The organism is Paracoccus zeaxanthinifaciens ATCC 21588, from assembly GCF_000420145.1.
Taxonomy (GTDB): domain Bacteria; phylum Pseudomonadota; class Alphaproteobacteria; order Rhodobacterales; family Rhodobacteraceae; genus Paracoccus; species Paracoccus zeaxanthinifaciens.
The window spans coordinates 1-55,321 of the sequence record NZ_ATUJ01000007.1; the positions used below are offsets into that span (position 1 = coordinate 1).

At 66.7% G+C, this 55,321-nt stretch carries 55 protein-coding genes and 2 pseudogenes (1 of these 57 cut by a window edge); 18 read left to right on the forward strand and 39 right to left on the reverse strand.

The annotated features are described in order from the left end of the window. Positions 1-531: 531 nt before the first annotated feature. Positions 532-843, reverse strand: coding sequence for an ETC complex I subunit (locus F804_RS0108355; RefSeq protein WP_022707299.1), 312 nt, complete (start codon positions 841-843; stop codon positions 532-534). A 132-nt stretch (positions 844-975) separates the two neighbouring features. Between F804_RS0108355 and F804_RS0108360 the strand changes: the two genes are divergently transcribed. Then, positions 976-1,515 carry a superoxide dismutase family protein gene (locus F804_RS0108360; RefSeq protein ID WP_022707300.1) on the forward strand — a complete coding sequence of 180 codons (540 nt, stop codon included), beginning with the start codon at positions 976-978 and terminating at the stop codon, positions 1,513-1,515. A 112-nt stretch (positions 1,516-1,627) separates the two neighbouring features. Next, entirely contained in the window at positions 1,628-1,894 is a 267-nt protein-coding gene (locus F804_RS0108365) for a hypothetical protein (RefSeq protein ID WP_022707301.1), read from the forward strand. On the opposite strand, the gene uvrB is transcribed toward F804_RS0108365, so the two are convergent. The 14 genes from uvrB to F804_RS0108435 form a co-directional block, all read right to left on the reverse strand. Next, a complete protein-coding gene (gene uvrB / locus F804_RS0108370) occupies positions 1,891-4,077 on the reverse strand; it encodes an excinuclease ABC subunit UvrB (RefSeq protein ID WP_022707302.1) in 2,187 nt (728 codons plus the stop codon). The two genes, F804_RS0108365 and uvrB, sit on opposite strands and share 4 nt — an antisense overlap. A 55-nt stretch (positions 4,078-4,132) precedes the next feature. Continuing rightward, entirely contained in the window at positions 4,133-5,350 is a 1,218-nt protein-coding gene (locus F804_RS0108375) for an NAD(P)/FAD-dependent oxidoreductase (RefSeq protein WP_028725786.1), read from the reverse strand. Positions 5,351-5,452: 102 nt separating this feature from the next. Beyond that, positions 5,453-6,664, reverse strand: coding sequence for a cysteine desulfurase (locus F804_RS0108380; RefSeq protein ID WP_022707304.1), 1,212 nt, complete (start codon positions 6,662-6,664; stop codon positions 5,453-5,455). Then, positions 6,661-7,254, reverse strand: a complete 594-nt coding sequence (locus tag F804_RS0108385; RefSeq protein WP_022707305.1) for a Yip1 family protein — start codon at positions 7,252-7,254, stop codon at positions 6,661-6,663. Before F804_RS0108385 ends, F804_RS0108380 begins: the two co-directional genes overlap by 4 nt. Then, on the reverse strand, positions 7,251-7,724 hold the full coding sequence (locus tag F804_RS0108390; RefSeq protein WP_040595884.1) for a hypothetical protein: 474 nt from the start codon (positions 7,722-7,724) through the stop codon (positions 7,251-7,253). The genes F804_RS0108385 and F804_RS0108390 overlap by 4 nt, the downstream gene beginning before the upstream one ends. A gap of 17 nt (positions 7,725-7,741) precedes the next feature. Continuing rightward, complete coding sequence (locus F804_RS0108395) at positions 7,742-9,079, reverse strand: SufB/SufD family protein (protein WP_028725788.1); 1,338 nt, start codon at positions 9,077-9,079, stop codon at positions 7,742-7,744. Beyond that, positions 9,079-9,834 carry a Fe-S cluster assembly ATPase SufC gene (gene sufC / locus F804_RS0108400; protein WP_022707308.1) on the reverse strand — a complete coding sequence of 252 codons (756 nt, stop codon included), beginning with the start codon at positions 9,832-9,834 and terminating at the stop codon, positions 9,079-9,081. The genes F804_RS0108395 and sufC overlap by 1 nt, the downstream gene beginning before the upstream one ends. Before the next feature lie 68 nt (positions 9,835-9,902). Further along, a complete protein-coding gene (gene sufB, locus F804_RS0108405; RefSeq protein ID WP_022707309.1) occupies positions 9,903-11,423 on the reverse strand; it encodes a Fe-S cluster assembly protein SufB in 1,521 nt (506 codons plus the stop codon). 43 nt (positions 11,424-11,466) lie between these two features. Next, complete coding sequence (locus F804_RS0108410; protein WP_022707310.1) at positions 11,467-12,510, reverse strand: cysteine desulfurase family protein; 1,044 nt, start codon at positions 12,508-12,510, stop codon at positions 11,467-11,469. Further along, positions 12,507-13,703 carry a bifunctional phosphopantothenoylcysteine decarboxylase/phosphopantothenate--cysteine ligase CoaBC gene (gene coaBC / locus F804_RS0108415; protein WP_028725789.1) on the reverse strand — a complete coding sequence of 399 codons (1,197 nt, stop codon included), beginning with the start codon at positions 13,701-13,703 and terminating at the stop codon, positions 12,507-12,509. The genes F804_RS0108410 and coaBC overlap by 4 nt, the downstream gene beginning before the upstream one ends. Before the next feature lie 81 nt (positions 13,704-13,784). Further along, positions 13,785-14,423 carry a thiamine diphosphokinase gene (locus F804_RS0108420; protein WP_022707312.1) on the reverse strand — a complete coding sequence of 213 codons (639 nt, stop codon included), beginning with the start codon at positions 14,421-14,423 and terminating at the stop codon, positions 13,785-13,787. Next, positions 14,420-14,629, reverse strand: a complete 210-nt coding sequence (locus F804_RS0108425; RefSeq protein WP_022707313.1) for a DUF2842 domain-containing protein — start codon at positions 14,627-14,629, stop codon at positions 14,420-14,422. The genes F804_RS0108420 and F804_RS0108425 overlap by 4 nt, the downstream gene beginning before the upstream one ends. Positions 14,630-14,646: 17 nt before the next feature. After that, a complete protein-coding gene (locus F804_RS0108430) occupies positions 14,647-15,939 on the reverse strand; it encodes an adenylosuccinate synthase (RefSeq protein ID WP_022707314.1) in 1,293 nt (430 codons plus the stop codon). Between the two features lie 84 nt (positions 15,940-16,023). Next, positions 16,024-16,242, reverse strand: coding sequence for a SlyX family protein (locus F804_RS0108435; protein WP_022707315.1), 219 nt, complete (start codon positions 16,240-16,242; stop codon positions 16,024-16,026). A gap of 57 nt (positions 16,243-16,299) precedes the next feature. Here F804_RS0108435 and hisS point away from each other — a divergent pair, with 57 nt between their 5' ends. Genes hisS through hisG form a run of 3 tightly spaced genes read left to right on the forward strand, consistent with a single transcriptional unit; the run spans position 16,300 to position 19,516 of the window. Continuing rightward, on the forward strand, positions 16,300-17,784 hold the full coding sequence (hisS, locus tag F804_RS0108440; RefSeq protein ID WP_022707316.1) for a histidine--tRNA ligase: 1,485 nt from the start codon (positions 16,300-16,302) through the stop codon (positions 17,782-17,784). After that, positions 17,784-18,842: an ATP phosphoribosyltransferase regulatory subunit gene (locus F804_RS0108445; RefSeq protein ID WP_156845225.1), complete on the forward strand. Its 1,059-nt coding sequence runs from the start codon at positions 17,784-17,786 to the stop codon at positions 18,840-18,842. Before hisS ends, F804_RS0108445 begins: the two co-directional genes overlap by 1 nt. Beyond that, positions 18,839-19,516, forward strand: a complete 678-nt coding sequence (gene hisG / locus F804_RS0108450; protein WP_028725790.1) for an ATP phosphoribosyltransferase — start codon at positions 18,839-18,841, stop codon at positions 19,514-19,516. The genes F804_RS0108445 and hisG overlap by 4 nt, the downstream gene beginning before the upstream one ends. Here hisG and F804_RS0108455 read toward each other — a convergent pair. Together F804_RS0108455 and F804_RS0108460 are read right to left on the reverse strand one after the other, a co-directional pair. Beyond that, a complete protein-coding gene (locus F804_RS0108455; protein ID WP_028725791.1) occupies positions 19,513-20,397 on the reverse strand; it encodes a nickel/cobalt transporter in 885 nt (294 codons plus the stop codon). The genes hisG and F804_RS0108455 overlap by 4 nt on opposite strands. Then, positions 20,394-21,053, reverse strand: a complete 660-nt coding sequence (locus F804_RS0108460) for a DUF1007 family protein (protein ID WP_022707318.1) — start codon at positions 21,051-21,053, stop codon at positions 20,394-20,396. Before F804_RS0108460 ends, F804_RS0108455 begins: the two co-directional genes overlap by 4 nt. Positions 21,054-21,171: 118 nt before the next feature. On the opposite strand from F804_RS0108460, the gene F804_RS16030 reads away from it, so the two are divergent. The 3 genes from F804_RS16030 (at position 21,172) to parE (ending at position 24,870) form a co-directional block, all read left to right on the forward strand. Further along, positions 21,172-22,152, forward strand: a complete 981-nt coding sequence (locus F804_RS16030; RefSeq protein ID WP_022707319.1) for an alpha/beta fold hydrolase — start codon at positions 21,172-21,174, stop codon at positions 22,150-22,152. Positions 22,153-22,164: 12 nt separating this feature from the next. Further along, a complete protein-coding gene (locus tag F804_RS0108470) occupies positions 22,165-22,806 on the forward strand; it encodes a glutathione S-transferase family protein (protein ID WP_022707320.1) in 642 nt (213 codons plus the stop codon). Between the two features lie 105 nt (positions 22,807-22,911). After that, positions 22,912-24,870 (forward strand): DNA topoisomerase IV subunit B, encoded by a 1,959-nt coding sequence (parE, locus tag F804_RS0108475; RefSeq protein ID WP_022707321.1) that lies wholly within the window; start codon positions 22,912-22,914, stop codon positions 24,868-24,870. Positions 24,871-24,916: 46 nt separating this feature from the next. On the opposite strand, the gene hemF is transcribed toward parE, so the two are convergent. Continuing rightward, positions 24,917-25,771, reverse strand: coding sequence for an oxygen-dependent coproporphyrinogen oxidase (gene hemF, locus F804_RS0108480; RefSeq protein ID WP_022707322.1), 855 nt, complete (start codon positions 25,769-25,771; stop codon positions 24,917-24,919). Positions 25,772-25,848: 77 nt separating this feature from the next. Between hemF and F804_RS0108485 the strand changes: the two genes are divergently transcribed. Next, positions 25,849-26,265 carry a hypothetical protein gene (locus tag F804_RS0108485; protein WP_022707323.1) on the forward strand — a complete coding sequence of 139 codons (417 nt, stop codon included), beginning with the start codon at positions 25,849-25,851 and terminating at the stop codon, positions 26,263-26,265. On the opposite strand, the gene F804_RS0108490 is transcribed toward F804_RS0108485, so the two are convergent. Genes F804_RS0108490 through clpS form a run of 3 tightly spaced genes read right to left on the reverse strand, consistent with a single transcriptional unit; the run spans position 26,262 to position 28,403 of the window. After that, entirely contained in the window at positions 26,262-27,065 is an 804-nt protein-coding gene (locus F804_RS0108490; protein WP_022707324.1) for an SDR family NAD(P)-dependent oxidoreductase, read from the reverse strand. The genes F804_RS0108485 and F804_RS0108490 overlap by 4 nt on opposite strands. Next, a complete protein-coding gene (locus F804_RS0108495) occupies positions 27,062-28,081 on the reverse strand; it encodes a class I SAM-dependent methyltransferase (RefSeq protein ID WP_022707325.1) in 1,020 nt (339 codons plus the stop codon). Before F804_RS0108495 ends, F804_RS0108490 begins: the two co-directional genes overlap by 4 nt. 4 nt (positions 28,082-28,085) lie before the next feature. Then, entirely contained in the window at positions 28,086-28,403 is a 318-nt protein-coding gene (gene clpS, locus F804_RS0108500; RefSeq protein WP_028725793.1) for an ATP-dependent Clp protease adapter ClpS, read from the reverse strand. A gap of 307 nt (positions 28,404-28,710) precedes the next feature. On the opposite strand from clpS, the gene F804_RS0108505 reads away from it, so the two are divergent. After that, positions 28,711-30,309, forward strand: coding sequence for a D-alanyl-D-alanine carboxypeptidase family protein (locus F804_RS0108505; protein ID WP_028725794.1), 1,599 nt, complete (start codon positions 28,711-28,713; stop codon positions 30,307-30,309). Between the two features lie 72 nt (positions 30,310-30,381). Here F804_RS0108505 and ychF read toward each other — a convergent pair whose 3' ends face one another. Continuing rightward, positions 30,382-31,479 carry a redox-regulated ATPase YchF gene (ychF, locus tag F804_RS0108510; protein ID WP_022707328.1) on the reverse strand — a complete coding sequence of 366 codons (1,098 nt, stop codon included), beginning with the start codon at positions 31,477-31,479 and terminating at the stop codon, positions 30,382-30,384. A 144-nt stretch (positions 31,480-31,623) separates the two neighbouring features. Here ychF and trpA point away from each other — a divergent pair, with 144 nt between their 5' ends. The 4 genes from trpA to F804_RS16040 all read left to right on the forward strand — a co-directional run bounded on the left by trpA (position 31,624) and on the right by F804_RS16040 (position 34,034). Then, complete coding sequence (gene trpA, locus F804_RS0108515; protein WP_022707329.1) at positions 31,624-32,421, forward strand: tryptophan synthase subunit alpha; 798 nt, start codon at positions 31,624-31,626, stop codon at positions 32,419-32,421. Continuing rightward, entirely contained in the window at positions 32,411-32,920 is a 510-nt protein-coding gene (locus tag F804_RS0108520; protein WP_040595903.1) for a GNAT family N-acetyltransferase, read from the forward strand. Before trpA ends, F804_RS0108520 begins: the two co-directional genes overlap by 11 nt. A 152-nt stretch (positions 32,921-33,072) precedes the next feature. Further along, the gene (locus F804_RS16035) at positions 33,073-33,726 is read left to right on the forward strand and encodes a molecular chaperone DjiA (protein WP_245540336.1); all 654 of its coding nucleotides are present in this window, start codon (positions 33,073-33,075) and stop codon (positions 33,724-33,726) included. Then, on the forward strand, positions 33,726-34,034 hold the full coding sequence (locus tag F804_RS16040; protein ID WP_022707332.1) for a hypothetical protein: 309 nt from the start codon (positions 33,726-33,728) through the stop codon (positions 34,032-34,034). Before F804_RS16035 ends, F804_RS16040 begins: the two co-directional genes overlap by 1 nt. On the opposite strand, the gene F804_RS16930 is transcribed toward F804_RS16040, so the two are convergent. The 11 genes from F804_RS16930 to F804_RS0108575 form a co-directional block, all read right to left on the reverse strand. After that, entirely contained in the window at positions 34,035-35,879 is a 1,845-nt protein-coding gene (locus F804_RS16930) for a 3'-5' exonuclease (RefSeq protein ID WP_022707333.1), read from the reverse strand. Beyond that, a complete protein-coding gene (locus F804_RS0108540; RefSeq protein WP_022707334.1) occupies positions 35,873-36,241 on the reverse strand; it encodes a response regulator transcription factor in 369 nt (122 codons plus the stop codon). The genes F804_RS16930 and F804_RS0108540 overlap by 7 nt, the downstream gene beginning before the upstream one ends. Further along, positions 36,234-36,734 (reverse strand): hypothetical protein, encoded by a 501-nt coding sequence (locus F804_RS0108545; RefSeq protein ID WP_022707335.1) that lies wholly within the window; start codon positions 36,732-36,734, stop codon positions 36,234-36,236. Before F804_RS0108545 ends, F804_RS0108540 begins: the two co-directional genes overlap by 8 nt. Next, complete coding sequence (locus tag F804_RS0108550) at positions 36,731-38,539, reverse strand: DUF294 nucleotidyltransferase-like domain-containing protein (protein WP_022707336.1); 1,809 nt, start codon at positions 38,537-38,539, stop codon at positions 36,731-36,733. The genes F804_RS0108545 and F804_RS0108550 overlap by 4 nt, the downstream gene beginning before the upstream one ends. 57 nt (positions 38,540-38,596) lie before the next feature. Next, positions 38,597-40,405 (reverse strand): sodium:solute symporter family protein, encoded by a 1,809-nt coding sequence (locus tag F804_RS0108555; RefSeq protein WP_022707337.1) that lies wholly within the window; start codon positions 40,403-40,405, stop codon positions 38,597-38,599. 13 nt (positions 40,406-40,418) lie between these two features. Next, positions 40,419-40,676 carry a DUF4212 domain-containing protein gene (locus F804_RS0108560; protein ID WP_022707338.1) on the reverse strand — a complete coding sequence of 86 codons (258 nt, stop codon included), beginning with the start codon at positions 40,674-40,676 and terminating at the stop codon, positions 40,419-40,421. 129 nt (positions 40,677-40,805) lie between these two features. Beyond that, positions 40,806-42,761 carry an acetate--CoA ligase gene (gene acs / locus F804_RS0108565; RefSeq protein WP_022707339.1) on the reverse strand — a complete coding sequence of 652 codons (1,956 nt, stop codon included), beginning with the start codon at positions 42,759-42,761 and terminating at the stop codon, positions 40,806-40,808. Between the two features lie 216 nt (positions 42,762-42,977). Beyond that, on the reverse strand, positions 42,978-43,190 hold the full coding sequence (locus tag F804_RS17665; protein ID WP_245540337.1) for a hypothetical protein: 213 nt from the start codon (positions 43,188-43,190) through the stop codon (positions 42,978-42,980). 39 nt (positions 43,191-43,229) lie between these two features. Next, positions 43,230-45,068, reverse strand: a complete 1,839-nt coding sequence (locus F804_RS16050) for a glycoside hydrolase family 55 protein (RefSeq protein WP_245540338.1) — start codon at positions 45,066-45,068, stop codon at positions 43,230-43,232. A gap of 57 nt (positions 45,069-45,125) precedes the next feature. Beyond that, positions 45,126-45,269 (reverse strand): hypothetical protein, encoded by a 144-nt coding sequence (locus tag F804_RS17670; protein ID WP_245540339.1) that lies wholly within the window; start codon positions 45,267-45,269, stop codon positions 45,126-45,128. A 147-nt stretch (positions 45,270-45,416) separates the two neighbouring features. Next, positions 45,417-46,994: a lysine--tRNA ligase gene (locus tag F804_RS0108575; RefSeq protein WP_022707340.1), complete on the reverse strand. Its 1,578-nt coding sequence runs from the start codon at positions 46,992-46,994 to the stop codon at positions 45,417-45,419. 84 nt (positions 46,995-47,078) lie between these two features. On the opposite strand from F804_RS0108575, the gene F804_RS0108580 reads away from it, so the two are divergent. Continuing rightward, on the forward strand, positions 47,079-47,507 hold the full coding sequence (locus F804_RS0108580) for a tellurite resistance TerB family protein (RefSeq protein WP_022707341.1): 429 nt from the start codon (positions 47,079-47,081) through the stop codon (positions 47,505-47,507). Here the strand turns inward: F804_RS0108580 and dacB are convergent. The 3 genes from dacB to F804_RS0108595 are packed head-to-tail and all read right to left on the reverse strand — an operon-like array spanning position 47,498 to position 51,132. After that, entirely contained in the window at positions 47,498-48,892 is a 1,395-nt protein-coding gene (dacB, locus tag F804_RS0108585) for a D-alanyl-D-alanine carboxypeptidase/D-alanyl-D-alanine endopeptidase (RefSeq protein ID WP_022707342.1), read from the reverse strand. The genes F804_RS0108580 and dacB overlap by 10 nt on opposite strands. Further along, a complete protein-coding gene (locus F804_RS0108590; RefSeq protein WP_028725796.1) occupies positions 48,889-49,479 on the reverse strand; it encodes a nicotinate-nucleotide adenylyltransferase in 591 nt (196 codons plus the stop codon). The genes dacB and F804_RS0108590 overlap by 4 nt, the downstream gene beginning before the upstream one ends. Positions 49,480-49,533: 54 nt before the next feature. Then, complete coding sequence (locus tag F804_RS0108595; protein WP_022707344.1) at positions 49,534-51,132, reverse strand: bifunctional metallophosphatase/5'-nucleotidase; 1,599 nt, start codon at positions 51,130-51,132, stop codon at positions 49,534-49,536. A 120-nt stretch (positions 51,133-51,252) separates the two neighbouring features. On the opposite strand from F804_RS0108595, the gene F804_RS0108600 reads away from it, so the two are divergent. Both F804_RS0108600 and F804_RS0108605 read left to right on the forward strand, forming a co-directional pair. Next, positions 51,253-51,588, forward strand: a complete 336-nt coding sequence (locus F804_RS0108600; protein ID WP_022707345.1) for a DUF952 domain-containing protein — start codon at positions 51,253-51,255, stop codon at positions 51,586-51,588. After that, positions 51,585-52,643: a quinone-dependent dihydroorotate dehydrogenase gene (locus F804_RS0108605; protein ID WP_022707346.1), complete on the forward strand. Its 1,059-nt coding sequence runs from the start codon at positions 51,585-51,587 to the stop codon at positions 52,641-52,643. The genes F804_RS0108600 and F804_RS0108605 overlap by 4 nt, the downstream gene beginning before the upstream one ends. On the opposite strand, the gene cysE is transcribed toward F804_RS0108605, so the two are convergent. Continuing rightward, entirely contained in the window at positions 52,640-53,461 is an 822-nt protein-coding gene (gene cysE / locus F804_RS0108610; protein WP_022707347.1) for a serine O-acetyltransferase, read from the reverse strand. The two genes, F804_RS0108605 and cysE, sit on opposite strands and share 4 nt — an antisense overlap. A gap of 82 nt (positions 53,462-53,543) precedes the next feature. Beyond that, complete coding sequence (locus F804_RS0108615; RefSeq protein WP_022707348.1) at positions 53,544-54,227, reverse strand: DUF2793 domain-containing protein; 684 nt, start codon at positions 54,225-54,227, stop codon at positions 53,544-53,546. Positions 54,228-54,337: 110 nt separating this feature from the next. Between F804_RS0108615 and F804_RS17675 the strand changes: the two are divergent. Further along, positions 54,338-54,786: pseudogene (locus tag F804_RS17675) on the forward strand (hypothetical protein); the annotation flags it as partial. Positions 54,787-55,089: 303 nt separating this feature from the next. On the opposite strand, the pseudogene F804_RS17170 reads toward F804_RS17675, so the two are convergent. Beyond that, positions 55,090-55,321 (reverse strand): annotated as a pseudogene (locus F804_RS17170) (transposase); its annotated part runs 59 nt beyond the window's last position; the annotation flags it as partial.

Below are 55,321 nucleotides of genomic sequence, written 5' to 3' on the forward strand. Positions count from 1 at the left end.
CAGAAAAGATTACTCATGATGCCCCCACCTGTTTGGGAGCGTGAATCACGCCGACAGGACGGCATCAAGAAAATTAATGGGTCCTGACCCTAGTAGTCAACCCGGACCGGTCGGTCCGTGCACGTCAGTTGCCAAGGACCGCTTTTGCTGACCTGACATAGACTGTTTGCATCGGCAGCGAAGGGCGGCTGTCCGCCCATTGCCATCACATAATATCTAAGCTTGTCATCAGATCACGAGCCCGCGCTCTGTCTCGCACATACTTTCTGCATACTGAGCTGGGGAATGCCCGTGGAAGCGCGCTGGACGACTTTCGTTACGGCGACAGCAACTCCGGGACGAGCAGAATCAGAAGCTCATCAATGAATGCGATCTGGATAACTCGAAAACGGGTCAACTATGATGAGGTGCTCCGGCCGGCCGCTAAGCGACTAAGCAGGAAGTCTTAAAATCAATGACTTACAAAACCTTTACTCGGAGCTGGCTTAAGATACCCCCGGATGGCACTAACTATGCACGGAGTAACAAATCTCAGTGCGTCCAGGGGGCGCGGCGGTCGGTGGCGAAGTTCTCGCCATAGCCGCGGGGGCGGACGTTCTGGCTGCGCTTGTGCGGCTCTTGCACGACATAGTCCAGACCGCGTTCGCGGGCGTAATCCTCGGCCTGCTTGCGGGTGTCGAAGCGCAGGCGAACCTGCGACTGCGTATCGTCGCTGCTGGTCCAGCCCATCAGCGGATCGATCTCGCGGGCATCGGCGGGCGGGTATTCCAGCAGCCAGCCACGCGTGCGGGCCATCCCCGAGGTCATCGCGTTGCGGGCAGGCTGGTAAATACGGACGCGCATGGGTGTCTTCCTCGAACAGGGTTCGGCCTTTGTATCGCCGCAATCGAGCGGTGCTTCAAGTCCCGAGAATGCCGCAGGAACGGATCGCTCGCCCTGCCGTTAGGTCTGCACATGACCACGAAGGAGGTTCCCATGCTTCGCCTGACCGCCGCCGCCATCCTTGCCGCAACCCCTGCCCTTGCCGACGACCACTCGGCCCACTCGACCGCCCCCATGGACAGCACCGAGGCCATGAGCGCGGATATCGCAGGCCCCGAGGGTCAGCCCCACGGCACCATCACCGCGATGCCCACGCCCTCGGGGATGATGCACCTGAAGATCGAGCTGACCGATGTGCCGGCAGGCACCTATGCCGCGCATCTGCACGAGACCGGCCTGTGCGAGGGCCCGGAATTCAAGAGCGCGGGCGGCCATCTGGCTGGCGAGGGCCGCGATCACGGCGTGAACTCGGAGAACGGGCCGCATCTGGGGGATCTGCCCAATGTCCACGTTCCCCAGAGCGGCATGCTGACGGTCGAGTATTTCGTCCCCGACCTTGCGGCAGAACAGGTCGTTGATGCAGACGGCACGTCCTTCATGATCCATCAGGGGATGGACGACATGGAATCGCAGCCCTCGGGGGATGCGGGCGGCAGGATGGCCTGCGCGGTCCTTGCCGCTGCCAGCCAATGAGGCAAGCGGGGCCCTTCGGGGCCCTGTTTTTTTACAATGCTGCAAAACGGGTTATGATGGGAACGACACCGCCGGAATGGCGTTCAAGACCCGACAAGCAAGAGGTTCCCGCATGAAAATCCGCCTTGCCCTTCTGGCCGCCGTGACCGCCCTGGGTGCCTGCGCCTCGGGGCCCAGCTATACCGTGGCAGATCGCGTCTGCAATCCGGCCAAGCATGCACGGGTCGTCGGCATGAACTGGGGCGAGGTCAGCTTTCCGCCCACGCTTCAGGTTCGCCTGGTGGATTATGGCCGGCCGGTTCCGCCTGCGACGAACCCGGCCCGCCTGACCCTGCACACCGACCCGAAGGGCTGGATCGGCCGCGTCAGCTGCGGCTAGGCCCGTCGCTTGGAACGCTTGTTCCCGCCCCGCTGACCTGCCCGCCCCGCGGATGAACGACCGGCGCTGCGCGTCGCCTGCTCGGTCGCTTCCTCGATGGCGGATTGGCGGGCCAGGGGATCGTCCGACACCGCCAGGTCCACTGCCTCGAGGCGTTTGACCTCGTCGCGCAGGCGTGCAGCCTCCTCGAACTCAAGGTTCTCGGCGGCCTTGCGCATCTGCTCGCGCAGGGCATCCAGGTGGGCCTGCAGGTTCGCGCCGACCTTCGCGCCCTCGACCTTGGCGGTGACGCGCGACTGGTCGGTATCGCCCTGCCACAGCCCCGCAAGCACATCCTCGACGTTCTTCCGCACGGTCTGCGGCGTGATCCCATGTTCCTCGTTATAGGCGATCTGCTTCTCGCGGCGGCGCTCGGTCTCGGCCATGGCGCGTTCCATGCTGCCGGTGACGCGGTCGGCATACATGATGACGCGACCGTCGGCATTCCGCGCCGCGCGACCGATGGTCTGGATCAGCGACGTTTCCGACCGCAGGAAGCCTTCCTTGTCGGCATCGAGAATCGCGACCAGCCCGCATTCGGGGATGTCCAACCCCTCGCGCAGAAGGTTGATGCCGATCAGGACGTCGAAGGCGCCAAGTCGCAGATCGCGCAGGATCTCGATCCGCTCGATCGTGTCGATATCGCTGTGCATGTAGCGGACCTTGATCCCCTGTTCATGCATGTATTCGGTCAGATCCTCGGCCATGCGCTTGGTCAGCGTGGTGCACAGGGTCCGGTAACCGGCGGCGGTGACGCGGCGCACCTCGTCCAGCAGATCGTCGACCTGCATCTCGACCGGGCGGATCTCGATCTGGGGGTCCAGAAGACCGGTGGGACGGATGATCTGTTCGGTGAATACGCCGCCCGTCTGGTCCATTTCCCATTGCGCGGGCGTGGCCGACACGAAGACCGATTGCGGGCGCATCGCGTCCCATTCCTCGAACTTCAGGGGGCGGTTGTCCATGCAGCTGGGCAGGCGGAAGCCGTGTTCGGCCAGCGTGAACTTGCGCCGGAAGTCGCCGCGATACATGCCGCCGATCTGCGGCACGCTGACATGGCTTTCATCGGCAAAGACGATGGCATTGTCGGGGATGAACTCGAACAGCGTGGGGGGCGGCTCGCCCGGCGCGCGGCCCGTCAGATAGCGGCTGTAGTTCTCGATCCCGTTGCAGACGCCGGTGGCCTCCAGCATCTCGATGTCGAAATTGGTGCGCTGCTCCAGGCGCTGCGCCTCCAGCAGCTTGCCTTCCTCCTGCAGGACCTTCAGACGCTCGGCCAGCTCCTTCTTGATGCCTTTCACGGCCTGCTGCATCGTCGGGCGCGGCGTGACATAGTGGCTGTTGGCATAGATGCGGATCTGCTTGAAGCTGTCCGATTTCGTGCCGGTCAGCGGGTCGAATTCGGTGATCGCCTCCAGCTCGTTGCCGAAGAAGTCGAACCGCCATGCGCGATCCTCGAGGTGGGCGGGCCAGACCTCGACCAGATCGCCGCGCACACGGAAGCTGCCGCGCTGGAAGCTGGCATCCAGACGCTTGTATTGCTGCGCCACCAGCTGGCCCAGAAATTCACGCTGGTCATAGCTTTCGCCGACGATCATGTCCTGCGTCATCGCCGAATAGGTCTCGACCGAGCCGATGCCATAGATGCAGCTGACCGAGGCCACGATGATCACGTCGTCGCGTTCCAGCAGGGCGCGCGTCGCACTGTGGCGCATCCGGTCGATGGCCTCGTTGATCTGCGATTCCTTTTCAATATAGGTGTCGCTGCGCGGCACATAGGCTTCGGGCTGGTAGTAGTCGTAATAGCTGACGAAATATTCGACCGAGTTGTCCGGAAAGAAGCCCTTGAATTCGCCGTAAAGCTGCGCGGCCAGCGTCTTGTTGGGCGCAAGGATGATCGCCGGGCGCTGCGTCTCTTCGATGATCTTCGCCATGGTATAGGTCTTGCCGGTGCCGGTGGCGCCCAGCAGGACCTGATCGCGTTCCCCCGAGACGACGCCCGCCGACAGCTCCTTAATGGCTGTCGGCTGGTCGCCCGCGGGCTGGAACTCGGATTTCATGACGAAACGCTTGCCCCCTTCCAGCTTGGGGCGCGTGACTTCGGGAAAGCGCTGGACAGGCGCGCTCGTGTTGTTGTGACCCATGAGGTTCCCGTTCCGTTCGGACTGGCCCCCAAGATGTGCGTTGCGGGGCGTCAGATCAACCGCGCTTGAGCCTCGAAGGTTGCAAGGCGTCCCAACCCTGCCCGCCGGAAATCTCGTCCGCGAGGATCTCCGACGTGACCGGACCAAGGGTGAAGCCCTGATGACCATGCCCGAAATGCGCCCAGAGGTTCGGCTGATCCGGAACCCGACCGACCAGCGGCAGCATGTCCGGCATGCAGGGGCGACGTCCGGTCCAGGGTTCGGCCTCGACCGGGGCGCCCACGTCGAACAGTTCCCGCGCGGCCTTCTCGCCATGCTTCAGCTGCGGCGGGGTCAGGCGCGGATGCGAGGTCAGCTCGGCCGCGGTCGCGATGCGCAGGCCGCGACGCATGGGCGACAGCACGACCGAGTTGCCGAAATCCGCGATCGGGTGCTGCGGCGGCAACTCCATGTGGTAATGCCGGTGATAGCCGCGCTTGTAGACCATCGGCACGCGCAGGCCGAAGCGTTCGGTGATGGCGGGCGACCAGGGGCCAAGCGCGATGACGGCATGTTCGCCCTCGGCCTCGTCCGCGATCCATGCCGCGCCCTTGCGATGCAGATCGCCCGCATCGCCGTTGATGATCCGCCCGCCGCGCTTCTGGAACAGCGCGGCATAGGCCGCGACCAGCCCACCGGGGTCCGAGCAATTCCACGCGTCCATCCAATGGGTTGCGCCCTGAACCTCAACCTTGATCGAGGGTTCGACCGCGCGCAGTTCGGCACCGGTCAGCAGCCGCGCATCCACGCCGAAATCGTTGCGGAAACGCTCGACCGCCTTGGCGCCCTTGTCGAACTTGGCGGGCGTCCGGTGCAGTTCGATGAAGCCGTTCTTGCGGATGATGTTGTCCGAACCCGACGCCGCGATCAGCGGCGCGTGGCGGTCGGTGGACTGGCGGATCAGCTTGCCCCAGGTCTGCGACGCCCGCCGATGCGCGGCCGGAAGCGAGTTCAGCGCATAGCTCCAGACCGCGCCCATCTGCGACATCAGCCCCGAGGGCGTCCACTTGACGTCGAAGCCGCGCCCCATCGCGATCTGCAGCAGCGCACCGGGTGCCAGCGGCATGGCATAGGGCTCGACCGCCTCGGTCTGGATCAGGCCGGCATTGCCGTAACTGGTCTCGCGTCCGGGGACGTTGCGTTCGATGATGGTCACGTCGTGACCACGCTCCTGCAGGGACAGCGCCGTCGTGACGCCGACCATACCCGCACCCAGAACCAGAATCTCGGCCATGCCTGCCTCCTTGTCGATCTTGCGACAAGGGATGCAGATGCTGCCTTCTTCCGGCAAGGTCTAACGTGAATTCTTCGGCCTGTTTGCGAATCTTTGCAAGATTCAGGCGAAAAGCTCGCGGCAGAACGTCAATCCTTCGACCAAAGCGTCGACTTCTGCCTTGGTGTTGTACATCGCGAAGCTGGCGCGCGCAGTGGCGCTGACGCCGAAGAACTCCATCAGCGGCATGGCGCAGTGGCTGCCCGCGCGCACGGCGATTCCCTTCTTGTCGAGGATGGTCGAGATGTCATGCGCATGCGCCCCCTCCATCGTCATCGAGAAGATCGCGCCCTTGTCCGCCGCGTCGCCCTGGATCTGCAGCCAGTTCAGCGCCCGCAGCCGGTCACGGGCATAGTCGCGCAGCCCCCGTTCGTGGCTTGCCACGTTCTCCATCCCGAGGCCCATCAGGTATTCCAGCGCGGCGCCCAGTCCGATCTGGTTCACGATGCCCGGCGTGCCGGCCTCGAACCGCAGGGGCGGATCGGCATAGGTCACCTCGTCCCGGCCCACGGTGCGGATCATGTCGCCGCCCCCCAGGAAGGGCCGCATCTCGGCCTGCCGTTCGGCGCTGATCCAGATCGCGCCCGAACCCGAAGGCCCATAGAGCTTGTGACCCGTGATGCAGTAGAAATCGCAGCCGAGCGCCGCGACATCGACCGGCATGTGCACCGCCGCCTGGCTGCCATCGACCATCACCGGAACATCCGTGCCGCGCGCGATGGCCGCGACATCGACCACGGTGCCCGTCACGTTCGACATATGCGTGACCGCGATCAGCTTGGTGCGCGGGCCGACGGCCTCGAGCACCTTTTCGGCAGGCAGGCTGCCATCGGGCTCGGGCTCGACCCATTTCAGGACGACGCCCTGCCGTTCGCGCAGGAAATGCCAGGGCACGATATTGGCGTGATGCTCCATCACCGACAGCACGATCTCGTCGCCCGCCTGAAGGCGCGGCGCGGCCCAGCCATAGCTGACAAGGTTGATCCCCTCGGTCGAGCCGCTGGTGAAGATCACCTCATCCTCGGCGGGGGCGTTCAGGAAGCGGGCGATGGTGCCGCGGACGCGCTCGTAATTGTCGGTCGCAAGGTTCGACAGGTAATGCAGCCCGCGATGGACATTGGCGTATTCGCCCTCGTAGGCGCGGGTGATCGCGTCGATCACGACCTGCGGCTTCTGGGCGCTGGCACCGCTGTCCAGATAGACCAGCGGACGGCCGTTCACCTGGCGCGACAGGATCGGGAAATCGGCACGGACGGCGTCGATGTCAAAGCTCATTGCGGCATCTCCGGCATGAGGCCGAGCGCGGCGGCCAGGAAGGACAGGACGGTGCCCATCGCGATCAGGGTGACGAACATCACCAGCAGCACCTTGGGCCCGCTGGTGAACCCGTGCAGGGCCTTCGTGAACTGGACCGTCAGCCACAGGAACAGCGCGATGGCCATGATCCCCGCGATCCCCGCAACGGGCGGCACGGCCAGCGACAGGACGACCTGCGCGGCCTGCACGATCAGCAGCAGGACCTCGATCCAGACGGTCAGGATCAGCGCGTCGGGGAATGTCCCCCTGCCGCCGAAGATCCGTCCCACGCCGGCCATCAGCCCGGCGCCCATCACGATCGCGGCCATCTGCATCGCGGCCAGCATCATCGGCTGGCGGACGACCGACAGCATCGGGGCCTCGGCCCCCTCGGGCGCGGGGAAGATCGACGAGACGAGGAACGCCATCAGCGCCGAGACCGAGACGGCCAGCACCAGCGCCATCCAGCGGGCCTGCATCGGCAGGTCCAGCCCGATCAGCTGCCTTGCCGCCGCATCGGGATCGCGGAAGGTGGTTCGCACAAGGTGCTTGAAATCGTCGAAACTCATTGCCGCCTCGTCAGCGCCCGGAAACCGGCGCCCCAGATCAGAAGGAAACCGACACCCGCGATCGCGCGCGTCAGCGTAAGCGCGGGCCCCGGCCCCACGAAACCCGCCGTCAGCCCCGCCAGAAGCGATGCAGGCGCCGCCGCCAGCAGCGCCCAGAACAGCGCAAGCCGGGCGTGGCGCGGGTCGATCCGCCACGGCGTCACGCGCAGCAGCAGGCCCGACAGCCCCGCCACGAAATAGGCCAGAAGCGGCAGCATGAAAAGGGAACCCATCAGCGCACCCCCCATGCGGGCGTCCAGCGGGATCGAGGGGTCGATCTGCGCCGCGCGGGCATGGCCGGGGGCCTGCGAGACCAGCTGCATCAGGCCCGCCAGCATGACGACGACCAGAAGCGTGGTATCGGGAATGTCGGCAAGGCCCCGCACCACCCGGCGCGGGGCCCACCAGCTTGCAAGCACGCGGCGGAGCATGCCGCCGCGCGCCTCGCTCAGATCTGCGGACGATCCGTCAGCCACGCATCAAGCCGTTCGTTGATCTCGTCGCGCAGGCCCTCGTCCTCGACCTCTTCCAGCGCGTCGGCAAGGAAGGACAGGACCAGGAAGACGATGGCGCGTTCGCGCGGAATCCCGCGAGAGCGGAAGTAGAACAGCGCGTCCTCGTCGATGGCACCCGTGGTCGACCCGTGAGAGCAGGCCACGTCATCGGCATAGATCTCCAGCTCGGGCTTGGCCAGGAACTGGCTGCGCTCGTCCAGAAGCAGCGCCTGGCTGATCTGGTAGCCGTCGGTCTTCTGCGCGCCGGGCTTGACCAGGATCTTGCCCTGGAACACGCCGGTGGCGCCGTTCTTCAGCACCTTCTTGAACACCTGGCGGCTTTCGCCGCGCAGCGCGCCGTGGGTGATGAAGACGGTGTCGTCATGGTGGAACGGACCGACGTTCTGGTCGCCCAGAACCGCCGCCGCCACATGCGCGACCGCATCGTCGCCGACCATGTCGATGATCGCCTCGTTGCGCATGACGTTGCCGTTCACCGACAGCACGAAGCTCTTGATGGCGGCGCCTTCGTCCACGCGGGCGAAGATGTGCGAGATGCCGATCTTCGGATCCGCCGCGCGCTTGGCCGCGATCATGTGCAGGCGAGCGCCCTTGGCAAGATCGGCCTCGATCACGCCGTTGGACCGCGCGCCGACGGTGCCGGTCTCCAGCAGGGTCGCCTCGGCGCCTTCCTCGACGCGGATGACGTGGTGCCAGACCACGTCGGCGTCGTCCGAGCCGCGACGATGCAGCACGTGGATCGGCTTCGAGGGCGTGCCCGTCACGCGGATCAGCAGGCCGTCCTGCGCAGCGGCGGTGTTCAGCGCCGCGAAGGGGCGTGCGGCAGGCTTCTGGCCCGCCGTCTCCAGCGCACCGTACAGCCCCTTGGCCCAGTGGTCGGCATCGTCATGCGTGCCCTTCAGGGTCGAGATCTCGACCCCTTCCAGCGACAGGTCGTCCGAAGCCGCTGCATCGAAGACGCCATCCACGAAGACCAGCGTCAGCTTGTCGCGCGAGGTGAACAGCGGCGACGCACCATCGGCGATCGGCAGCGGCTTGGCCTCGGGGGCGTTGAACGGACGCGGATCGGTAAAGCGCCAGTATTCGTCGCGCGGACCGGGCAGGCCCATGTCGCGCAGACGTGCCAGCGCCTCGGACCGTGCATCGGCCGACCAGCCGCCCTTGGGCAGCGGCAGCGCGGCAAGGCGAGCCTCCAGCGCGTCCGCGGCCTTCGGTGCGCCGGAAACCTGCGGCGTCACCTCGTCCTTGGTTTTCACGGCTGCTTCAGTCATCAATCGGCCTCCGCCAGCAGGTCGCCATAGCCGTTCTCTTCGACTTCCAGCGCCAGCTCGGGGCCGCCCGACTTGATGATGCGACCGTTCGACATGATGTGCACGACATCCGGCTGGATGTGGTTCAGCAGGCGCTGATAGTGCGTGATCACGAGGAAGCTGCGGTCCGGCGAACGCAGCGCGTTCACGCCTTCGGACACCAGGCGCATCGCGTCGACATCCAGGCCCGAATCCGTCTCGTCCATGATGCACATGCGCGGTTCCAGCATGGCCATCTGCAGGATCTCGTTGCGCTTCTTCTCACCGCCCGAGAAGCCCATGTTGACCGGACGCTTCAGCATCTCGGGGCTGATCTGCAGCTCCTTGGCCTTCTCGCGCACGATCTTCAGGAACTCGGCCGAGGACAGCTCTTCCTCGCCGCGCGCCTTGCGCTGCGCGTTCACGGCGGTGCGCAGGAAGGTCATGTTGCCCACGCCGGGGATCTCGACCGGGTACTGGAATGCCAGGAATAGGCCGGCAGCGGCGCGTTCCTCGGGCTCCATCTCCAGCAGGCTCTCGCCGTCCAGCGAGGCGTCGCCTTCGGTCACCTCGTAGCCGTCGCGGCCCGACAGGACATAGGACAGGGTGGATTTGCCCGAACCGTTCGGACCCATGATGGCGTGGACCTGACCGGCGGGGACCTCGAGGCTCAGACCCTTCAGGATCTGCTTGTCCTCTTCTTCCAGCTTCACGTGCAGGTTATCAATCTTCAGCATATCTTCCTCATCGGATGGTGGCGGCGGTGCCGTCCCGCGGCACCATCATCGAATTTTGCGTGGCGGCCTCAGCCGACCGAACCTTCAAGCGAGATCGCGACCAGCGACTGCGCTTCCATGGCGAACTCCATCGGCAGCGCCTGCAGGACCTCGCGGCAGAACCCGTTCACGACCAGCGCGACGGCCTCTTCCTCGTCCATGCCGCGCGACCGGCAGTAGAACAGCTGATCGTCGTCCACCTTGCTGGTGGTCGCCTCGTGCTCGACCCGGCTCGAGGTGTTCTTGACCTCGATATAGGGCACCGTGTGGGCGCCGCACTGATCGCCGATCAGCAGGCTGTCGCACTGGGTATAGTTGCGGCTGTTCGTGGCCTTGGGGTGCATCGTCACCAGGCCGCGATAGGTGTTCTGCGCCTTGCCGGCCGAGATGCCCTTGGACACGATGCGCGAACGCGTGTTCTTGCCCAGGTGGATCATCTTGGTGCCGGTATCGGCCTGCTGGAAGTTGTTGGCGATCGCGATCGAGTAGAACTCGCCCTGCGATTCATCGCCGCGCAGGATGCAGGACGGGTATTTCCAAGTGATGGCCGAACCGGTCTCCACCTGCGTCCACATCACCTTGGCCCGTGCCTCGCGGCAATCGGCGCGCTTGGTCACGAAGTTGTAGATGCCGCCCTTGCCTTCCTCGTCGCCGGGGAACCAGTTCTGGACGGTCGAGTATTTCACCTCGGCGTCTTCCAGGATCACCAGCTCGACCACGGCAGCATGCAGCTGGTTGGTGTCGCGCTGCGGCGCGGTGCACCCTTCCAGATAGCTGACATAGCTGCCCTTGTCGGCGATGATCAGCGTCCGCTCGAACTGGCCGGTATTCTCGGCGTTGATGCGGAAATAGGTCGACAGCTCCATCGGGCAGCGGACGCCCGGCGGGACATAGACGAAGGACCCGTCCGAGAAGACGGCGCTGTTCAGCGTCGCGAAATAGTTGTCGGACTGCGGAACGACGCTGCCCAGGTACTTCTTCACCAGCTCGGGATGCTCGCGGATCGCCTCGCTGATGGAACAGAAGATGACGCCGGCCTTGGCCAGCTCGTCCTTGAAGGTGGTGCCGACGCTGACGCTGTCGAAGACCGCATCGACGGCGACCTTGCGGCCTTCCGCAGGTGCCTCGTCCGCGCCCTCGACACCCGCGAGGATCATCTGCTCCTTCAGCGGGATGCCCAGCTTTTCATAGGTCGCCAGCAGCTTGGGGTCCACCTCGTCCAGCGACTTCGGCTTCTCTTCCATGCTTTTGGGGCGGGCATAGTAGTACTGATCCTGGAAGTCGATTTCCGGATAGTTCAGCATCGCCCATTTCGGCTCGGTCATGGTCTGCCAGCGGCGGAAGGCTTCCAGCCGCCACTCGGTCATCCATTCCGGTTCGTTGTTCTTTTCCGAGATAAGACGGACGATATCCTCGTTCACCCCCTTGGGGGCATAGTCCATCTCGATCTCGGTGTCCCAGCCGTACTTGTAGCTGCCCATGTTGCGGACAGTTTCGACCGTCTCGCGGTCGACGCCTTCGCGCACGTCCAGATCGGTGGCTTCCGTCATTCTCTTTCCTTCCTCGATGGCGGGCCCCTGCCCGCCCGTTCCGTCACGCATGTCGGCTGCGCCAGCGCCTATAAGCCTTTTCCCAGGCGTCCGCAAATCGGTTGATCTGATCGTCGCCCAAAGCGGGGCTTATCGAAACCCTGATCGCCGATTGGGCCTGCTGATCGTCGAACCCCATTGCCTGCAGCGCACCGCTGGCCCGGACCTTGCCCGAAGAACAGGCCGAACCCGCCGAGATGGCAAATCCCGCAAGGTCCATCTGCATGACCTGCGTTTCACCCTTCCAGCCGGATGTAAGAATGCACGAGGTGTTAGGCAAGCGTCGTGCGTTCTTTCCGGCCACCACGGCCTCGGGCGCGATGTCGCAGATCCGCGCCTCCAGCATGTCGCGGCGCGCGCGTACCTCGTCCCACAGACCGGCCTCGAGGTCCTTCTGCGCGGCCTCGGCGGCGGCGGCAAGCCCGATGATCCCCACGAGGTTCTCGGTCCCGGCGCGGCGGCCCTGTTCCTGGCCCCCGCCGCGGATCAGGGCGGGCACCTCGGTCCCCTTGCGCAGGATCAGTGCGCCGATGCCCTTGGGACCGCCCAGCTTGTGCGCGCTGACGAAACCCGCCGTGATCCCCATCCAGTTGAAGGCCATGGGCACCTTGCCGAAGGCCTGCGTCAGGTCGCTGTTGTGCAACCCCTCGGGCAGCTTCTGCATCACGCCGGTCTCGTTGTTGGCCAGCTGCAGGCTGGTTCGGGCGGGATCGGCCACCGTGACGATGCCGTCGCCGTCCACCGCCAGATCCTGTTCGCACCAGACCTTGATCGCGCTATGTTCGACCGGCGCGCAGTGGAAACCGCCGCCGCCCAGCACCATCGAGGCGGCCTCGGTCGTCCCCGAGGTAAAGACCACGTCCGCGCCATCGGCCCCAAGCGCGCTTGCAAGGCGCTGCCGCGCGCCCTCCAGCGCCATCTTGGCCGCGCGCCCCTCGGTATGGACCGAGGACGGGTTGCCCGCGATGTCCAGCGCCTCGATCATGGCGGCCTTGACCTCGGGGCGGATCGGCGTCGTGGCATTCCAGTCGAGATAGTCGCGCGTCATTCCAGCGCCTCCGCAATCCGGGCCGCAAGCCGTGCCGCGACCTTGTCCTTGTCCATCCGGGGCCATTCTTCGGGGCCCGCCTCGGTGATCAGCGTCACCGCGTTTTCCGTGCCGCCCATGATGCCCGTCGCGGGGCTGACATCGTTGGCCACGATCCAGTCGCAGCCCTTGCGCAGGCGTTTGGCCGTCGCGTGGGCGATCACGTCATGCGTCTCGGCGGCGAAGCCCACGACCAGCCGGGGCCGGGATGCGTCGTTCGACAGCCAGCGCAGGATGTCGGGGTTCTCGGCCATGTCCAGCGCGGGCGGATTGCCGCTGCCGTCCTTCTTCATCTTCAGGCCGCTTTCGTTCGTCACGTGCCAATCCGCGACGGCGGCCGCCATGACGGCGATATCGGCGGGCAGCGCGGCCTGCACCGCGTCGCGCATCTGGCGGGCGGTCTCGACCCGGATGACATTGACGCCATCGGGCGGGGCGACCGATGCCGGGCCGGTCACGAAGTTGACCCGCGCCCCCAGGTCGCGCAGCGCCGCCGCGATGGCCGTCCCCTGCGCCCCCGAGGACCGGTTCGCGATATAGCGCACCGGATCGATCGGCTCATGCGTCGGCCCCGAGGTGACGATCGCGTGCCGTCCGGCCAAAGGCTGCGGATGCGGGGCGAGCGCGTCGCGGATCGCCGCCACGATGGCCTCGGGTTCGGCCATGCGTCCGGGGCCGTATTCGCCGCAGGCCATGTCGCCGCTGTCCGGCCCGACCGACAGGATGCCGTCGCGTGCCAGCGTCTCGCGGTTGCGGCGGGTGGCGGGGTGGTCCCACATCCGCACGTTCATCGCCGGCGCGATCAGAACGGGCTTGTCGGTCGCCAGCAGAAGTGTCGTGGCAAGGTCGTTGGCGATACCCTGCGCCATCTTCGCCATCAGGTCCGCAGTCGCCGGGGCGACCACGACAAGATCCGCGTTGCGCGACAGCTGGATATGGCCGATCTCGGCCTCGGTGCCGATGTCGAACAGCGCCTCATGCACCGGCTCTCCTGCCAGCACCGACAGGGTCATGGTCGTGGTGAACTGCGCGCCTGCCTGCGTCAGGACGGGCGTCACCGACAGCCCCTCGGCCCGCATCAGCCGGATCAGCTGCGGGATCTTATAGGCCGAGATCCCCCCGCCCACGATCAGAAGTATGCGCTTCGGTTGCATGGCACCCATCCCCGTGATCCGGCAGAGATAACGACCGCCCCGCCTTATCGCAAGCGATAGGCGGCGCGAAACGGAACAGCCTTAAAGAGCCGCCAGCACCTGCCGCAGGCAGTCGCGCGGCAGCATGATCAGCATCGGGCCGTCGATCTGCAGATCGACCGGACCCGTCGCGCGATTGGATGTGCCGACGCGGCCCGCGGGCGCGAAGTCGATGCCGTCGATGGGCCATTCGAGGCCGCTGCTGCGCCCCGTCGCGGGCCCCATCGGGAACAGCGACACGCGCGTACCCGCCTGCAGGTCCAGCGCGATCCGGGCGGGCGCGGCAAGGACCACGTCATCGGGCGCCAGCATCACGACACGCGGCGCATCGGGCGCGACCATCGCGGTCAGCGCGGCAAGGTTGTGGTCCAGCCGCAATCCGGCAAAGCCCACCGCCATGACCAGCGGCGCGCGGATGCGGCGCAGGCATTTCGTGAAATCGGTGCTGTCCTGCTCGGCGACATGATGGATGCGTTCCGGGGGGATCCGGGCGCGGGCCTCGTCGCTGACACTGTCCAGATCGCCGATCACCGCATCGGGCATGCGGCCCAGCCGCAGCGCGCTGTCGGCCCCGCCATCGGCGGCCACCAGCACCGGCGCGACGGCCAGCGCCTGCGCAAGATCGTCCCCCTCGACGGCACCGCCGCCGATGACGGTGACGCCTTCGGGATGGGCGATCATTCGCGCCCGACCCCGCTGAAGATGCGCTTGAACGGAAAGGCCCACAGCACGCCCAGCAGGATGTAGATCCCGACCTCGACCAGGATCGGCTGACGCCCGAAGCGGGCGTCGAGCCAGTTCATCAGCGAAACCGCCACGACCACATAGATCGGCATCAGCACGACCAGCACCAGGATGGACAGCCTCTTGCGCGTCTGAAGCTTCATGGCGGTTCCTCTCCGGTTCAGTCCGCGAAGGGATCGGTCACCAGGATGGTGTCGTCGCGTTCGGGGCTCGTGGACAGCAGCGCGACGGGGCACTGGATCAGTTCCTCGACGCGGCGGACATATTTGATCGCGGCGGCGGGCAGATCGGCCCAGCTGCGCGCACCGGCGGTCGATTCCTGCCAGCCGTCCATTTCCTCGTAGATGGGGGTGACGCGGGTCTGCTGCGCGGCGGCGGTCGGCAGATAGTCGTATTTCACGCCGTCGATCTCGTAGCCGACGCAGATCTTCAGCTTCTCGAACCCGTCCAGCACGTCCAGCTTGGTCAGCGCGATGCCGTTCACGCCGCTGATGGCGCAGGTCTGGCGGACCAGAACAGCATCGAACCAGCCGCAGCGACGCTTGCGACCCGTCACGGTGCCGAATTCATGGCCGCGTTCGCCCAGGCGCTGACCGTCGGCATCGTCCAGTTCGGTCGGGAACGGGCCTTCGCCCACGCGCGTCGTGTATGCCTTGACGATGCCCAGCACGAAGTCGATCGCGCCCGGCCCCATGCCGGTGCCCGACGCCGCCGCGCCCGACATCGTGGTCGAGGAGGTGACATAGGGATAGGTGCCGAAATCGATGTCCAGCAGGCTGCCCTGCGCGCCTTCGAACAGGATGCGCTTGCCGGCCTTGCGGGCCTCGGCCATGGTCTTCCAGACCGGCTGGGCATAGGGCAGCAGCTTGGGCGCGATTTCCTGCAGCTTGGCCTTCAGCGCGTCGCGGTCGATGGGTTCGGCGCCCAGGCCCTGACGCAGCGCGTCGTGATGGGCCAGCAGGCGGTCCAGGCGATCGTCCAGCGTCTGTTCGTCACCCAGGTCCGCAACGCGGATCGAGCGGCGGCCGACCTTGTCCTCGTAGGCCGGGCCGATGCCGCGGCCGGTGGTGCCGATCTTGGCCTTGCCGGCGGCTTCCTCGCGCAGCTTGTCCAGGTCCTGGTGCAGCGGCAGGATCAGCGGGGTGTTCTCGGCGATCATCAGGCTCTCGGTCGAGATCTTGACGCCCTGCCCGGTCAGCTTGTCGATTTCCGAGAACAGCGCCCAGGGATCCAGCACCACGCCGTTGCCGATCACGGCCAGCTTGCCTTCGCGCACGATCCCCGAGGGCAGCAGCGACAGCTTGAACACCTTGTCGCCGATGACCAGCGTATGGCCGGCATTGTGGCCGCCCTGGAAGCGCGCAATGACATCAGCGCGTTCGCTGAGCCAGTCCACGATCTTGCCCTTCCCTTCGTCGCCCCACTGGGCGCCGACAACCACCACGTTGGCCATGAGCCGTCCTTCCGTTTTACCGAAACTGCTTTTCGCCCCGGCTCTAGCGCATCGCGCCCCGCTGTGAAAGCACTGAAAACGCCCTTACCAGTGCGGGGGCCTCTGATCGGCCAGCGGGATCGAGCCGTCGGATTCGGATTGGCGCTGCGCCTCGACCTCCATCAGCATCTGCATGCGGGCGGCCAGCCGGTCGATGATCCGGTCCTGGCGCGCGATCACCTCGGACAGGTCCTCGGTGACGCGGGTCAGGTAGGCCAGCTTTTCCTCCAGCTCGGTAATCCGTGCCTCTGCGTTCTTGTCCATGTCGTTCCCTTCCTTTATGGCCTTTCCCGGATTTGGCCCCTTAAAGGCAGCAAGACCATGGCAAAAGACCAGAAGAAACAGCCCCGCCCCAAGGCAGACACGCCGAAGGGCTTTCGCGACTATTTCGGTGCGGAGGTGACGGAACGCAAGGCGATGCTGGACCGCATCGCCGAGATCTATCATCGCCATGGGTTCGAGCCGCTGGAGACCAGCGCCGTCGAGACGGTCGAGGCCCTGGGCAAGTTCCTGCCCGACGTGGACCGCCCCAACGCAGGCGTCTTCGCCTGGCAGGAGGAGGCGGTTCCCGGCGGCGGCACCGCGGGCGACTGGCTGGCGCTGCGCTATGATCTGACCGCGCCGCTGGCGCGCGTGGCGGCGCAGTATCGCAACGATCTGCCCAGCCCCTATCGCCGCTTCGCGATGGGCCCCGTCTGGCGCAACGAGAAACCCGGGCCGGGCCGTTTCCGCCAGTTCTATCAATGCGATGCCGACACGGTGGGCAGCGCGTCGGTCGCGGCGGATGCCGAGATCTGCGCCATGCTGGCCGATGCGCTGGAAGGCGTGGGGATCGCGCGCGGCGACTACATCGTGCGGATCAACAACCGCAAGGTCCTGAACGGCGTGCTGGAGGCCGCAGAGGTCCGCGCCGATCAGGCCGAGGACGTGCTGCGCCAGATCGACAAGTTCGACAAGGTCGGCCGCGACGGCGTGCTGGCCCTGCTGACCGAAGGCCGCAAGGATGACAGCGGCGCCTTCATCGACGGCGTCGGCCTGTCGGTGGATCAGGCCCAGCCCGTGCTGGCCTTCCTGACGTCCAAGGGTGACGACAACGCAGCCACGCTGGCGAACCTGCGCGCCGCCGTCGGCGCATCGGCCATCGGCGCCGAGGGCGTGGACGAGCTGTCGCAGATCGCCGACATGCTGGCCGCGATGGGCGTGGCCGAAGATCGCGCCGTCATCGACCCCTCGATCGTGCGGGGGCTTGGATATTACACCGGGCCCGTCTTCGAGGCCGAACTGACCTTCGAGATCCTGGACGAGAAGGGCCGCAAGCGCCAGTTCGGCAGCGTCGCGGGGGGCGGTCGCTATGACGGCCTGGTCGAGCGTTTCACCGGCCAGAAGGTCCCCGCAACCGGCGTCAGCATCGGCGTGGACCGCCTGCTGGCCGCGCTGCGCGCCAAGGGGCTGGCGGGCGCCGACAGCCAGGGTCCGGTCGTCGTGACCGTGATGGATCGCGACCGCATGGCCGATTACCAGGCAATGGCCGCGGAACTGCGTGCGGCGGGCATCCGGGCCGAGGTCTATCTGGGCAACCCCAAGAATTTCGGCAACCAGCTGAAATACGCGGACAAGCGCGGCGCACCCGTCGCTATCATCCAAGGCGGCAACGAGGCCGAGCGCGGCGTCGTGCAGGTCAAGGACCTGATCCTGGGCGCCAAGATCGCGGCCGAGGCGTCCTTGGACGAATGGAAATCCCAGCCCGCCCAGACCGAGGTCGCCCGCGCCGATCTGGTGGCCGAAGTGCGGCGGATCCTCTCATGATCCCCAAGCGCGACAAGCAGAGCGTCGGCCAGCGCTTTCTGGCCGCCTTCCGCGACGCGGGCGGGGTCGAGGTCGCGCCCGACCTGCTGCTGCCCGCCGAAAGCCTGCTGGACCTGTACGGAGAGGATATCCGCGCCCGCGCCTATGTCACCGCCGACCCGATCCGCGGCGAGATGATGCTGCGCCCGGATTTCACCGTCCCGGTCGTGCAGGCGCATATGCAGAACGGCGCGGAACCCGCCCGCTACTGTTACCTGGGCGAGGTGTTCCGCAAGCAGGACATGGGCGACACCCATCCCGAAAATCCGCGCGACATCGAATATCTTCAGGCCGGGTTCGAGCTGTTCAGCCGCGATCCCGATGCCGATGCCGAACTGTTCGCGCTGTTCCACGACCTGCTTGCGCCGCTGAACCTTCGGGCCGAGATCGGGGACATGGGCCTTCTGCTGGACGCCGTGGCGGCCCTGCCCCTGCCCGACGCGCGGCGCGACGCGCTGATGCACCACATCTGGCGGCCCGGCCGCTTCCGCCGCCTTCTGGCGCGCTTCGGTCAGCCGACGACCCCGCGCGATTTCCCCGAAACCGACGCCCCCTGGGCCGGCCTGCGGTCCGAGGACGAGATGATCCGCCGCATCGCGCGGCTGAACGCCGATGCCGCCGTCGCGCCGCTCGCGCCGATCTGGTCGGAACGCCTGGACCGCCTGTTCGCGCTGCAGGCCCCCGCCGATCAGGTGACGCCGCTGCTGCGCGATCTGGCGCAGGACATGCCCGCGATCGCCCCCGCCGTGGACCGCATCGCGGCGCGGCTTCAGGCCATCGCGGATCGCGGGATCGACCTGTCGGCCGTCACCTTCGATGCCAGCCACGGGCGCACCACGCTGGAATATTACGACGGCTTCACCTTCAGCTTCGCCGCCGACCGCGCGGGCTGGCCCGATGTCGCGTCGGGCGGTCGCTATGACGCGCTGACGCGGGTGCTGGGCAAGGGCCGCGAAATTCCCGCCGTCGGCGGCATCATCCGCCCCGGCCTGGTTGCCGAACTGGAGGGCGCAGCATGATCCGCCTTGGCGTGCCGTCCAAGGGGCGGCTGATGGAACAGACCTTCGACTGGTTCGCGGATCGCGGCGTCACCCTGTCGCGCAGCGGCTCGGACCGCGAATATGCGGGCCGGGTCGAGGGGGCCGAGGGCGTCTCGCTGGTACTGCTGTCGGCGGGCGAGATCCCGCGCGAACTGGCCGCGGGCCGGATCGAGCTTGGCGTGACCGGCACCGACCTGGTGCGCGAGAAGCTGGCCGGCTGGCGCGACCTGGTGTCCGAGGTCGCCCCGATGGGCTTCGGCCATGCCGACCTGATCATCGCCGTGCCCGATTGCTGGCGCGATTGCCGCGATCTGGACGATTTCGCCGCCATCGCGCGCGATTTCCGTGCCCAGCACGGCTTCCGCCTGCGCATTGCGACCAAGTATCACCGCCTCGTCCGCGCATGGCTGGCCGAGCACGAGGTCGCGGATTACCAGCTGGTCGACAGCCAGGGCGCGACCGAGGGCACGGTCACGAACCAGACCGCCGAGGCGATCGCGGACATCACCTCGTCCGGGGCGACGCTGCGCGCGAACAACCTGCGGATCCTTGACGAGGAACCGGTCCTGCGGTCCCAGGCGACGCTGTTTGCCAACCGTTCGGCGATGGGTCCGGAGATGCAGGCGTTCCTGACGCAGCTGGGCGCGGCCTAGACCAGCAGAACCAGCGACAGGGCGGCGACCAGCAGCCCTGCCGCAAGCTGCGCGATCCCGGGCAGCCAACGCGCGGCGGCACCGTCGGCAACCGCCGCCGCGCTGCCGCGTCGCGCCCAGACCGACAGCATCGCGACCGCCAGCGTCACCAGCGCCGTCCCCAGCCCCATGGCAAAGGTGCCCAGCACGCCGATGCCGAAGATGCCCATCCGCCATGTCAGGATCAGCACGAACAGCGCGCCCGTGCAGGGCCGCGCCGCGATGCTGGCCACGACCAGCAGACCGTCGCGCAGCCCCCGCGCCTGCGAGACCTGCGCCGCGCTTGGCCCATGGGCGTGACCGCAGCCGCAACCCTCGTGGTGATGATGGTGATGATCCTGCGCCCGCGCCGCCGCGCGCAGCTGCCGGATGCCGCGCCATGCCAGCCACAAACCGACGCCCGTGACCATCAGCGCGCTGATATCGGCCATCCGGCGTTCGGTCAGGTCGGTCAGCTGCTCTCGTCCAAGGTCCAGCAGGGTGATGCCCGCCCCGACCACGATCACCGCCATGGCCGATTGCGCCAGCGAGGATGCGACCGACAGCACGCCCAGCCGCATCATCGGCACATCGGCGCCATAGCCATAGCTGCCGATCACCATCTTGCCATGCCCCGGCCCCACGGCATGCGCGACCCCATAGGCGAAGCACAGCCCGACCAGCGACCAGACAGCGCCGGGCTGACCGGAACGCAAGCCGCGCAACGCGCCTGCCATCAGGGTCTGCGTTTCACGCTGGACGGACGCGGCCCAATGCTCGATCCCCGCAAGGCCGCCGCCAAGCCACAGAACCAGAGCCACCGCGCCCACGATCAGACCCGTGGCGGACAGCGCGCGCGTCATGCCCCCGCCTCGCATTCGACCAGCAGCGCATCCGCGCCAGTCGCCCCGATATCGACGGACAGCATCTCGGCCGAGGCGGTATCGTCATCGGCCAGCGCATGCGCCACCGCCCGCGCATAGGCATCCGCCGCGGCATAGGGATCGCCCGGCAGCAGCCGCGTCGCGCATTCCGCGCCCGTGACCGCAACATCCTCGGCGATCGAGAATTGCACATAATATTCAGGGTCGTAGACCTCGATCTTCATATCGTCCGAAACCCCCGCATCGCCCGTCACGGGCCGCACGTGGCGCGACACCAGGCGCCCGTCCTGGTAGGTCGCGGTGAAATCGCGCGGATCCTCCAGCGCGACGGGGGCGCCGTTCGCCTGCAGGAACAACCGCCCGTCGAAGCCCTCTTCCCAATCGCCGTCAAAGCCCTGGATGGCGGCGTTCTCTTCCTCGGTCAGGACGCCGTCGGCATCGGGATCGAGGCCCATATCCTCGATGATCAGCAGCGAATACAGCTCGTCATAGCTCCACTCGACCGCGATCTGGGCCAGCTTGCCGTCGCGGTATTCCAGCGCCAGCGAGGCGTCGATGAACACGTGCGGATGCGCGGCGGCGATCTGCGGCAGGGCGACAAGGGATGCGATTGCGGCTGCGTGGCGAAGGGTCATCGCGTCGTTCCGTCTTGAATGGCGGGTCCAGTTAGGCGCAAACGGGGTGCAATGCAAATCACCGCGCCGACAGGTGGCGCGATCGGGTGAAGGATTGCCGATGAGGGGGTGGAAAAGGATGCTGGGTATCGCAAGTCTGTTCGTGGCCCTGGGCGGGTGCGCGCTGGTCGATGCGCGCGCCACGCAACGCGAACGCGGCTTCGAGGCGACGCACCCGCCCTCGGGGCAGTTCATCGAGGTGGATGGCCGCCGCGTGCACGTCATGATCGAGGGCCAGGGCCCCGACCTGATCCTGCTGCACGGGGCCAGCGGCAACCTGCGCGATTTCAGCTTCGACCTGATCGACCGGCTGAAGGGACGCTATCGCGTGATCGCGTTCGACAGGCCGGGGCTGGGCTTCAGCGACGATATCGGCGCGCAGAACCACAGCCCGATATCGCAGGCCGAGTTCCTGCGCAGGGCGGCGGACCAGCTGGACGTGCGCGACCCCATCGTCATGGGCCACAGCTATGGCGGGGCAGTGGCGATGGCCTGGGGCATGCGCGCGCCGTCCGACACGGCGGCGCTGGTCGTCGTGTCCGGCGCGACCGAGCCCTGGCCCGGCGAATTGCAGGGCTGGTACCGCTTTGTCGGCACGCCCATCGGCAACCGCGTCGGCCCGCCCCTGATGACCGCGCTGGCGCCCATGTCGCTTGGCGACCGGATCATGGCCGGGATCTTCGCGCCCGATGCCGTGCCCCCGGGCTATGCCGACCATATCGGCGTGGGGCTTGCGGCGCGACGGGCGAACTATCGCAACAACGCGCGGCAGATCACGCAGCTGCGCCCCTTCCTGCGCGTCATGTCGCAGCGATACGCGGATCTGGACCTGCCAGTCGAGATCCTGCACGGCGCCGAGGATCACGTCGTTCCCGCACAGGTCCACGCGGTGCCCCTTGCGCGCGATCTGCCGAACGCGAACCTGACCATCCTGCCGGGCATCGGCCACATGCCGCAGCATGCCGATCCGCAATCGGTGGTGGATGCGATCGACCGCGCTGCGATCCGCGCCGGATTGCTTGCATCGCTGCCCGACACGCCCCAAGCTGCCCGAAACTGACGAGGAACCCCCATGCTGGTCATTCACGGCGTCACGCGCTCGCGTGCCTCGCGCATCATCTGGCTCTGCCACGAACTGGACCTGCCCTTCCGGCAAGTGCCGGTCATCCAGGGCTATCGCACCGCCGATCCCGACGCGCTGAGCACGCGCAGCCCCGAATTCCTGGCGCTGTCGCCCGCAGGCGCGATCCCGGTGATCGAGGATGACGGGCTGGTCCTGTCCGAGAGCATGGCGGCCACCCTGCACCTTGCGCGCAAGCATGGCGGCCCCGTCGCCCCCGCGACCCCGGCCGAGGACGCGCAGATGCTGCAATGGTCCTTCTATGCCGCGACCGCGATCGAGGACGACGCCCTGACCATCCAGATGCTGACCCGCCCCGAGGCCACCGACGAGGATCGAGAGATCATCGACGAGGCGATCGAGCGGCTGGAACGTCCGCTGAAGGTGCTCGACGCGCATCTGTCCGCGAACGGCCATCTTGTCGGGGGTCGCTTCACCGTGGCCGATCTGAACATGGCCGAGGTGATCCGTTACGGTTGGAACGACGCGCGGCTGCGCGATGCCTGGCCCGCGATCACCGAATGGTTGGCCGGCTGCCAGGCGCGGCCCGGCTTCCTGCGCATGTGGGAGGCACGCTTGGCTGAGCCCGTTTAGGTGGCACCCCTTGCGGCGCGGCACCGGCGCGACCACAAGCCCTTGCCGCCCCGCCCCATGCCATGAGATAACCGCCGCCAGACCAGACGACAGGACGACAGACACATGGCCGACGACCTTCTTTCGGGCGACGTGAACAATGACAGCTACTCGGCATCCTCGATCGAGGTGCTGGAGGGGCTGGAGCCCGTTCGCAAGCGCCCCGGCATGTATATCGGCGGCACGGATGAACGCGCGCTGCACCATCTTGTCGCGGAAATCCTCGACAACTCGATGGACGAGGCCGTCGCCGGTCACGCCAGCCGCATCGAGATCGAGCTGCTGGCCGATTTCAGCGTTGCCGTGCGCGACAACGGGCGCGGCATCCCGATCGACCCGCACCCCAAGTTCCCGGGCAAGTCCGCGCTCGAGGTGATCCTGTGCACGCTGCATGCGGGCGGCAAGTTCTCGGGCGATGCCTACCAGACCTCGGGCGGTCTGCACGGGGTCGGCGCATCGGTCGTGAACGCGCTGTCGGACCTGATGGTCGTGCAGGTCGCGCGCAACAAGGAGCTGTTCGAACAGCGCTTCAGCCGGGGCATCCCCGAAGGTCCGGTCCAGAAGATCGGCGCCGCGCCCAACCGTCGCGGCACCACGGTGACCTTCCATGCCGACGAACAGATCTTCGGGCATCACCGCTTCAAGCCCGCGCGGCTGATGAAGATGGTGAAATCCAAGGCCTACCTGTTCAGCGGCGTCGAGATCCGCTGGAAGACCGAGATCGACGACGGCGAGACCCCGCGCGAGGCGACCTTCCACTTCCCCGGCGGGCTGGCCGATTACCTGAACGAGACGCTGGCAGGCTCCAGCACCTATGCCGAGCGTCCCTTCAGCGGCAGCGTCGATTTCAAGCGCTTCAACGCGCCCGGCAAGGTGGACTGGGCGATCAACTGGACGCCCTCGCGCGACGGCTTCATCCAGTCCTATTGCAACACCGTTCCCACCCCCGAGGGCGGCACCCACGAGGCGGGCTTCTGGGCCGCGATCCTCAAGGGCATCCGCGCCTATGGCGAGCTGGTGAACAACAAGAAGGCCGCGCAGATCACGCGCGACGACCTGATTACCGGCGGCTGCGCGCTGGTCAGCTGCTTCATCCGCGAACCCGAATTCGTGGGCCAGACCAAGGACCGCCTTGCCACCGTCGAGGCGCAGCGCCTGGTCGAGAACGCCGTGCGCGACCATTTCGACAACTGGCTGGCCTCGGACACGAAATCGGCGGGCGCGATCCTGGACTTCCTTGTCCTGCGCGCCGAGGAACGCCTTCGCCGCCGGCAGGAGAAGGAAACCGCCCGCAAGACCGCGACCAAGAAGCTGCGCCTTCCCGGCAAGCTGGTCGATTGCAGCGCGACCAACCGCGAGGGGACCGAGCTGTTCATCGTCGAGGGCGACAGCGCGGGCGGCAGCGCCAAGATGGCACGCCAGCGCGCGACGCAGGCCCTGCTGCCCCTGCGCGGCAAGATCCTGAACGTGCTGGGCGCGGCCTCGTCCAAGATGGGTGCCAACCAGGAAATCAACGACCTGTGCCAGGCTCTGGGGGTCGGGCTGGGGTCCAAGTTCAACATCGACGACCTGCGCTATGACAAGATCATCATCATGACGGATGCTGACGTGGACGGCGCGCATATCGCGTCGCTGCTGATGACGTTCTTCTTCACGCAGATGCGCCCGATGATCGATCGCGGGCACCTGTACCTGGCCTGCCCGCCGCTCTATCGCCTGACGCAGGGGGCGCATCGCGTCTATGTCGCCGACGACGCCGAGAAAGAGCGCATGATGCAGAAGGGTCTGGGCGGTCGCGGCAAGATCGACGTCCAGCGCTTCAAGGGTCTGGGCGAGATGGACGCCAAGGACCTGCGCGACACCACGATGGATCCCAAGACGCGGAAGCTGATCCGCGTCAGCATCGACGACGACGAGGGCGGCGAGACCGGCGACCTGGTCGAACGCCTCATGGGCAAGAAGCCCGAGCTGCGCTTCGAATACATCCAGGAAAACGCGCGCTTCGTCGAGGAACTGGACGTCTAAGGCCGATGCGGGCGCGTTTCCGCGCCCGTTTCGCTTGTTCCTCGGGTCAGACCCACTTCGCCAGCGGTGGCAGGCTCATCAGCACGGCGTCGGGGTTGTGGCCCGTTTCCAGCCCGAACTTCGTGCCACGGTCATAGACGAGGTTGTATTCGGCATAGAGCCCGCGATGGATCAACTGCGTGTCGCGGTCTTCCTCGGAGAAGGTCTGGCGGCTGCGGGCCTCGGCCAGGGGCAGGAAGGCCGGCAGGAAGGCCGAGCCGACATCGCGAGTGAAGGCGAAGTCGCGTTCCCAGTCGCCATTGTTCAGATCGTCGAAGAAGATGCCGCCGACGCCGCGCGCGCGACCGCGATGCGGGATGAAGAAGTACTCGTCCGCCCAGGCCTTGAAGCGGTCGTAATACCCCTCGTCATGCGGATCGCAGGCGGATTGCATGGTCCGGTGGAAATGCTCGGTATCCTCGGGGTATTCAATGCAGGGGTTCAGGTCGGCGCCGCCGCCGAACCACCACGCGCCGGGGGTCCAGAACATGCGCGTGTTCATGTGGACGGCGGGCGCATGGGGGTTCTGCATATGGGCGACCAGGCTGATGCCGCTGGCCCAGAAGCGCGGATCGGCCTCGATCCCCGGCACGCCGCGGGCGGCCATCGCCTTCTGGGCTGCGGGCTGCAGGGTTCCGTGGACCTCGGACCAGTTCACGCCGACCTTCTCGAAGACCCGACCGCCGCGCATGACCGACATGATGCCGCCGCCGCCATCGTTGGCGCGGGTGGTCGGCGTCACCTCGAACCGGCCCGGCGCGGCGTCGCCGCCCGCGCGATCCTCCAGCGCCTCGAAGGCCGCGACGATGCGGTCGCGAAGCTCGTGGAACCAGGTGGCTGCTCTTTGGCGCTGGTCGTCCATCGGATTGTCCCCATTCGTGATTTGCATAGGCCCGGAACGGGCGGCTAAACTGTATCACCGCTGTAAAGAGAGCCGCCATGCGTCGCAACACCGCCCCATGGGCGATCCTGTCCCTGCCCCTTCTGATCGCCGCCTGCGGAACCCCGCAGGAACGCTGCATCAGCCGGAATACCGACGAATATCGCACCGTCAGCGCCCTTCTGGCCGAGGTCGAGGGCAATATCGCCCGTGGCTATGCCTGGGAGGAACGGCAGGTCGTCCGCACGCGCTTCGGCCAGTGCCGCGACATCCGGCGCGACAAGGACGGCAAGGCCGTGACCGTCACGCGCGGATGCTGGCGCGACTATGTGGACGAGGAACGGTACCGCGTGCCCATCGACCCGCTGGTGGAAACGCGCAAGCGCGACAACCTTGCGGCGCGCAAGGCCGCGCTGGCGCAGGGTGCGGCAAGCGCCGTCCGGGCCTGCCGCGCCGCCTTCCCGGAAGAAACCTAGAGGATCTGCGCCGTCACCGGATCGGCAAGGCTGCGACCGCCATCGACGGTCACGATCTGCCCGGTGACGAAGCGCGCGCCGTCGCTGACGAGGTATTGCGCCGTCTCGGCGACCTCGTCGGCGGGGGCGATGCGGCCCATCGGCGTGCCCGCGATGATCTGGCTGCGCTTCTCGGGGTCGTCCTTCAGCGCGCATTGCAGCTCATGCGACATGACGCTGCTGAAGCTGACGCCGTTCACGCGGATGCGGTGCGGCGCAAGTGCCAGCGCCAGCCCGCGCGTCGCCTGTTCCTGCGCCGCGCAGGCGATGGAATATCCAAGCATCGACGGGATCGGACGCCGCGCGGCCAGGGTCGAGATGTTGACGATTGCCCCCGCCGAGGTGCCGTCGCTGTCGCTCTCGCTCTGGCGGATCATGCGCTTGGCGACCAGCTGCGACAGGCGCATCTGCGACATGAGGTTCTGGCGCAGCATCTCCTCGAGCGTGTCCATGTCGGTCGCCAGGGGGTCGCTGTCGCGCACGAAGCGATGCGCGTTGACCAGGATGTCCACCCGGTCGAAGGCGTCCAGCGTGGCCGACAGCAGGTTCGCCATCACCAGCTTCTGCGACATGTCGCCCGCGAAACGCTGGACCGTGCCGTCCTCGTCGTAATCCGAGACCGCCGCCGCAAGGGCCGCATCCTCGCAATCGGCGAACATCACCATCGCGCCGCGTTCCACGAAATGGCGGGCGATGGCCAGGCCGACGCCGCGTGCGGCGCCGGTCACGATCGCGACCTTGCCCTGGATCGACAGGGTCATCGACGCGATCCCTTGCGGGTCAGCGTGGCGGTGCCGCGCCCTGCGGCGGTCGCCTCGATCACCTTGAAGCGGTTGTCGCCGCCGATCTCGTGGACCTGCCCGAAATGATCGGCCAGCACCGCCTCGTAGGGCAGATGCCGGTTCGCGACCATCCACAGGCGGCCCGCGCTGGTCAGGATGCGCGCGGCGGTGGCGATGAAGGATGCGCCCAGCTTGGGATCGGCCTGACGCCCCTGGTGGAACGGCGGGTTCATGATGACGCCGTTCACCGGATCCTTGAGCCGGAAATCGCGCGCATCGGCCCAGTGGAAATGCGCGCGCGGATCGTCGATGTTGCGGCGCGCGCTCTCGATGGCGGCGTGGTCGGCCTCGACCAGGTGCAGTTCGGTCACGCCCTTGCGGGCCAGCGCCTGCGCGGACAGCCAGCCCCAGCCCGCGCCAAGATCGACGACGCGGGTCGGCAGCTTCTCGGGCAGATGCTGCGCCAGCAGGGCCGAACCCGGATCGATCCCGTCGGCCGAGAAGACGCCCGGCAGCGTGATGAAGCCCGGCGCGGCCTGATTTTCGCGGGCATGCCAGTCGGCGGGGATCCAGTCGCCGGCCTGAACCTCGACGCGGAAGATCTTGCCATGCGCCTTGCTCGTCACCTCGTCCACGGGGGCCAGCTTGCGCATTTCCTTGAGGACGGCATCGACGCCATCCGTCTTCTGGCCGTCGATCCACAGCGATGCGCCGGGTTCAAGGCGGCTTGCGGCCAGCGCGATGTCGGCATGGGCCGCCGCCTTGGCGCGCGCCAGCCGCACGATGGCGGCGTCGAAGCGCTGGTCGTCAAGCCCCGTTACGGCGGCGATTCCGCGTGCCGTCAGTCCGGCATGATCCGGGAAATGGCGCTGAAGGACCGTCACGCGGTCCGTGTCGAGGGCGCGCAGATCATCGCCCGCGCTTGCGCCCACGAACAACATCTTCCCCTCGGGCATGCCCTGGGGGAAGGCAAGTTCCAGTCGTGATTGGGTCACGTGATTACTCTTTTTCCATGGTGCATTGCAGGGGATGCTGCTGGCGCCGGGCCAGCTCCATCACCTGGGCGACCTTCGTCTCGGCCACCTCGTGCGAGAAGACGCCGACGACGGCGACCCCCCTGCGATGGACGGTCAGCATGATCTCGATCGCCTGGGCATGGCTCATGTGGAAGAGCCGTTCGAGAACATGGACCACGAATTCCATCGGCGTGAAATCGTCGTTCAGAAGCAGCACCTTGTACATCGGAGGCCGCTGCGGTCGCGTCTTGGGCTTGACCGCCAGGTCGGACTGATCATCGGGCTGGTCGGGATCGCTCATCCAATGCGTCATCGGTGCCTGATCGTTCCTGAAATGCTGCTGAACCGGTTTGCGGCAGATGCCGTCAGACACCCGAATATAGGTAAGTTTGCGGCAGATGAAAGCCCCTGCCGGAAACGCATCCCGCCGGCCCCCTGCGGCGGGTTGGCGCAAATTGGAACAATCCAGTGTTTCAAGGAGAAAAGATGCGTGATATTATCCCTCTATTAACGACGGGCATGCGAGCAACGACAGGCCCGCACGAGGCAGAAAGACAGCGACAGTGACCCGATTCAAATCCTTGCACCGGCTCTGCTGGTTTGCGTTGGTGACCGCCCTGCTGATCGGCACGGTGGTCCGGCCCGTCCAGGCGGCACCTTTTGCGGCCTATGTGATGGACGCACGCACCGGCCAGCCCATCTATCGACAGAACTCGGATACGCGGCTCCATCCGGCCTCGTTGACGAAGATGATGACCCTGTACCTGGCGTTCAGCGCGGTCGAAAGCGGACAGGTCCGGCTTGATTCGCGCTTTACCGTGTCGTCGAACGCCGCGGCCGAGCCTCCTTCGAAGCTGGGCCTGCGCGCGGGCCAGCAGATCGAGCTGCGCTACCTTCTGCGCGCGGCGGCGATCAAGTCGGCCAACGATGCCGCCACGACCATCGGCGAAGGCATCGCGGGGTCGGAACAGGCATTCGCCGCGCAGATGACACAGATGGCGCGTGCCCTGGGGATGAACAACACCCAGTTCCGCAACGCCCACGGCCTGACGACCGAGGGGCACTTCTCGACCGCCCATGACATGAGCATCCTGGGTCGTCACCTGTTCTACGACTTCCCGCAATACTACAACCTGTTCTCGCGCCGCTCGGCCGATGCGGGCGTCACGCAGGTCTCGTCCACGAATCGCCGCTTCCTCGACGATTACGCGGGCGCGGACGGGATCAAGACGGGCTATACCCGTGCGGCGGGCTTCAACCTGACGGCCTCGGCGCAGCGCGGGAACAAGCGCCTGATCGCGACCGTCTTCGGCGGCACCTCGACGGCGCAGCGCAACCAGACCATGGCCGAACTGCTGGACAACAGCTTCGGTCGCGTGCCCGACCGCGTCCGCGAGACTCGCCCGGCCAAGCCGCGCATGCTGGTGCAGGCGACGACCCGCCGCGCGCAGGTCGAACCCAAACCCGAGGCCACGCGCCCCGAACCGCAGCGCATCGTGCTCGACAGCTCGCCCGCACCCGCAGCGCGCCCGACCGCTGCCGCAAGCCTGGTTGCCGCCGCAGCCGAGCCGACCGTCAGCTTGGACGAGGCGCTGGCCCGTGCGACCGCGGGCGCCACGCAGGCCGCGACCAGCACGCTGACACTGGCGGCGAGTGCGCGTCCCCGCTCGCGTCCCGGCGGGCGCAGCGATGCGGTCGAGACCGCGATCGCGCAGGCGGTCGCCTCGGATGGCGGATCGGCCAGCCTTGCCAGCCCCGTGATCGAGGCATCGACCCGCCCCGAACCCTCGCCCGAGCGCGAGGCCGAGGTCGCGACCCCCGCCCCCGCAGGCACCGTCACCAATGGCGACCTGACGCTTCAGCGTTCGGCAGCACCGCGCCGCCGTTCGGAAACGGTGATCCTGGCCGCGATGGGCGAAGGCGACCTGAGCGATGCAGCCGCGCTGGAAATCGTCAGCCGCCCGCCGGACAGCGGCCGCAGCTTCGGCATCGCTCTCGGCCTGTTCCGCACCCGGAACGAGGCGCGCGACGTTCTGGTCCAGCTGGCGCTGCAGGACGGCAAGCTGTTCAACGGCGCCGACCGCCATGTCGCAGACACCCCCCGCGGGTGGGAGCCGCGCTTCACCCGCCTGTCGAAGGCCGATGCCGAACTGGCCTGCGGTCGCCTGGCAAGCCGTTCGCAGGATTGCAGCGTGATCGGCAACTGATCCGGCGCGCAGGACAAAGAAGAAGGGCCGCAGCGATCGCTGCGGCCCTTTTCGTTTCACCCGACCGCGCGATCAGGCGTTGAACAGGAAGTGCAGGACATCGCCGTCCTTGACCTCGTAGGTCTTGCCTTCGACGCGAAGCTTGCCAGCCTCGCGCGCGCCGCTTTCGCCATTGCCCGCGACATAGTCGTCATAGGCGACCGTCTCGGCGCGGATGAAGCCCTTTTCGAAATCGCCGTGGATCACGCCCGCGGCCTGCGGCGCCAGCGTGCCCTTGCGGATCGTCCAGGCGCGCGCCTCCTTGGGGCCGACCGTGAAATAGGTCTGCAGGCCCAGCAGGTCGTAGCCCGCGCGGATCAGGCGATCGAGGCCCGCCTCGGTCAGGCCCATCTCGCCCAGGAACATCTCGGCCTCTTCGGCGTCCAGCTGGCTGATCTCTTCCTCGATCTTGGCCGAGATCACGACATGGCCCGCGCCCTGCTTGGCGGCCATCTGCGCCACCTTGTCGGACAGCGCGTTGCCCTCGGCGGCCTCGTTCTCGTCGACATTGCAGACATAGAGCACCGGCTTGGCCGTCAGCAGCTGCAGCATGTCCCATGCCTTCTGCTCGTCCTCGGAAATCTCGACGGTGCGGGCGGGCTGGCCGTTTTCCAGCACGGCAAGCGCACGCTGCAGAAGACCCTGCTGTTCGGCCGCCTCCTTGTCGCCGCCCTTCAGCTTGCGCTGCAGGTTGGCAAGGCGACGTTCGATCGATTCCATGTCGGCGATCATCAGCTCGGTCTCGATCACCTCGGCATCGGCGATCGGATCGACCCGGCCTTCGACATGGGTCACGTCGTCATCGGCAAAGCAGCGCAGCACATGCGCGATGGCGTCGACCTCGCGGATATTTGCCAGGAACTGGTTGCCCAGACCCTCGCCCTTGCTGGCGCCCTTCACGAGGCCCGCAATATCCACGAAGGTGATGCGCGTCGGGATGATCTGCTTGCTGGTCGCGATACCGGCCAACGTGTCCAGACGGCGGTCCGGCACGGCGACCTCGCCCACGTTGGGCTCGATCGTGCAGAAGGGAAAATTCGCCGCCTGCGCCGCGGCGGTCTTGGTCAGCGCGTTGAACAGGGTGGACTTGCCGACATTCGGCAGCCCGACGATCCCCATGCGAAAGCCCATTGCGGCCCCCTTTGTATTGGCGGAACTGGTTTGGCGCCGCTGTTACGCGCACCGCGCGCCCAAGTCCAGCCTGCCGGGCGCCTTCGCATTGCGCGCGGCCCCCAAGGGGGCTAGTGCTGTCAGCAACAGAATGCGGGGGCAGAGATGACCAGAATCGAGCAGACTTTCGAAGCGCTGAGCGCCCAGGGCAAGAAGGCGTTCGTCGCCTACATGATGGCGTCCGACCCCGACGACGCCACCGCGCTGGAGATCATGCGCGGGATGCCCGAGGCCGGCGTCGACATCATCGAGCTGGGCATGCCCTTCACCGATCCGATGGCCGATGGCGCGACCATCCAGGCCGCGGGCCAGCGCGCGCTGGCCAATGGCGGATCGGTCGATCGCACGCTGCAGATGGTCCGCGATTTCCGCGCGGGCGACGACACGACGCCGATCGTGCTGATGGGCTATTACAACCCGATCTATGCGCGGCAGGGCGGTGTCGACCGCTTCGTGGCCGAGGCCAAGGAGGCAGGCATCGACGGCCTGATCATCGTCGACCTTCCCCCGGAAGAAGACGACGAGCTGTGCCTGCCTGCGACCCGCGCCGGGCTGAACTTCATCCGCCTTGCGACGCCGACGACCGACGACCGCCGCCTGCCTGCGGTGGTCAAGAACACCTCGGGCTTCGTCTATTATGTCAGCGTGACGGGCATCACCGGCGGCCCCGCGGCCAACGCGGCCGAGGTCGCCCCCGAGGTCGCACGCATCCGCGCCGCCGCGGGTCTGCCCGTGGTGGTCGGCTTCGGCATCTCGACCCCGGACGCCGCGCAGAACATCGCCGCGGTCGCGGATGGCTGCGTGGTCGGCAGCGCCATCGTCAAGATGATCGGCGAAGGCCGCCCCGTCCCCGAGGTGCTGGACTTCGTCCGCTCGCTTGCCAGTGGCGCGCATGCAGGCTGAGGCGATACGCCTCAGGGAAGCCACGCCCGACGATGCGCGGGCCGTCGCGGATATCTGGAACCCGATCATCCGCGACACCGCCATCTCGTTCTGGCCGACCGAGCGTTGCGCCGACGAGGTGTCGGGCATCATCCGCACGCGCCTGTCGAACGGGCGCGCGTTCCTCGTGGCGGTGCGGGGGGAACGCGTCCTGGGCTTCGCGACCTATGACCAGTTCCGCGGCGGCGCCGGCTACTCGCGCAGCATGGAGCACAGCATCAACGCCGCCCCCGAGGCGCGCGGACATGGCGTCGGCCGCCTGCTGCTGCGCGGGATCGAGGATCACGCCCGCGCGGCGGGGCATCGGCTGATGATCGGCGGGATCACCGCCTCGAACACCGCGTCCATCGGGTTCCACCGGGCCATGGGCTATGTTGAATGGGGCCGGATCCCGGCTGCCGGATGGAAGTTCGGGGAATATCACGACCTTGTCTTCATGGGGCGCGATCTGCAGGCCTGATCGCCAATGCGTGACAAATGCGCCCCTATCGCCGCACCGCGTTTGACGCTAGACTTGGTGGTATGGATTGCTGTCACACGCCAGATTTCTGCCGCGGGCCCTGCCCTGAACTGCCGAAGCCGCGCAGCTTCTGGCAGCGCATCGGCGACCGCATGGCGGCCTTCCTGCAATCGCGCCGCGCGGCGACCCCGCCAGAACGCTCGGTCGCCTTCACCATCGCGGTGATCGCACTGGGGGCCAAGCTGGCCAAGGTCGACGGCACCGTCGCCCGGTCCGAGGTTGCAGCCTTCCGCCGCGTCTTCATCATCCCCCGCGCCGAGGAGAAGAACGCCGCCCGCGTCTTCGACCTGGCCCGTCAGGATGTCGCGGGTTATGACGCCTGGGCACGCCGCATCGCCGCGATGTTCGCGCCCGCCGATCCCGTTCTGATCGACGTGCTGGAAGGCCTGTTCGTGATCGCCGTGGCCGATGGCGACCTGCACGAGGCCGAGATCGAGTTTCTGGACAATGTCGGCGCGATCTTCGGCATCACGCCGATCCAGATCGCGCAGATGCGTCACCGGCACGATCCCGGCGCGGCCTGCCCGCCCTGCCAGATGCTGGGTGTCAAACCCGACACGCCCCTGGCCGAGGCCCGCAAGCGTTGGCGCGAATTGTTGCGCGAAAGCCATCCCGACCGCGCCATCGGTCGCGGCCTGCCCCCCGAGGCGATCCGCCTGGCCGAGGCCCGGACCCGCCGCCTCAATGAGGCATGGGAGCAGTTCCGCAACATGCATTCGGAAACGCAGGCGCAGGGGGCCGCGTGATGCGGGCCCGGCGGCGCCTTGTCATGGCCGCCGCCATCGCGCTTGCCGGTCCTGCGCAGGCCGAACCCGAAGGCATCATGCGCTTCCTGTTGGACAACATGCTGAACGGCACGGATCTGGATGCGCTGTCCGAGGGGCTGGAGCATCTTGGCCCCATCATCGGCGGCCTGGCCGAGCGGATCGACGATCCGCGGAACTTCCACGCCCCCGAGACGCTGCCGAACGGCGACATCCTTCTGCGCCGCCGGGATGACGCGCCCGCCGCCCCGCCGCCCATCGACCCCGACCAGCCGCAGATCAGCCTGTGATCACTGCGTGTTGGCATCGGCCACGAGGCGGCGGTGCTTGCGCGCCTCGGCCAGCAGCGGCTCCAGCCGGGTGATGCCCTTGCCCTCCAGCGCGCGGATAAGGCGCAGGAACGCCTCGGCGGTGGCGATGCTGTCGCCCATCGCCGTGTGACGTGCATCGGGCGGGATCGCGATGCCCAGCCGGCTTGTCAGGGCGTCCAGGCTGTGATCCGCCGAGACGCCCCAGATCATCGCGGACATGGCGACCGTGTCCAGCACGGTATTGTCGAAACGCGCGCCCGTCCGGGGGACCGCCCGCCGAAGAAAGCCCATGTCGAAGGGCGCGTTATGGGCGATCAGCACAGCATCGTCGCAGAAATGCCGGAATGCGCCCAGGGCGGCGGTCAGGTCAGGGGCGTCGGCCACCATCGCATCCGTGATGCCGTGGATGCGGGTCGAGCCCGGCGGGATCGGTCGGCCCGGGTTCACCAGCGTCTCGAACCTCTCGCCCGTCAGGCGGCCGCGCGCGATGCGAAGACCGGCGATCTGGACGATCTGATCCTCGGTCGAAAGGCCGGTCGTCTCGGTGTCGAAGACGACGCAGGTCAGATCGCCCAGCCGGTCCGAGGCCGCACCCCGCCGCGCCAGCGCGAAATCATAGGTGACGCCGTGATCGCTGCCGACTTCCGGCGCGAGCTGAAGGGGCATCACCAGGGCTGCGCCCTCGGGCCAGATGCCGGTGGCGTGGCGGGCCAGGATCTCGGCCCCGTCCAGGTCCGGTTGCGCGGGGTCGGGGCATTCGCGCAGCCATCGCTCCAGATCGTCCATCGCGACGGGCGGGCCCGAGCCTGCGATGGTCACCTGAACCTCGTCCGGGGCGGTGATCCGCATTCGCGCAACCGCATCGGGCAGGCGTCCCGCCAGCGCGACGATCAGCGCATTCATCGAATCCGCATCCGCCCTAAGGCGCAGGTCCGGCAGTGCGTCGGTGGAAACGCCTGCGAATATCTCGGACGGGCGGGCCGTGTTCGGGGTTGCCTGCGCATCGGTCGACAGATCGCGCAGGGCGGCGGCCAGGCCGCGTCCCTCGGAGCGGATCGCCTGCGCCAGCTGCGGCGGGATCGGTCCGTCCAGCGCATCCAGCATCGGCACCAGCGACGAGGCGTGACGCCGCAAAGCCTCGATCCGGTCGCGGTCGGGTGCCTGGCGCAGGGCGTCGCGCAGGATCAGCAGGCGGCCCGCATCCATCACGCGCAGCCGCCCGGACAGGTGGCGGCCCGCATGGGTCAGGCAGGCAAGGTCCGTGGCCGTCGCCCCCGCGGCCAAGCGCCCCTCGGCTGCGTGAATGCCCGCACCCTGCAGATGCCGGTCCAACGGCTGATCCAGGCCCAGCCCCGGCAGCAACCGCGCAGCCGAGGCGTTGTAGAATACCACGCGCCCCCGCCGGTCGATCATCACGGCACCTGCGCCGAAATCGGCCAGGATCTCCTCCAACGCGGCCTTTTCGCGCAGCGTTTCGGCGGCGTGATCCTCGATGGCGTCGGCAAGGGCGCGGTCGCTCTCGGCGCGGGCGCGGGCGGCCTCGGTGGCGGCGGGGCCCAGATCGCCCAGCCATCGGGTGTCCGCCGGATCGCGCCCCGTGCGCAGCGCGCCTGCCACCCCCTCGATCGGGCGGGCGACGTTGCGGTCCAGCACATACCACAGCGCCGTCAGCGTGCCCGTCAATCCGAAGCCCAGCACAAGCCCGGCCTGGATGATCGCGTCCACCCCCCGCCCCGAGGCCGCGATCCACAGCGCAGCCACCGTCAGGACCGCCGCCGCTGCCAGCGCGGCGATACACAGCAGCAGCAGCCTGCGTCTCAGCATTCGGCCAGAAGCCGCGCGATCTCGGCGCGCAGCTCGTTCAGCTCGAATGGCTTGGCGATGAAACCGTCGGCCCCAAGCGCCAGCCCCTTGCGACGCTCGACCACGGAACCGCGCGCGGTCATCAGCAGCACGCGCGTATGGGCCAGCGCCGGATCCGCGCGCAGGTCCTGCACGATCTGATAGCCCGAGATGTCGGGCAGCATCACGTCCAGCAGCACGAGGTCGGGCCGGTCGCGGCGGATGCGATCGACGGCACCCTCGCCGCAGGGCATGCGGTCGTGGCGATGACCGTCGCGGGTCAGCAGAAAGTCCAGCGCGGCGGCGATATTGTCCTCATCCTCGATGATCAGGATGTCAGCCATTTGCGGACCCGCAGACGGCGGCAAAGGCCACGTCGTCCCGCGGCGCATCGACCCAATCGCCACGCGCGGGGCGGATGCGCCCGCCGGTGCAGTCGAACTGCTGCGGCACGACCAGCGTCTGGCCGCGGCGTTCGACCAGGATGATCTCGGCCTGGCGGTTGCCCTGATCGGTCGGCTGCACGGTGGCGGGATCCAGCGCGGCAAAGCGAACCTCGACCGGCGCAAGATAGGTCCAGGGCGCCCAGGGCTGGCTGTCGCGACCGACCAGCAGCACCTGCGAGCCCTGCGGCAGGCGGTCCTGCGCCCGCCCGAACCAGGCATAGTCGTTCCAGATCGAATACCCCACCATCGCAAGACCGATCGCCGCGGGCAGCAGCCAGGGCGCCGGTGCCAGGCCCAGCTTGCGCGCCAGGTGCATCAGCGCATAGCCGAGCGCCGCCGCCCCGATCCCCACCGCGATCACGCCCAAAAGTTCGACACCCACGCCCGTCATTGCAGTATTCCCTTTCCATGGCCGATGGCCGATTGCATCCCCCGCACGACGACGAAGGCGTCGCGCAGGTGGCTGCGTTCAAAGTCCGGCAGATCCGCCGGAGAGAGATAGTTGTCGGGCTTGCGCCCCGCCGACACAAGCTGCGCCTGGTTGTCCAGCCGCGCCGTCTGGATCATGTCATAGGCCGCGATCAGGTCCCGCGCCCCCGAGGCCGAGATCACCTGCCGATCCTCGGCATCCTCGAGCCTTGCGCGCGTGTTGACCGTGCCGATCCGGCCCTGCAGGGCATAGACGCGGGCAAGGTCGGTCACCGGCACGACGCCGTTGTGCTTCATGTCGATATGGTTGCGATGTTCGCCCGAACGGATGGTCGCGAACCCACCGATCAGCCCGAGCGGCGGGCGATGCTTGAGCGAATTCGCGATCATGTGCGCCACGAAGATCGAGTTCTTCGAGGCCGCCGCCAGCGTGTCGCGCTGCAGACCGGCCAGCAGTGCGGCGTCCCCGCCGATGGCGCGCAGATCGAACATCACGGATGACAGCATCTGCGCCTCGGGGCTGGGATGGGCGATCCAGTCGCGGAAATAGCCCTGCCAGACCGGCAGCGGCTGACGCCAGCGCGGGTTCGTCGCCATCATGTCGCCGGGGCAATAGACATAGCCGCAGGCATCCAGCCCGTCCGAGACCAGGCCCGCGAACTTGGTGAACCACGGGTCGTCGGGATCGGCCCCCTCGGCTAGGATGAGGCAATTGTCCTGGTCGCTGACGCTGGTCTGTTCCTGCCGCCCTTGGCTGCCGCAGGCGGCCCAGCACCAGGCGGCGGGGGCCGGGCCAAGACGCTGCGCCGCAAGATCCAGCAGTCGGCGCGTCACCGCGTCGGCCACGTCGGTGATCATGCGGGTGATGATCTCGTGCCGCTGGTTGGCCTTGACCAGTTGGACCAGCAGTTCGGGGATCCGGGCGGTCACGCGCGCCATCTCGGATGCGCTGCCCGATTGCGCGATCTCGCGGATGAGACCGGGGGCCGAGATGGCCTGCACGCGCATCAGGTCGGTCTGGCTGATCATGCCGACGAAGCGCCCATCCTCGACCACCGGCAGGTGGCCGACGCGACGTTCCAGCATCACGTTCAGCACGTCATAGCCAAGCGCATCGGGCGCAAGCGTGATCGGGTCGGGCGTCATCACCTCGGACACGGGGCGGCGCATGTCCAGCCCCTCGGCGACGACGCGGTTCGACATGTCGCGGATCGTCAGCAGCCCGATCAGCGCCCCGCCCGAGGTCACGCCGAGGCTGCTGATCCCCGCATCGCGCATCTTGCGCGCGGCTTCGATCACGGGGGTGTCGGGGGCGCAGGACAGCGGCGCGCGGGTTAGAAGGTCCTGCACCTTCAGCGCGGCCAGATCCGATCCGCGCCCCGGCCCGCGCCCGCGGTCGAAGAAGCGCGCGACGCTGCGGTGATCGCGGATCAGCCGCTGCAATTCCTCGCGCGGCAGCATCAGGATGCGGCAATCCTCCTCGGCCATGGCGGTGGTGACGGCGACGCCGTCGCGCAGCAGCCCGCGTTCGCCGAAGCTGTTGCGCGGGCCCAGCTGGGACACGCTGTCGCCATTGCGGTCGGTGACCACGACCCGCCCCGACCGGATCAGATAGATCCCCGGCAGGCGTTCCCCGAAGGCATAGATCGTCTGCCCCGCCGCGAATTCCCTTTGGCCGAAGGAACGGGCGACACGCGCCTGCTCGTCCTGCCCAAGGCCGTCATAGGGATGCACGGTGGCAATGAAGCCCGCGATATCCGTCGTCATGCGCCCTTCCCCATCCGCAAGCTGCCCGCCCCCGGTCGACGGGGGCGGGCATTGTCGTCAATGGCTGACCGCATCGCCCGCGCCGCGCGGCACACGGATGCTGTCGACCAGCTCCTGCACCTCCAGCGGGGGCTCCTCGGTGGCGTTCGACACGACATAGGCCACGCCGAAGTTGATCAGCGCACCGATCACCCCGAAGGACGCCGGAGAGATGCCGAACACCCAGTTGGCCGCCGTGTCCTCCAGCATGTTGGTGCCCGCGATGAAGAACCAACCCTTGTAGGTGAAGATGTACAGCAGCGTGGACAGGATGCCCGCGAGCATGCCCGCGATCGCGCCCTGCTTGTTGATGCGCTTCGAGAAGATGCCCATCATCAGCACCGGGAAGATCGAGCTTGCGGCAAGACCGAAGGCCAGCGCCACCGTCTGGGCCGCGAAGCCCGGCGGGTTCAGACCCAGCATCGTGGCGACCAGGATCGACACCGCCATCGAGATGCGGGCCGCCAGAAGTTCGCCCTTCTCGCTGATGTTGGGGTTGATCGCGCCCTTCACCAGATCGTGGCTGACCGCGCCCGAAATCGCCAGAAGCAGGCCCGCCGCCGTGGACAGCGCCGCCGCAAGGCCGCCTGCGGCCACGATGGCGATGACCCAGCCGGGCAGGTTCGCGATCTCGGGGTTGGCAAGGACCATGATGTCGTTGTTCACGGTCGTCAGCTCGTTCCCCTGCAGGTTCTGCTCGGCGATGACGGCCGACAGAGCCTCGTTCTCGGCGCCGTCGTTATAGTACTGGATCATGCCGTCGCCGTTCTTGTCCTCCCAGTTGAGAAGACCGGTGACCTGCCAGTTGCGCATCCACGCCTTTTCGGGATCGTTCTCGATCGCGTCCAGCGACACGGCGGGCTGGCTGAAGGTCTGCCCGCTTTCGGCACCGGGCCACATGGTGGCGGTCAGGTTGAAGCGCGACATCGAACCGACCGCAGGCGCGACGGTATAGAGCAGCGCGATGAAGACCAGCGCCCAGCCGGCCGACTTGCGCGCATCCGACACCTTCGGCACGGTGAAGAAGCGGATGATGACATGCGGCAGACCCGCCGTGCCGATCATCAGCGCCAGCGTGAACAGCACCATGTCCAGCGTGGACTTGTGATGCCCGGTATAGGACTTGAAGCCCAGATCCGTGACCACCTGGTCCAGCGTCGCCAGGAACTTGCCGCCGCCCTCGTTCAGGGATCCGAACAGGCCCGTCTGCGGCAGCACATGGCCGGTCAGCTGCATCGCGATGAAGACCGCCGGGATCGTATAGGCGATGATCAGCACGATGTACTGGGCGACCTGCGTGTAGGTGATGCCCTTCATCCCGCCAAGCACGGCATAGACGAAGACGAGCCCCGCCCCGATCCACAGACCGGTCGAGTTCGACACCTCGAGATAGCGCGAGAAGGTGACGCCGACGCCGGTCATCTGGCCGATCACGTAGGTGATCGAGATGATCAGAAGGCAGATGACGCCGATGATCCGCGCGGTCTGGCTGTAGAACCGGTCGCCGATGAATTCGGGCACGGTGAACTTGCCGAACTTGCGCAGATAGGGCGCAAGCAGCATCGCAAGCAGCACGTAGCCGCCCGTCCAGCCCATCAGGAAGGTCGAGTTGTCATAGCCCGTGAAGGCGATCAGACCCGCCATCGAGATGAAGGACGCGGCCGACATCCAGTCGGCGGCCGTCGCCATGCCGTTCATGACCGGCCCGACGCCGCGGTTGGCGGCATAGAACTCGGCGGTCGAACCGGCGCGGGCCCAGATCGCGATGCCGATATACAGCGCGAAGCTGAGGCCGATGAAGATGAGGTTCAGGGTAAACTGGCTCATGTCTGGTTCCCCCTCACTCGTCCACGCCGTGATCGCGGTCCAGCCTGTTCATCCGCGCGGCATAGAAGAAGATCAGCGCGATGAAGACCAGGATCGACCCCTGCTGGGCGAACCAGAACCCGAGGTCGGTTCCGCCGATCTTGATGGCCGACAGAAGCGGGCGCAGGATGATGGCGAAGCCGTAGGATACCAGCGCCCAGATCGCGAGGCATATCCAGATGATCCGGACATTCGCCTGCCAATAGGCGTTCGAAGATTGCTTGTCAGTCATGTCCTGAGGTCCCTCCCTGTTCAGGCATGTCGGTCCCGCCCCTTTCGCTTGTCGCGTTCCCTGGCCGGCGGGTCAGCCGGGAACGGTTGGCGCGCGCGACGCTCCTCCTTCGTCGCGCGCGTATCTCGTTCAGCCGCGGTTCATGCGGTTCTCGATCAGGTCCTCGACGACCTCGGGCTCGGCCAGGGTCGAGATGTCGCCCAGGCTGCCATAGTCGTTCTCGGCGATCTTGCGCAGGATGCGGCGCATGATCTTTCCCGAACGGGTCTTGGGCATGCCGGGCGCCCATTGGATCAGGTCGGGCTTGGCGATGGGGCCGATCTCGTTGCGGACCCATTTCTCCAGCTCGGAGCGCAGATCGTCCGAAGGCTCGATCCCGTTCATCAGCGTGACATAGGCATAGATGCCCTGCCCCTTGACCTGGTGCGGGTAACCGACGACCGCGGCCTCGGCGACCTTCTCGTGGGCGACAAGGGCGCTCTCGACCTCGGCGGTGCCCATGCGGTGGCCGCTGACATTGATGACGTCGTCCACGCGGCCGGTGATCCAGTAATACCCGTCCTCGTCGCGGCGGCAGCCGTCGCCGGTGAAGTAGTAGCCGGGATATTGCTGGAAATAGGTCTCCATGAAGCGCTGGTGATCGCCCCAGACCGTGCGCATCTGGCCCGGCCAGCTGTCGGCGATGCACAGGACGCCCTCGACCCCGTTGCCCTCGATCACCTCGGCGCTGCTGGGGTCCAGGATCTCGGGGCGGATGCCGAAGAACGGAACCGTGGCCGATCCGGGCTTGGTTTCCGTGGCGCCGGGCAAGGGCGTGATCAGGTGGCCGCCGGTCTCGGTCTGCCACCAGGTATCCACGATGGGGCATTTCCCCTTGCCGATATTGTCGTTGTACCAGTTCCAGGCCTCGGGGTTGATCGGCTCGCCCACGGTCCCCAGGATGCGCAGGCTGGACAGGTCGTGCCCTTCGACGAACTCGGTCCCCTTGCCCATCAGGGCGCGGATCGCCGTCGGCGCGGTATAGAACTGCGTGACCTTGTGCTTGTCGCACACCTCCCAGAAGCGGCCCGCGTCGGGGAAGGTCGGCACGCCTTCGAACATCAGCGTCGTCGCACCGTTCGCCAGCGGGCCATAGATGATGTAGCTGTGGCCCGTCACCCAGCCCACATCCGCCGTACACCAGAAGATGTCACCGTCGTGATAGTCGAAGGTGTATTGATGCGTCATCGCAGCATAGACCATGTAGCCGCCGGTCGTGTGCACCACGCCCTTCGGCTTGCCCGTCGACCCCGAGGTATAGAGGATGAACAGCGGATCCTCGGCCCCCATCGGGCGGGGCGGGCAGTCCGGGCTGACATGCTTCATCTGTTCCTTGACGTCGACATCGCGGCCTTCGATCCAGGTCGTCTGGTCGCCCGTATGCTTGACGACCAGGCAGCGCACCTTGTCGGAACAGTGCAGCAGCGCCGCATCGGTGTTCGATTTCAGATTCGTGCGACGCCCGCCACGCGGGGCGGTATCGGCGGTGATGACGATCTTGGCGCCGCAATCGTTGACGCGGTTCGCCAGCGCATCGGGCGAGAAGCCGGCGAAGACGATCGAATGGATCGCCCCGATCCGTGCGCAGGCCAGCATCGCATAGGCGGCCTCGGGGATCATCGGCAGATAGATGATGACCCGGTCGCCCCGCATGATCCCCTGGCTGAGGAGGACGTTCGCGAAGCGGTTCACGTTCTCGGACAGCTGGGCATAGGTGATGTGCTGTGCCGGATCCTTGGGGTCGTCGGGTTCCCAGATGATCGCGGTCTGGTCCGCGCGCGCGGGCAGATGGCGGTCGACGCAGTTCACGCTGGCATTCAGCACGCCATCCTCGAACCACTTGATATCGACCTGCCCGAAGGTGAAGTCGGTGTTCTTCACCTTGGTGAAGGGCGTCATCCAGTCGAGGCGCCTGCCCTCGCGCGCCCAGAACCCCTCGGGGTCCGAAACCGATTCGTCATAGAGCCGCGCATAATCCTGCGGGCCTGCATGGGCGTTGTCGAAACCCTGCGGAATCGGATGCTTCTGGATCTGTTCGGCCGTCATGTGTTCCCCTCCTCGTGGGGGCGGAACCCGGTGCTGCAGCGACGCAAGGTTCCGACCCGCCTTCCGGGGACATGTTAAACACATGGACAGCGATGCGTTAAGTCATTTTTTCAAAAGGATTTTTCTGTAAACGAATTGACCGAAAAGGCGGCGTGCAAGTAAAACGTTCACAACGAAAGGGGTCGCAACAGGTGCGGCCCCACCTTGCAGGCGCCCCTATTGCGGGCGGTCCATCCGGGCATAGACGCTGACGCTGCCGCGTGTCGGCTGGGACCATTGCAGTCGCAACTGGCGCTTGCTGCCGCCCTGTTCCGCCTGGACATAGGGGGTCGCGTCGATCCGCTGCCCCGAGCCGTTGAACATCGCGCTTTCGTTCACGACCGACAGGACGGACTTGGCCCAGCCCTGGAACGGCAGCCCCTGGATCACCGGCAGCGTCCATGTGCTTGCCGCGCTGTTCTGGCTGTACTAGACCATCAGCGGGTTGGCGACATAGGTGCTGATCCCGTTGAAGGTGTTGGCCTCGAACTGCAGGTTCCGCATCCGGTTGTAATCCAGATCCGCGATCGAGGTATCCACCCGGACGATCCGGTCCACGTCGCCGTAAAGCGCCTTGAACACGTTGCCGACGACCATCAGCCCTTGGATGAAATGCCCCGTGCCATAGGGCTTCACCGTGATCCAGGTGAACCAGGACGCCGTATCGGAACAAAGGAACGTGTTCCCCGTCACCGTCAGCCCGCCAAAGCTGTATTCGTTGCCGCGGAAATCGGGGGTGGCGCTGTGCTCGTTCGTCCACTCGATCGAGGCGTTGTCGACATAGTTGTCGGAAACGGTCGTCTGGATGTTCGTCAGCGTCAGCACCAGCCCGGCATTGCGCAGCCCCTGCCCCGAACCATCCCCCTGGAACCAGTGGTTGTTCGAGATCATGTGGCCGCCGCCATTCGCGACCATGAAATGCGCGAAACGCACGAAGCGGTTGCCGCGGATCTTCACGTCGTTCGCGTTCACGTTGATGCCGATGGTGCTGCGCTGCGCGACCGGCAGGTCCAGGTCCGAGGACAGGAACTCGCACCCGTCCACCTGCATCCCCTGGCACGCCCGCCCGACCGAGGTGATCGCACGGTCGCGGGGCTTGGTGAAGTGGCAGTCGCGGAACTGGATCAACTCGCCCTTGGCGGGCAGCATCACGGCGCTTGCAACGCCGTCGCAGGCAAAGTCGATATTGCTCAGCTGCAGCTTGCTGATCTCGGTGCCGGTGAAATCCAGAAGATAGCGATAGCGCTCGAAGGTGTAGTTCCGCGTCCCCGCCCCGCCATAGAGCGGCTGCGACAGGGTCAGCGTCTTCTGCGCGATGTTGCGACCGGCGACATAGGCCTCGCGGCCGACGCCGTTGCCGATGACGCGGCTGCCGATCTCGATCGCGGCGACATTGCCGACATTGCTCAGGATCAGCGGTTTGGACGGATCATAGGTGCCGCTGCTGGTCCAGCTGCCCTTGTTCCACGCGGCCCCCGGCTTGGCCAGGATCGAGCCGTTCTGGATCACGCGGCGATTGGCGAAACCGCCCAGACCCGGTGCGATCTCGTCGACCATAATCGGTTCGTCCAGGTCCACGCGGCGACCGCACAGGTCCAGCGCCACGTGATCGGTATATCCCAGCAGCGCCTGGATCGCCTTCTTCAGGCCAAGGGTCTCGTCGCCGAACGCCTTGGCATAGGTGGGGTAATCGAAGCTTTGCATGAAGGCCACGCGGGTGGCCGTGGGCGTGGTGATGCGTCCCTTGAAGCGGATCGGGCTGTCGATGGAGATGTCGCCCGAGATCAGGAAGTTCCCCTCGGGGACCACGACCTGCCCGCCATTGGCGGCACGGTCGGCTGCGATGAAGGCCGCGCGGTCGTTCGTGACGCCGTCGCCGCGGGCACCGAAATCGCGGACATCCACCCAGTCCAGCAGCGACGGCACGAATGCGGCGGCCACATCCTCGATCCGCAGGGATTCGATGCGGAAGGCACCCCCGTTGGATCCGACCAGATCGATGCCGAAATGGCCGAAGCTGGGCGCGGTGCCCCAGCTCATGTCCACGCCCGACCGCGCGCCGACGCCGATGATCGCGCTGACCTCGATGATGTCGCCATAGGCGGTCATGGGGACGGCGGGGCCGACCTCGACCAGGCCGGACACGTGATTGCGGGCGGCATTGCCCGCCCAGGCCCCGATCCGGGCCGAGGCCAGCGCACCGGCCACCGCCTTGACCCGCGCCGAGACGCGCAGATAGACGCCGGGGATCATCGGCGTCTCTCCCATGAAGCGGATGCTGGTCGTGCCCTGCTGCTTGACGATTTCCAGGCAGGCGCCGAAATCCTAGTCCGCGGGGATCAGCGCGGCATTGGCCGCATTGGCCCAGGTCGCGCTGCCGGACGTGCCGTTCGTCTGCGACCACGCATTCAACCCGGCCCGGAAGGCGGGCGGCATCAGCAAGAGCCCGTTGGTGACGGCAATGTTCATAAGGCTATCCCCCGTGATCGTCATGACCGCCGGACGAAACCGCCCGGCGCTGTGACGAAAGGAGATAGTTCACAAAAGGTTAACGCCCGCTGAACCCGGCGGGCGTTGCAACGCGCCCCGCCGCAACGGGACGCATGCCTTGGCGGCTCAGCCGACCAGTTCGCCCGCAAGCGCGCGTTCGATCAGCGCGCGGGTCTCGTCGATACCATAAAGCGCGATGAAACCGCCGAAGCGCGGCCCCTGATCAGCACCCAGCAGGACCTGGTAGAGCGCTGCGAACCACTCGCGCAGCGGCTCGAACCCGTGTTCCTTGCCGACGGCGAAGACCATCGACTGCAGCACCTCGGGATCGGCGGGCTGGTCCCATGCGGCCAGGCGACCGGCCAGATCCTCCATCGCGCGTCGCTCGACCTCGGTCGGTTCGCGGAAGGTGCGGGTCGGCGCGACGAAGTCGTTGAAATAGCGCACGGCAAAGCCCGCGGCCTGGTCCAGCCCCGGATGCGTTTCCGGGCTGGCCTCGGGGGCATAGCGCTGCATGAAGCCCCACAGCCCGTCCTTGCCCGCCGAGCCCGCGACGGATGCAAGGTTCAGCAGCATCTGGAAGGGCACGACCATGTCGGATGCCGGAACCTTGCCGCCATGGATGTGGAAGACCGGGTTCGCGGCCTGCTGTTCCGGCGTCTGATCGGGGAAGGCGCGCAGCTGCTGGTGGTATTCGTCCACCGCCTTCGGGATCACGTCGAAATGCATCCGCTTGGCCGTCTTGGGCTTCTGGTACATGAAGTACGACAGACTCTCGGTCGAGGCATAGGTCAGCCATTCGTCGATCGACAACCCGTTGCCCTTCGACTTGCTGATCTTCTGGCCGTGCTGGTCCAGGAACAGCTCGTAGGTGAAATGCTCGGGCTTCTTGCCGCCCAGGATCTCGCAGATGCGGTCGTAGATCGGCGTGTTGGTGCTGTGATCCTTGCCGTACATCTCGAAATCTACATCCAGCGCGGCCCAACGGGCGCCGAAATCGGGCTTCCACTGCAGCTTCACCTGGCCGCCGGTGACGGGAAGGGTGATCTCCTCGCCATCCTCGTCGAAGGTGATGGTGCCTGCCTTGGCGTCGACATGCTTGATGGGCACGTACAGAACGCGGCCCGTCTTGGGGCTGATCGGCAGGAAGCAGCTGTAGCTCTGCTGGCGTTCCTCGCGCAGGCTCTTGAGCATGACTTCCATGATCTGGTCGTATTTCTCGGCGGCGCGCAGCAGCGTCGCGTCGAAATGCCCGGCCTTGTAGTATTCGGTCGCGCTGATGAATTCGTATTCGAACCCGAAGGTGTCGAGGAAGCGGCGCAGCATCGCGTTGTTGTGGTGGCCGAAGCTCTCGTACTCGCCGAAGGGATCGGGAACCGAGGTCAGCGGCTTCTGCAGATGCTCGCGCAGCATCTCGGTCTGGGGGACGTTGTCGGGGACCTTGCGCATCCCATCCATGTCGTCCGAGAAGCAGATGAGGCGCGTGGGAATGTCGCTGATGATCTCGAACGCGCGACGGATCATCGTCGTGCGCGCGACCTCGCCGAAGGTACCGATATGGGGCAGACCCGAGGGGCCGTAGCCCGTCTCGAACAGGACATAGCCCTTCTCGGGCGGTGCCTTCTCGTAGCGTTTGAGGACCCGGCGCGCCTCTTCGAACGGCCAGGCCTTCGACTGCATTGCGGCGTCGCGCAGGGTGCTCATCTCATCTCTCCTATGAATGCTCGGCCCGCTTATTGAAAGGCGCAGGCATCGTCAATAATCTGATGAGGAACCAAGGAGAAACCGATGACTTCCGAGCTGCCGTCCCTGTCGCCCTGCGACGCCCTTGTCGCCGTGATGGTGGCCGTTTCCGCCTCTGACAGCAACATCCGCACATCCGAGCTGGTGGCGATCCAGCGCATGGTCGACCACGCGCCGGTCTTTGCCGATTACGACGACCAGCGCATCCGCGCGGTCAGCCAGACGGTGATGACCCTGTTCGAGGAAGAGGACGGGCTAGACGCCCTGTTCGGCCTGCTGCGCGATGCGCTGCCCGAACGCCTGTACGAGACCGCCTATGCCCTGGCCTGCGACGTGGGCGCGGCGGACGGCCGCCTGTATGACGGAGAGATCCGCATGCTGGCCGAGATCCGCGAGGAGCTGGACATCAGCCGCCTCCACGCCGCCGCGATCGAGCTGTCGGCGCGGGTGCGCCACATGACGCTTCAGGACTGAAGCGTCGCCTCGAAGGCGGCGATCACATCGCGTTGCAGCGATTTCGCCGCCCTCGTCCATGTGCTGACGCCAGCGGGCAGTTCGGCCCCCACCGAGGCATCGCGCCGCGCGGGATCCGCGCAGAAGATCGCGAAGACGCCCTGCTGCCCGCCCCGCGTCGTGACATATCCCGCAAGGTTCGACACGAAGTTCAGCGTGCCCGTCTTGGCCCGCACCTCGTGGGTCTGCGCGGGATCGGCGCCCAGATCCTCGGACAGGGGGTTCCGCTTCAGGACCGATGGCAGGTCCAGGTCGCGCCCCGGTCCCGCAAGGATCCGCGCCATGCCGAAGGCGCTGATCCGGCTGCCGGATGACAGCCCGGAATGGTCGGCCAGCCGCATTCCCTGCCCCGCATCCCCCAGCCATTCCTGCATCGCGGCCCCCGACGACCCAAGGTCCGCACGGCCGCTTGCGTGCAGGCCCAGCACCTCGGCGGTCAGGTTGGTCGAGAATTTCAGCATGTCGCGCACCAGTTCCAGCACCGGCGGGCTGTCATGTCCTGCCAGTTCCGGACCCTGCGGCGCGCGGATGGCGATCTCGGGGGCGGGCAGGACGAGCCCGCGTGCACGACACAGGGTCTGGAACACGTCGGCGGCATAGAGTTCGGGCAGGCGGACCGGCAGCCACCTGCTGCCCGCGCGCCGGATCGCCCCGCGCGACACCGTCCAGTATTCCCGATCCTCGTCCGCGCGATAGCCGAACAGCGCCGCCTGATCCGCCGCCGCCGCAGTCACGGTATAGGCGCGCGGCGATTCCCGCGACGCACGCGCCTGAAGCTGCATGCCTGCCCCACCCGAGCCCCAGCCCAGATGCACCCGGTTGAAGTTCAGCACCATCCCCGAGATCGAAGGGTTGTAGGCCAGGTGCGGCGACTGCTCGGGGGTGATCTGCGGCAGTTGGGGCAACGCTCCGCCCCAGACCGTGAAACGTGCGGGCGTCGTCACACCGGACGCGACCAGCGCGTCGGCAAGGGCGGCAAGATCATCGGTGCTCAGCACGGGATCGCCGCCACCGACCAGCACAAGCGCATCTCCATCGCGCAGGATCTGCGTGCGGAAGCGGTGCGTCGGCCCCAGCCGGTCCAGCGCGAAGGCAGCGGTGATCGCCTTCATCGTGCTGGCAGGCGCCATGCGTCGCGCGGCCAGCCCCAGGGACAGTGCATCGCCCCGCGCATCCAGCAGCGCATGACCCACTTCGCCCGCCAGACCGGCAGCGGCCACGACCCGTCCCGCATCGATGGCGGGCCTGACCGGCGGACGCATGGCAAGCGGATCGGCAAGCGCAAACCCGGGTGCGGCCCCGAAGGCGATCCCCGCGCGAAGGAAGCTGCGGCGTGAAAGGCTCATCGTGTGGCCCTGATGCTGGAGGAGGAGAGAGGCGACATCGGCAGGTTCAGGAAGACCCATGCCGGCGCGGGACTGCCGGGCAGCATGCGTGCCGCGCCCTCGGGCAGTCGATGCGGGCGCAGGATCTGCGCGGCGCGTGCGTTCCGGGCCGCAAGCCGGGTGCCGGGACGGGCAAGAACCGCGAAGGGCATGCTGTCTGCGATCTGCTGCCAGCGATCCCAACGGTCGAACTGCAGCAGGTTGTCCGAACCCATCAGCCAGACGAAATCGACGCCGGAATAGGAGGCCCGCAATCCCGCCAGCGTGTCGGCGGTCATGCGCGTTCCCATGCGCGCCTCGATATCCGTGACGACGATGCGTGGATCGCGGGCCAATGCGCGTGCCTGCGCGATGCGTTCGGGCATCGGCGCAGGGCCGTGGGACTTGAGGGGGTTTCCAGGCGAGACGAGCCACCAGACGCGATCCAACCCAAGCCGCGCGATCGCGGTGCGGGTGATCTGAAGATGGCCGTCATGCGGCGGATCGAAGGAACCGCCAAGGATTCCGATCCGCTGTCCGGCCATAGCTATGGGAAGTCCATGCCTCATGCCGGTGCAATAGCCGACGCGGCCCGCCTTGCCAACGGGCCGCGCCGTGACGCGTCACTTCACGGTGATGCGCCCGTCGGTATAGGGTTCGTAACCGCCATCGACGGCGCCCAGGTATTCGGCCACGACCTCGGCCAGGTCCGGCCCGAAATCATAGGCGTTCTGCCCGTTCTGCGCGAAGACGGAGTACCCGTCGCCACCACCACGCATGTAGTTGTTGGTGGTCACGCCATAGGTCGCGGCGGGGTCGATCGCGACCCATTCCTCGCCATCCTCGACCATCACGTCGCTGATGCGGGCGCCTGCCTCGGCTGCCGGATCGACGGTGTATTTCAGACCCGCGACCTGCGCGAAGCGGCCGGCCTGCTCCTCGTACTGGCTGGCGCCGTTTTCCAGCGCGGCGACGATATCGGCACCGGTCAGCTGGAAGGTGGCCAGCGTGTTCTGGAACGGCAGGACGGTATAGACTTCGCCCATCGTCACCTCGCCCTCGTCGATCGAGGCGCGAAGCCCGCCGCCGTTCTGGATCGCGATGGTCACGCCCTGATCGGCCACGCGGGCCAGCATGGCATCGGCGACAAGGTTGCCCATCGCACATTCCTGCTGACGGCACACTTCGCGCGCGCCCTCGATGGTGGCGGCGGACTGGGCGACGACCTTGCTGCGCAGTTCGGCGATCGGCTCGGCCATCTCGGCCACGCGGGCGGCGATGGCCTCGTCCTCGGGAACCGAGGCGTCAAGAAGGATCGGCTGGCCTTCGACCGCCGTGACCTTGCCCTCGTCGTCGAAGGTCAGCTTCAGATGACCGACATACTTGCTGTAGGCATAGGCCTGCGCGACGGGCACCTGCACCCCGTCCACCCCGCCGACCATGGTGGGATAGGCACCTTCGGCACCTTCCATCTGGCCCAGCAGCGTGTGCGAATGGCCGCCGATGACCGCGTCGATGCCCGGCACCTCTGCCGCGAAGACCTGATCGCGAAGATAGCCCACATGGGTCAGCGCGATGACCTTGTCGACGCCTTCGGCCTCCAGCGCCTCGGCGGCGGCGGTCAGGGCTTCGATGTCGTCCTGGAAGATCACGTCGGGACCGGGGGACGAGGTTTCTGGCGTATCGGTCGCCAGCGCCGAGATGATGCCGATCTTCTGGTCGCCCTTCTCGATCACCACCTGCTTGACGACCTTGTCCTTCAGGTCCGACTGCGACAGGTCCAGGTTGCTGGACAGGACCGGGAACTCGACCCCGTCGGCCAGCACGGCCAGCCCCTCGGGGCCGTCGTCGAATTCGTGGTTGCCCACCGCCATCGCGTCATAGCCGATGGCGTTCATGAACTCGACGACCTCCTCGCCCTTGTAGGTCGTGTAGAACATCGAGCCCTGGTACTGGTCGCCCGCGTCCAGCACGATCACCGGCTCGCCGTCGGCCTCGATCTGCTGGCGCAGTTCGGCGATCTTCGAGGCGATGCGCGCGACGCCGCCAAAGCATTCGTTCGCGGCCTTCGTCTCCTCGTCGCAGGTGCTGTCGTACTTGTTGACCGGCTCGATCCGGCTGTGAACATCGTTGGTGTGCAGGATATGCAGCACGCTGTCGGCATGTGCGGCCCCCGACATCAACGCAATCGCAGAGGTCGCGGCGAACAGGCTTCTGATCATGGGTGATTCCTTCCAATCCCTGACGGTCGGCGTCGAAAGATTGGCCCGCCCGCAGGCACAGGTCAAACGGAAGCTGACTTCGCGCTTGACCGGCGACGCCACGGCACGGCAAATGCCCGCATGCTGATCTATAAGGTATTCCGCGCGGCCGAATGGGCCGACATGCAGCAGCGGGGCGAAACGCCCGGCGCGCCCGTCGATCTTGCCGACGGTTACATTCACCTTTCGACGGCCGTGCAGCTGCCGGGAACGCTTGCGAAGCATTTCGCGAACGAAACCGGCCTGACGCTTCTGGCCTGCGAAAGCGGCGACATGGAACGGGACATCAGATGGGAAGAATCGCGCGGCGGCGCGCTGTTTCCGCATCTGTACCGGAACCTGCGCATGTCGGACGTGATCTGGTCGCGCGAGATCGCGCTGACAGATGGCGTCCACGTCACGGGGGTCGAGGAATGAGTATCGTCGAGAAGCTGGGCCTTGCCGCGCTGCACCGGATGGACCCCGAGCGCGCGCACGACCTTTCGATCCGCGCCCTCCAGACCGGGCTGGTGCCGCTGGCGGGGGCGCCGGTCACCAGTCCGCGCCTGCAGACGCGGCTGGCGGGGCTGGACCTGCCGAACCCTATCGGACTTGCCGCCGGGTACGACAAGAACGGCAAGGTCATTGCCCCCCTGATGAAATCCGGCTTCGGCTTCATCGAGATCGGTGCGGCGACCCCGCGCCCGCAGCCCGGCAACCCCAAGCCGCGCCTGTTCCGTCTGTCCCAGGACCGGGCGATCATCAACCGCTTCGGCTTCAACAACGAAGGTGCGGATGCCGTGGTGGGGCGGATGCAGACGCGCCCGCGCGGCATTCCCGTCGGACTGAACCTGGGGGCGAACAAGGACAGCCAGGACCGCGCCGACGATTACGCGCAGGTTCTGGCCGCCGCAGCGGATACGGCGGATTTCGTCACGGTCAACGTGTCCTCGCCGAATACCGAGAAGCTGCGCGACCTTCAGGGCGCCGACGCCCTGTCTGCCCTTCTGCAGCATGTGATCGGAACGCGGGACGCCAAGAATGCCGCGCTGCCCGTATTCCTCAAGATCGCGCCCGACCTGTCGGACGCCGAGATCGCGCAGATCGCGGGTGTCGCGCTCGATTGCGGCGTGAACGCCATCATCGCGACCAACACGACCCTGTCGCGCGATGGATTGGCCAGCGCGGATGCCGGTCAGGCGGGCGGCCTGTCAGGGCAGCCCCTGTTCGAACGCTCGACCCGCGTGCTGGCGCGGCTCTGGCTGGAAACGGGGGGCAAGGTGCCGCTGATCGGCGTCGGCGGAATTTCCTCGCCCGAGGATGTGTGGCAGAAGCTGCGCGCAGGAGCCTCGGCGGTTCAGGTCTATTCCGCGCTCGTCTATCAGGGGATGTCGCTGGCACCGCGCCTTGCGCAGGCGCTGGATCAACGCCTGATGGCCGAGGGCACGACCCTGGAACAGCTGACCGGAAGCGGCGCGGCCGACTGGGCCTAGTCGCCTCCGCCCAGCAGGTGGTTCATGCTGTGGGACGGCTCGGGGCAACCCGCGTCGCCCACGATCTGCGCGGGAACGCCCGCGACCGTCTTGCAGGGCGGAACCTCGCGGACGACGACCGAACCGGCGGCGATGCGCGAATGGTGACCGACCTCGATATTCCCGAGAACCTTGGCACCCGCGCCGATCAGCACCCCCTGCCCGATCTTCGGATGGCGGTCGCCATCCTCCTTGCCCGTCCCGCCAAGCGTCACCGAGTGCAGCATCGACACGTCGTTGCCCACCACCGCGGTTTCACCAATGACGATGGAATGTGCGTGATCGATCATCACCCCGGTCCCGATGCGCGCCGCCGGATGGATATCCACCCCGAAGCATTCCGAGCAGCGCATCTGCACGAAATACGCCATGTCGCGGCGGCCCTGGTTCCACAGCCAATGCGCCATGCGATACGCCTGAAGCGCCTGGAATCCCTTGAAGAACAGGATCGGCTGCAGAAGCCGATGCGTCGCCGGGTCGCGGTCATAGACGGCCATCAGGTCCGCCCGCGCCGCATCGCCCAGTTCCTCGGATGCGGCATAGGCCTGGTCGGCGATCTCGCGCAGGATCTGCTCGCTCATCTCGCCCGAGGCCAGCTTCAGCGAAAAGCGATAGGCCAGAGCCCCCTCGAGGCTCTGGTGATGCAGCAGCCCCGCATGGATCAGCGCACCCAGCAGCGGCTCGTTCGCGACGGCGGCACGGGCCTCGTCGCAAAGCTGCGTCCAGATGGCATCTCGGTCGAGGCTCAGCGGTGTCTTGTTCGCGTGCTGCATGTTCATCCTGGGGCCCACCCGGTTCCTTCTTGCCATCGGTCATAGACCAAGTGGGTACCGGGTGGAACCCGGGCAAGCCCTTGAGGGATCAGGAAGGCAGGCGCAGTTCCAGCCAATGGACCGCGACATGCACGCGCCCCAATGCGAACTCTCCGCCATTGGCCGTCAGGATCAGCGGTTCGGCCTGCCAATAGGTCATGGGCGTTCCCAGCATTCCGCGCGCCCAGGATCCCTGCCCCTTGCCAAGCCCGTTCCCGAAGCGGTCCGTGCCGTCGCTCGTGCCCAGCCGCCAGCTTGCAAGGGTGCCGGTGATCGCCTCGGTGACGCGGGCCGTGGCACCAATCACCATCGCATGGGCGGGGATGACCACGGTGCTGACGACGGTGCCTGCCGCGTTCAGCAGGACCTCTCCCTCGGCGATGCCGGCGATCATGCCGGAACCCGAGGCGCCCATCGTCATCGCACCCATTGCCCATTCCGAACCGTCATGGACCGCCTCGGCGCCCCGGTCCCGCACGAAGCCGCGCATGCCGCTGCGGGGGGCGACGAAGACCCACCCCCCATTCGCGCCGATGGCAACCATGCCTGCCTGCCCCGACCACGCACCCTGCGCCCCGTCGGGAACGCCCCAGCACTGACCGTCCAGCACCGTCGCGGGCGGCGTCGCGACCGAAACGCTCTCAAGCACCAGGTTCACCAGCCCATCGAGGCGCATCAGCGCCTCGTTCACGGTTACATGCTTCTGCGCCCGCGCAGGCAGCAGCAGCGACATGCCAAGGCCGCCGTTTCATTCGAGATCTCTTCCTGCTAAGGGGCCGTATCCGTAGGTGTTTGATCGCACGGTTTGGTAGTGTGATCCTTTCTCAAGCTTGGAAAAGCGTTATGGGACGATTTCGTCATGGGGGCGCCACAACCACACACGCCGTCATAGCAGCAGTAATGAGGGCGGCCCGCCACCGGTCAGAGGGCCTTCCCGAATGACCGCAAGCTTCGCTTGCGACGTTGAGCTGGGAGCTGGGAGCTGGGAGCTGGGGATCAATCCCACTACGGTCGCGAAGTGGCGTAAACTGCAGACGGTCGATTATCGTAAGACCGGTCCAACGGGGCCTCGTTCGACGGTCCTCCCCGAGGCCGAGGAGGCGGCCATCGTCGCGTTTTGGCGCCACACGTTGTTGTCGCCTTATGGCACTGCGCTTGCCTATATGCCCTCCATCCCGTACCTGACACGCTCAGCATCGCACCGGTATCTACAGAGGCATGGCATCTCACGCCTGCCGAACATCGAGGGCGACAAACCGAGGAGGTCGAAGTTCAAACGCTACCCGAACGGCCCTCGACCTTGTCCTCGGACCAAGTATGGATGCCCCCTTGACAAGAGCTTCGTTTGATCTGGCATCTGGTCGGTCGCGGCCATTTGTACGGCGTCTAAGATGCAGCGAGTTTACAGCTGCGCGCCCTGATGAAGTCAGCCGGCGGTCGGGTCCCTATCAATGGCGCGCGCTCGGAGGCGCTCCGGTCCGAACTGGGTGTCCAATTCCGCTGTGTTACCGTCGCTTTGCCATCACCTCACGACTCGCGCCTCACCATCTCAAAGCCTTGCCGGTCCGATACCGGCGCGGCTTGTCTCTTACATTTCAGGCTGGGGTGGCTCGGTAACTGCCGCCACGGGCAATCAGCGCCCAGATTGTTTGGGCCATGAGGTTGGCTAGCGCTACGGCGACCACTTTCACCGGCTTGCGGACAAGCATTCGGTCGAGCCAATCAGGTGCCGGTCCTGACGAACCCACTCGACACCCTCGCCGCGCGCTGATCTGGGCCATGGTGCCGAGGTAGAGTGGTCTGCGCAGGTATCGACTACCGGCTTTG

Excerpts from the sequence above, each read along its gene's own strand:
- F804_RS0108355 (WP_022707299.1), bottom strand. The coding sequence starts at position 843 with ATGCGCGTCCGTATTTACCAGCCTGCCCGCAACGCGATGACCTCGGGG.
- F804_RS0108360 (WP_022707300.1), top strand. The coding sequence starts at position 976 with ATGCTTCGCCTGACCGCCGCCGCCATCCTTGCCGCAACCCCTGCCCTT.
- F804_RS0108365 (WP_022707301.1), top strand. The coding sequence starts at position 1,628 with ATGAAAATCCGCCTTGCCCTTCTGGCCGCCGTGACCGCCCTGGGTGCC.
- uvrB (WP_022707302.1), bottom strand. The coding sequence starts at position 4,077 with ATGGGTCACAACAACACGAGCGCGCCTGTCCAGCGCTTTCCCGAAGTC.
- F804_RS0108375 (WP_028725786.1), bottom strand. The coding sequence starts at position 5,350 with ATGGCCGAGATTCTGGTTCTGGGTGCGGGTATGGTCGGCGTCACGACG.
- F804_RS0108380 (WP_022707304.1), bottom strand. The coding sequence starts at position 6,664 with ATGAGCTTTGACATCGACGCCGTCCGTGCCGATTTCCCGATCCTGTCG.
- F804_RS0108385 (WP_022707305.1), bottom strand. The coding sequence starts at position 7,254 with ATGAGTTTCGACGATTTCAAGCACCTTGTGCGAACCACCTTCCGCGAT.
- F804_RS0108390 (WP_040595884.1), bottom strand. The coding sequence starts at position 7,724 with ATGCTCCGCCGCGTGCTTGCAAGCTGGTGGGCCCCGCGCCGGGTGGTG.
- F804_RS0108395 (WP_028725788.1), bottom strand. The coding sequence starts at position 9,079 with ATGACTGAAGCAGCCGTGAAAACCAAGGACGAGGTGACGCCGCAGGTT.
- sufC (WP_022707308.1), bottom strand. The coding sequence starts at position 9,834 with ATGCTGAAGATTGATAACCTGCACGTGAAGCTGGAAGAAGAGGACAAG.
- sufB (WP_022707309.1), bottom strand. The coding sequence starts at position 11,423 with ATGACGGAAGCCACCGATCTGGACGTGCGCGAAGGCGTCGACCGCGAG.
- F804_RS0108410 (WP_022707310.1), bottom strand. The coding sequence starts at position 12,510 with ATGACGCGCGACTATCTCGACTGGAATGCCACGACGCCGATCCGCCCC.
- coaBC (WP_028725789.1), bottom strand. The coding sequence starts at position 13,703 with ATGCAACCGAAGCGCATACTTCTGATCGTGGGCGGGGGGATCTCGGCC.
- F804_RS0108420 (WP_022707312.1), bottom strand. The coding sequence starts at position 14,423 with ATGATCGCCCATCCCGAAGGCGTCACCGTCATCGGCGGCGGTGCCGTC.
- F804_RS0108425 (WP_022707313.1), bottom strand. The coding sequence starts at position 14,629 with ATGAAGCTTCAGACGCGCAAGAGGCTGTCCATCCTGGTGCTGGTCGTG.
- F804_RS0108430 (WP_022707314.1), bottom strand. The coding sequence starts at position 15,939 with ATGGCCAACGTGGTGGTTGTCGGCGCCCAGTGGGGCGACGAAGGGAAG.
- F804_RS0108435 (WP_022707315.1), bottom strand. The coding sequence starts at position 16,242 with ATGGACAAGAACGCAGAGGCACGGATTACCGAGCTGGAGGAAAAGCTG.
- hisS (WP_022707316.1), top strand. The coding sequence starts at position 16,300 with ATGGCAAAAGACCAGAAGAAACAGCCCCGCCCCAAGGCAGACACGCCG.
- hisG (WP_028725790.1), top strand. The coding sequence starts at position 18,839 with ATGATCCGCCTTGGCGTGCCGTCCAAGGGGCGGCTGATGGAACAGACC.
- F804_RS0108455 (WP_028725791.1), bottom strand. The coding sequence starts at position 20,397 with ATGACGCGCGCGCTGTCCGCCACGGGTCTGATCGTGGGCGCGGTGGCT.
- F804_RS0108460 (WP_022707318.1), bottom strand. The coding sequence starts at position 21,053 with ATGACCCTTCGCCACGCAGCCGCAATCGCATCCCTTGTCGCCCTGCCG.
- F804_RS16030 (WP_022707319.1), top strand. The coding sequence starts at position 21,172 with ATGCTGGGTATCGCAAGTCTGTTCGTGGCCCTGGGCGGGTGCGCGCTG.
- F804_RS0108470 (WP_022707320.1), top strand. The coding sequence starts at position 22,165 with ATGCTGGTCATTCACGGCGTCACGCGCTCGCGTGCCTCGCGCATCATC.
- parE (WP_022707321.1), top strand. The coding sequence starts at position 22,912 with ATGGCCGACGACCTTCTTTCGGGCGACGTGAACAATGACAGCTACTCG.
- hemF (WP_022707322.1), bottom strand. The coding sequence starts at position 25,771 with ATGGACGACCAGCGCCAAAGAGCAGCCACCTGGTTCCACGAGCTTCGC.
- F804_RS0108485 (WP_022707323.1), top strand. The coding sequence starts at position 25,849 with ATGCGTCGCAACACCGCCCCATGGGCGATCCTGTCCCTGCCCCTTCTG.
- F804_RS0108490 (WP_022707324.1), bottom strand. The coding sequence starts at position 27,065 with ATGACCCTGTCGATCCAGGGCAAGGTCGCGATCGTGACCGGCGCCGCA.
- clpS (WP_028725793.1), bottom strand. The coding sequence starts at position 28,403 with ATGAGCGATCCCGACCAGCCCGATGATCAGTCCGACCTGGCGGTCAAG.
- ychF (WP_022707328.1), bottom strand. The coding sequence starts at position 31,479 with ATGGGCTTTCGCATGGGGATCGTCGGGCTGCCGAATGTCGGCAAGTCC.
- trpA (WP_022707329.1), top strand. The coding sequence starts at position 31,624 with ATGACCAGAATCGAGCAGACTTTCGAAGCGCTGAGCGCCCAGGGCAAG.
- F804_RS0108520 (WP_040595903.1), top strand. The coding sequence starts at position 32,411 with ATGCAGGCTGAGGCGATACGCCTCAGGGAAGCCACGCCCGACGATGCG.
- F804_RS16035 (WP_245540336.1), top strand. The coding sequence starts at position 33,073 with ATGGCGGCCTTCCTGCAATCGCGCCGCGCGGCGACCCCGCCAGAACGC.
- F804_RS16040 (WP_022707332.1), top strand. The coding sequence starts at position 33,726 with ATGCGGGCCCGGCGGCGCCTTGTCATGGCCGCCGCCATCGCGCTTGCC.
- F804_RS16930 (WP_022707333.1), bottom strand. The coding sequence starts at position 35,879 with ATGCTGAGACGCAGGCTGCTGCTGCTGTGTATCGCCGCGCTGGCAGCG.
- F804_RS0108540 (WP_022707334.1), bottom strand. The coding sequence starts at position 36,241 with ATGGCTGACATCCTGATCATCGAGGATGAGGACAATATCGCCGCCGCG.
- F804_RS0108545 (WP_022707335.1), bottom strand. The coding sequence starts at position 36,734 with ATGACGGGCGTGGGTGTCGAACTTTTGGGCGTGATCGCGGTGGGGATC.
- F804_RS0108550 (WP_022707336.1), bottom strand. The coding sequence starts at position 38,539 with ATGACGACGGATATCGCGGGCTTCATTGCCACCGTGCATCCCTATGAC.
- F804_RS0108555 (WP_022707337.1), bottom strand. The coding sequence starts at position 40,405 with ATGAGCCAGTTTACCCTGAACCTCATCTTCATCGGCCTCAGCTTCGCG.
- F804_RS0108560 (WP_022707338.1), bottom strand. The coding sequence starts at position 40,676 with ATGACTGACAAGCAATCTTCGAACGCCTATTGGCAGGCGAATGTCCGG.
- acs (WP_022707339.1), bottom strand. The coding sequence starts at position 42,761 with ATGACGGCCGAACAGATCCAGAAGCATCCGATTCCGCAGGGTTTCGAC.
- F804_RS16050 (WP_245540338.1), bottom strand. The coding sequence starts at position 45,068 with ATGGGAGAGACGCCGATGATCCCCGGCGTCTATCTGCGCGTCTCGGCG.
- F804_RS17670 (WP_245540339.1), bottom strand. The coding sequence starts at position 45,269 with ATGAACATTGCCGTCACCAACGGGCTCTTGCTGATGCCGCCCGCCTTC.
- F804_RS0108575 (WP_022707340.1), bottom strand. The coding sequence starts at position 46,994 with ATGAGCACCCTGCGCGACGCCGCAATGCAGTCGAAGGCCTGGCCGTTC.
- F804_RS0108580 (WP_022707341.1), top strand. The coding sequence starts at position 47,079 with ATGACTTCCGAGCTGCCGTCCCTGTCGCCCTGCGACGCCCTTGTCGCC.
- dacB (WP_022707342.1), bottom strand. The coding sequence starts at position 48,892 with ATGAGCCTTTCACGCCGCAGCTTCCTTCGCGCGGGGATCGCCTTCGGG.
- F804_RS0108590 (WP_028725796.1), bottom strand. The coding sequence starts at position 49,479 with ATGAGGCATGGACTTCCCATAGCTATGGCCGGACAGCGGATCGGAATC.
- F804_RS0108595 (WP_022707344.1), bottom strand. The coding sequence starts at position 51,132 with ATGATCAGAAGCCTGTTCGCCGCGACCTCTGCGATTGCGTTGATGTCG.
- F804_RS0108600 (WP_022707345.1), top strand. The coding sequence starts at position 51,253 with ATGCTGATCTATAAGGTATTCCGCGCGGCCGAATGGGCCGACATGCAG.
- F804_RS0108605 (WP_022707346.1), top strand. The coding sequence starts at position 51,585 with ATGAGTATCGTCGAGAAGCTGGGCCTTGCCGCGCTGCACCGGATGGAC.
- cysE (WP_022707347.1), bottom strand. The coding sequence starts at position 53,461 with ATGAACATGCAGCACGCGAACAAGACACCGCTGAGCCTCGACCGAGAT.
- F804_RS0108615 (WP_022707348.1), bottom strand. The coding sequence starts at position 54,227 with ATGTCGCTGCTGCTGCCTGCGCGGGCGCAGAAGCATGTAACCGTGAAC.